The sequence below is a fragment of the Actinosynnema sp. NPDC023587 genome (genome assembly GCF_040640215.1).
Taxonomy (GTDB): Bacteria; Actinomycetota; Actinomycetes; order Mycobacteriales; family Pseudonocardiaceae; genus Actinosynnema.
Map to the genome: position 1 here is coordinate 170,532 of NZ_JBFABG010000007.1, position 57,671 is coordinate 228,202.

The 57,671-nt window shown below is 74.2% G+C and carries 42 protein-coding genes (1 of these 42 only partly in view); 18 read left to right on the forward strand and 24 right to left on the reverse strand.

Annotated features, from left to right (window positions below; all coding sequences use genetic code 11):
- The 8 genes from AB0G01_RS20530 to AB0G01_RS20565 form a co-directional block, all read right to left on the reverse strand.
- Positions 1–663, reverse strand: the 5' portion of a protein-coding gene (locus AB0G01_RS20530) for an isochorismate synthase (RefSeq protein ID WP_360947718.1). 435 nt of this gene lie to the left of the window's left edge; the window shows 663 of its 1,098 coding nt (coding positions 1–663); it begins with the start codon at positions 661–663; the stop codon falls past the left edge of the window.
- Positions 664–689: 26 nt separating this feature from the next.
- Complete coding sequence (locus AB0G01_RS20535) at positions 690–1,424, reverse strand: 2,3-dihydro-2,3-dihydroxybenzoate dehydrogenase (RefSeq protein ID WP_360947720.1); 735 nt, start codon at positions 1,422–1,424, stop codon at positions 690–692.
- 110 nt (positions 1,425–1,534) lie between these two features.
- The gene (locus AB0G01_RS20540; protein WP_360947722.1) at positions 1,535–2,575 is read right to left on the reverse strand and encodes an iron chelate uptake ABC transporter family permease subunit; all 1,041 of its coding nucleotides are present in this window, start codon (positions 2,573–2,575) and stop codon (positions 1,535–1,537) included.
- A complete protein-coding gene (locus AB0G01_RS20545; RefSeq protein ID WP_360947724.1) occupies positions 2,572–3,561 on the reverse strand; it encodes an iron chelate uptake ABC transporter family permease subunit in 990 nt (329 codons plus the stop codon). Before AB0G01_RS20545 ends, AB0G01_RS20540 begins: the two co-directional genes overlap by 4 nt.
- A complete protein-coding gene (locus AB0G01_RS20550) occupies positions 3,555–4,319 on the reverse strand; it encodes a hypothetical protein (RefSeq protein WP_360947726.1) in 765 nt (254 codons plus the stop codon). Before AB0G01_RS20550 ends, AB0G01_RS20545 begins: the two co-directional genes overlap by 7 nt.
- 19 nt (positions 4,320–4,338) lie before the next feature.
- On the reverse strand, positions 4,339–5,307 hold the full coding sequence (locus AB0G01_RS20555; protein ID WP_360947728.1) for an iron-siderophore ABC transporter substrate-binding protein: 969 nt from the start codon (positions 5,305–5,307) through the stop codon (positions 4,339–4,341).
- A 96-nt stretch (positions 5,308–5,403) separates the two neighbouring features.
- On the reverse strand, positions 5,404–7,566 hold the full coding sequence (locus AB0G01_RS20560) for a condensation domain-containing protein (RefSeq protein ID WP_360947730.1): 2,163 nt from the start codon (positions 7,564–7,566) through the stop codon (positions 5,404–5,406).
- Positions 7,563–27,686, reverse strand: a complete 20,124-nt coding sequence (locus AB0G01_RS20565; RefSeq protein ID WP_360947732.1) for a non-ribosomal peptide synthase/polyketide synthase — start codon at positions 27,684–27,686, stop codon at positions 7,563–7,565. Before AB0G01_RS20565 ends, AB0G01_RS20560 begins: the two co-directional genes overlap by 4 nt.
- A gap of 118 nt (positions 27,687–27,804) precedes the next feature.
- Between AB0G01_RS20565 and entS the strand changes: the two genes are divergently transcribed.
- A complete protein-coding gene (gene entS, locus AB0G01_RS20570; RefSeq protein WP_360947734.1) occupies positions 27,805–29,076 on the forward strand; it encodes an enterobactin transporter EntS in 1,272 nt (423 codons plus the stop codon).
- Between the two features lie 95 nt (positions 29,077–29,171).
- Here entS and AB0G01_RS20575 read toward each other — a convergent pair whose 3' ends face one another.
- From AB0G01_RS20575 to AB0G01_RS20585, 3 genes are all read right to left on the reverse strand, one after another.
- A complete protein-coding gene (locus AB0G01_RS20575) occupies positions 29,172–29,987 on the reverse strand; it encodes a siderophore-interacting protein (RefSeq protein WP_360947736.1) in 816 nt (271 codons plus the stop codon).
- On the reverse strand, positions 29,984–30,187 hold the full coding sequence (locus tag AB0G01_RS20580) for an MbtH family protein (RefSeq protein ID WP_360947738.1): 204 nt from the start codon (positions 30,185–30,187) through the stop codon (positions 29,984–29,986). Before AB0G01_RS20580 ends, AB0G01_RS20575 begins: the two co-directional genes overlap by 4 nt.
- A 141-nt stretch (positions 30,188–30,328) precedes the next feature.
- A complete protein-coding gene (locus AB0G01_RS20585) occupies positions 30,329–30,982 on the reverse strand; it encodes a class F sortase (protein WP_360947740.1) in 654 nt (217 codons plus the stop codon).
- 165 nt (positions 30,983–31,147) lie between these two features.
- On the opposite strand from AB0G01_RS20585, the gene AB0G01_RS20590 reads away from it, so the two are divergent.
- Entirely contained in the window at positions 31,148–31,846 is a 699-nt protein-coding gene (locus AB0G01_RS20590) for a protein phosphatase 2C domain-containing protein (RefSeq protein WP_360947742.1), read from the forward strand.
- 113 nt (positions 31,847–31,959) lie between these two features.
- Here the strand turns inward: AB0G01_RS20590 and AB0G01_RS20595 are convergent, their stop codons facing one another.
- Positions 31,960–33,789, reverse strand: coding sequence for a DNA/RNA non-specific endonuclease (locus tag AB0G01_RS20595; RefSeq protein ID WP_360947744.1), 1,830 nt, complete (start codon positions 33,787–33,789; stop codon positions 31,960–31,962).
- 468 nt (positions 33,790–34,257) lie between these two features.
- Here AB0G01_RS20595 and AB0G01_RS20600 point away from each other — a divergent pair, with 468 nt between their 5' ends.
- From AB0G01_RS20600 to AB0G01_RS20610, 3 genes are read left to right on the forward strand one after another with little or no spacing between them, the layout of a single operon-like run.
- The gene (locus AB0G01_RS20600) at positions 34,258–34,413 is read left to right on the forward strand and encodes a hypothetical protein (protein ID WP_360947746.1); all 156 of its coding nucleotides are present in this window, start codon (positions 34,258–34,260) and stop codon (positions 34,411–34,413) included.
- Between the two features lie 19 nt (positions 34,414–34,432).
- The gene (locus AB0G01_RS20605) at positions 34,433–35,944 is read left to right on the forward strand and encodes an alkaline phosphatase D family protein (RefSeq protein WP_360947748.1); all 1,512 of its coding nucleotides are present in this window, start codon (positions 34,433–34,435) and stop codon (positions 35,942–35,944) included.
- The gene (locus AB0G01_RS20610; protein ID WP_360947750.1) at positions 35,941–37,134 is read left to right on the forward strand and encodes a hypothetical protein; all 1,194 of its coding nucleotides are present in this window, start codon (positions 35,941–35,943) and stop codon (positions 37,132–37,134) included. Before AB0G01_RS20605 ends, AB0G01_RS20610 begins: the two co-directional genes overlap by 4 nt.
- Before the next feature lie 120 nt (positions 37,135–37,254).
- Here AB0G01_RS20610 and AB0G01_RS20615 read toward each other — a convergent pair whose 3' ends face one another.
- Complete coding sequence (locus AB0G01_RS20615) at positions 37,255–37,650, reverse strand: MmcQ/YjbR family DNA-binding protein (protein ID WP_360947752.1); 396 nt, start codon at positions 37,648–37,650, stop codon at positions 37,255–37,257.
- 131 nt (positions 37,651–37,781) lie between these two features.
- Here AB0G01_RS20615 and AB0G01_RS20620 point away from each other — a divergent pair, with 131 nt between their 5' ends.
- Complete coding sequence (locus tag AB0G01_RS20620; RefSeq protein ID WP_360947754.1) at positions 37,782–38,849, forward strand: epoxide hydrolase family protein; 1,068 nt, start codon at positions 37,782–37,784, stop codon at positions 38,847–38,849.
- A gap of 41 nt (positions 38,850–38,890) precedes the next feature.
- Here AB0G01_RS20620 and AB0G01_RS20625 read toward each other — a convergent pair whose 3' ends face one another.
- The 4 genes from AB0G01_RS20625 to AB0G01_RS20640 all read right to left on the reverse strand — a co-directional run bounded on the left by AB0G01_RS20625 (position 38,891) and on the right by AB0G01_RS20640 (position 42,163).
- Positions 38,891–39,271, reverse strand: a complete 381-nt coding sequence (locus AB0G01_RS20625) for a VOC family protein (protein ID WP_360947756.1) — start codon at positions 39,269–39,271, stop codon at positions 38,891–38,893.
- 119 nt (positions 39,272–39,390) lie between these two features.
- The gene (locus AB0G01_RS20630; protein ID WP_360947758.1) at positions 39,391–40,545 is read right to left on the reverse strand and encodes a saccharopine dehydrogenase NADP-binding domain-containing protein; all 1,155 of its coding nucleotides are present in this window, start codon (positions 40,543–40,545) and stop codon (positions 39,391–39,393) included.
- Positions 40,546–40,642: 97 nt separating this feature from the next.
- Positions 40,643–41,170, reverse strand: coding sequence for a sigma-70 family RNA polymerase sigma factor (locus AB0G01_RS20635; RefSeq protein WP_360947760.1), 528 nt, complete (start codon positions 41,168–41,170; stop codon positions 40,643–40,645).
- A gap of 207 nt (positions 41,171–41,377) precedes the next feature.
- Positions 41,378–42,163, reverse strand: a complete 786-nt coding sequence (locus AB0G01_RS20640; protein ID WP_360947762.1) for a DeoR/GlpR family DNA-binding transcription regulator — start codon at positions 42,161–42,163, stop codon at positions 41,378–41,380.
- Positions 42,164–42,484: 321 nt separating this feature from the next.
- On the opposite strand from AB0G01_RS20640, the gene AB0G01_RS20645 reads away from it, so the two are divergent.
- The 5 genes from AB0G01_RS20645 (at position 42,485) to AB0G01_RS20665 (ending at position 46,582) form a co-directional block, all read left to right on the forward strand.
- Positions 42,485–43,249: a GntR family transcriptional regulator gene (locus AB0G01_RS20645; protein WP_360947764.1), complete on the forward strand. Its 765-nt coding sequence runs from the start codon at positions 42,485–42,487 to the stop codon at positions 43,247–43,249.
- Between the two features lie 50 nt (positions 43,250–43,299).
- Positions 43,300–44,613, forward strand: a complete 1,314-nt coding sequence (locus AB0G01_RS20650) for a rhodanese-like domain-containing protein (protein ID WP_360947766.1) — start codon at positions 43,300–43,302, stop codon at positions 44,611–44,613.
- Positions 44,610–45,362: a sulfite exporter TauE/SafE family protein gene (locus AB0G01_RS20655; protein ID WP_360947768.1), complete on the forward strand. Its 753-nt coding sequence runs from the start codon at positions 44,610–44,612 to the stop codon at positions 45,360–45,362. The genes AB0G01_RS20650 and AB0G01_RS20655 overlap by 4 nt, the downstream gene beginning before the upstream one ends.
- 457 nt (positions 45,363–45,819) lie before the next feature.
- The gene (locus tag AB0G01_RS20660) at positions 45,820–46,248 is read left to right on the forward strand and encodes a nuclear transport factor 2 family protein (RefSeq protein ID WP_360947770.1); all 429 of its coding nucleotides are present in this window, start codon (positions 45,820–45,822) and stop codon (positions 46,246–46,248) included.
- Between the two features lie 73 nt (positions 46,249–46,321).
- Positions 46,322–46,582, forward strand: coding sequence for a helix-turn-helix transcriptional regulator (locus tag AB0G01_RS20665; protein WP_360947772.1), 261 nt, complete (start codon positions 46,322–46,324; stop codon positions 46,580–46,582).
- 150 nt (positions 46,583–46,732) lie between these two features.
- Here AB0G01_RS20665 and AB0G01_RS20670 read toward each other — a convergent pair whose 3' ends face one another.
- Positions 46,733–47,497, reverse strand: coding sequence for an ANTAR domain-containing protein (locus AB0G01_RS20670; protein WP_360947774.1), 765 nt, complete (start codon positions 47,495–47,497; stop codon positions 46,733–46,735).
- A 60-nt stretch (positions 47,498–47,557) separates the two neighbouring features.
- Between AB0G01_RS20670 and AB0G01_RS20675 the strand changes: the two genes are divergently transcribed.
- Positions 47,558–48,154 carry a ScbR family autoregulator-binding transcription factor gene (locus AB0G01_RS20675; protein ID WP_360947776.1) on the forward strand — a complete coding sequence of 199 codons (597 nt, stop codon included), beginning with the start codon at positions 47,558–47,560 and terminating at the stop codon, positions 48,152–48,154.
- 2 nt (positions 48,155–48,156) lie between these two features.
- Here AB0G01_RS20675 and AB0G01_RS20680 read toward each other — a convergent pair whose 3' ends face one another.
- Positions 48,157–48,822: a hypothetical protein gene (locus AB0G01_RS20680; protein WP_360947778.1), complete on the reverse strand. Its 666-nt coding sequence runs from the start codon at positions 48,820–48,822 to the stop codon at positions 48,157–48,159.
- Between the two features lie 94 nt (positions 48,823–48,916).
- Between AB0G01_RS20680 and AB0G01_RS20685 the strand changes: the two genes are divergently transcribed.
- A complete protein-coding gene (locus AB0G01_RS20685; RefSeq protein ID WP_360947780.1) occupies positions 48,917–49,567 on the forward strand; it encodes a TetR/AcrR family transcriptional regulator in 651 nt (216 codons plus the stop codon).
- A gap of 401 nt (positions 49,568–49,968) precedes the next feature.
- Here AB0G01_RS20685 and AB0G01_RS20690 read toward each other — a convergent pair whose 3' ends face one another.
- Together AB0G01_RS20690 and AB0G01_RS20695 are read right to left on the reverse strand one after the other, a co-directional pair.
- A complete protein-coding gene (locus AB0G01_RS20690) occupies positions 49,969–50,874 on the reverse strand; it encodes a Scr1 family TA system antitoxin-like transcriptional regulator (protein ID WP_360947782.1) in 906 nt (301 codons plus the stop codon).
- Positions 50,871–51,113: a zinc finger protein gene (locus tag AB0G01_RS20695; protein ID WP_360947784.1), complete on the reverse strand. Its 243-nt coding sequence runs from the start codon at positions 51,111–51,113 to the stop codon at positions 50,871–50,873. Before AB0G01_RS20695 ends, AB0G01_RS20690 begins: the two co-directional genes overlap by 4 nt.
- 148 nt (positions 51,114–51,261) lie before the next feature.
- On the opposite strand from AB0G01_RS20695, the gene AB0G01_RS20700 reads away from it, so the two are divergent.
- The 5 genes from AB0G01_RS20700 to AB0G01_RS20720 all read left to right on the forward strand — a co-directional run bounded on the left by AB0G01_RS20700 (position 51,262) and on the right by AB0G01_RS20720 (position 55,049).
- Positions 51,262–52,137: a helix-turn-helix transcriptional regulator gene (locus tag AB0G01_RS20700; protein ID WP_360947786.1), complete on the forward strand. Its 876-nt coding sequence runs from the start codon at positions 51,262–51,264 to the stop codon at positions 52,135–52,137.
- On the forward strand, positions 52,134–52,328 hold the full coding sequence (locus tag AB0G01_RS20705; RefSeq protein ID WP_360947788.1) for a DUF397 domain-containing protein: 195 nt from the start codon (positions 52,134–52,136) through the stop codon (positions 52,326–52,328). Before AB0G01_RS20700 ends, AB0G01_RS20705 begins: the two co-directional genes overlap by 4 nt.
- 270 nt (positions 52,329–52,598) lie before the next feature.
- A complete protein-coding gene (locus AB0G01_RS20710; RefSeq protein ID WP_360947790.1) occupies positions 52,599–53,558 on the forward strand; it encodes an NlpC/P60 family protein in 960 nt (319 codons plus the stop codon).
- Positions 53,559–53,641: 83 nt separating this feature from the next.
- Entirely contained in the window at positions 53,642–54,712 is a 1,071-nt protein-coding gene (locus AB0G01_RS20715; protein WP_360947792.1) for a MerR family transcriptional regulator, read from the forward strand.
- A 49-nt stretch (positions 54,713–54,761) separates the two neighbouring features.
- Complete coding sequence (locus tag AB0G01_RS20720) at positions 54,762–55,049, forward strand: WhiB family transcriptional regulator (protein ID WP_360947794.1); 288 nt, start codon at positions 54,762–54,764, stop codon at positions 55,047–55,049.
- A gap of 27 nt (positions 55,050–55,076) precedes the next feature.
- Here AB0G01_RS20720 and AB0G01_RS20725 read toward each other — a convergent pair whose 3' ends face one another.
- From AB0G01_RS20725 to AB0G01_RS20735, 3 genes are all read right to left on the reverse strand, one after another.
- Positions 55,077–55,694 (reverse strand): hypothetical protein, encoded by a 618-nt coding sequence (locus AB0G01_RS20725; RefSeq protein WP_360947796.1) that lies wholly within the window; start codon positions 55,692–55,694, stop codon positions 55,077–55,079.
- An 8-nt stretch (positions 55,695–55,702) separates the two neighbouring features.
- Complete coding sequence (locus AB0G01_RS20730; protein WP_360947798.1) at positions 55,703–56,485, reverse strand: OmpA family protein; 783 nt, start codon at positions 56,483–56,485, stop codon at positions 55,703–55,705.
- Between the two features lie 501 nt (positions 56,486–56,986).
- On the reverse strand, positions 56,987–57,637 hold the full coding sequence (locus AB0G01_RS20735) for a hypothetical protein (protein ID WP_360947800.1): 651 nt from the start codon (positions 57,635–57,637) through the stop codon (positions 56,987–56,989).
- Between the last annotated feature and the right edge of the window lie 34 nt (positions 57,638–57,671).

Consider the following 57,671-nt stretch of genomic DNA (forward strand, 5'->3'; position numbering starts at 1 on the left):
GTCGCCCACCGCGCCCACCACGAACGCGTGCTCGCGCAGGTCCTTGGGCGAGGACAGCAACTCCGTGGCGTTGCGGCCGTCCTGCTCGGGGTCGCCGCTGCGGGGCCGGGACCCGGCCAGCGGGTTGGACACCACGGCCAGGCCGGTGCGCCGGATCAGCAGCTCCGGGCTGGTGCCGATCAGGGTGCTGCCGCCCAGGTCGGTGGCGAACGTGTAGCCGCGCGGGTCGCGGGCGGCCAGCGCGGCGAGCACCTGGGTCACGTCGATGCGCTCGGTGGAGGTCAGGTCGAGCGCGCGGGCCAGCACGACCTTGCTCAGCCCGCCGTCGGCCATCAGGTCCAGGGCGCGCCGCACGCCCGAGGTGTAGGCGTCGGCGTCGGTGCGCTGGTCCAGCCACCGGCCGCCGGGGGTGGGGCGCTCCGGGAAGGACACGGTGTGCAGCGGCGCGCCCCGGCGCACCGCGCCCGGCACGGTCAGGCGGGACGGCACGTCCGGGCGGAACGGCACCGCGCCCACCACCACCTCGCCCGGCTCCAGCGGGGTCGCGCGCGCGGCACCCGCCTCCTCCGCGACCAGGACCCCGGTCGGCGAGGCGAAGAAGAAGCCGCCCTCCCGGTAGGTGTCGAGACCAGGCAGGGCACTGGATGTTTCGGCGGCTAGCACCGGCTGCTCCGTTCGCTGTTCATGGCTCAGGCGCGCAGTGTCGCGCCGCCGTCCACGTAGAGGTTCTGCATGGTGATGTGCCGGGCCTGGCCGGAAACCAGGAACAGCACGGCGTCGGCGACGTCCGCCGGGTCGGCGATGCGGCCCAGCGGGATGCCGACCCGGAACGACGCGGGATCGCCCGCGATCACCCGGGACGGGCCGTTGTCGTCGGTCCACAGCGAGCGCTGCATGGCGGTGTCGGTCGAGCCGGGCGAGACGACGTTGCAGCGGATGCCGTGCTCGGCCAGTTCCAGGCCCAGGCAGCGGGTCAGCATGGTGGTGGCCGCTTTGGACGCGGCGTAGGCCGCCATGCCGGTGCGGGGCACGCCCGACGCGTTCGAGCCGACCGTGACGATCACGCCCTCGCGCCGGGGGACCATCCGCCGCGCCACCGCGCGGGAGACGTGGAAGACGCCGTCGGTGTTGACCGCGAAGGTCCGCCGCCAGTCCTCGTCGGTGGTGTCCAGGACCCGGCCGGGGTGCAGCACCCCGGCGACGTTGACCAGGATGCCGATGGGACCGAGCGTCCGCTCGACCTGGTCCACGAGGGCGTTCACACCGTCCACATCGGACACGTCGACCTGGTGCGCCGCGCCCTTCAGGTCGGCGTCCGCGACCAGCGCCCCCTCGGCCGCCAGCGCCGCCGCCACCGCCGCGCCGATGCCCTGCCCCGCGCCGGTCACGAGGGCGACTGCGCCCGCGATCCCCCTGTCGACCATGTGCGATGACTCCCGGTGAGGTGGTGCTTGCGGTCGGAATCACTGTAGCCTGCTGATTAGGCTAGGCTAACCAACGTTTGAGGTACACCACAGTGCTCCGCTCGGGCGATTCAGCCCCGGCCGGAGCGCCACTCGCGCAGCAGCAGCCAACCGAGGTACGCGCCACCCACCGCGCCGGTCACCACGCCCACCGGGAGCTCGCCCGGCGAGGTGATCTGCTGCGCGACGATGTCGCTGACCAGCAGCAGCACGCCGCCGAGCAGACCGGCGGGCAGCAGCCCCGGACCGGCCGACCCGGTGAGCCGGCGCGACACCTGCGGCGCGACCAGCGACACGAACGCCACCGGCCCCGCGCACGCCGTCGCCACGGCCGTGAGACCGACCGCCGTCACGATCAGCGCCAGCCGGGACCGCTCGACCCGGACGCCCAGCGCCGTCGCGCCCTCGTCGCCGATGTCCAGCACCGACAGCGTCCGGCTCAGCGCCAGCACGGCCGGCAGCAGCACCAGCAGCGCGACCGCCATCAGCGCCGCCTCGGGCCAGCGCCGCTCGTACAGGCTGCCCACGATCCACACCGTGGCGGCGCGCGCGTCGTCCAGGTCGGCCCGCGTCACCAGGTAGTTGTTGAACGCGATCAGCATCGCGCTGACCCCGATGCCGACCAGCACCAGGCGGTACCCGTGCGCGCCGCCCTTGAGCGCCAACAGGTACACGACCGCCGCCGACACCAGGCCGCCGACGAACGCGCCGACGGCGGTCTGCGTGGTCCCGCCGCCGACCAGCAGCAGGACCACCACCGCGCCGGTGGCCGCACCGTGCCCGAACCCGACGATGTCCGGGCTGCCCAGCGGGTTGCGGGTCAGGCTCTGGAACACCGCGCCCGCCACGCCCATGGCGATGCCCACCAGGACGGCGGTCAGCGCGCGCGGCAGCCGGCGGCGTTCGACGAACAGTTCGGCCATCCGCGTGCTCTCGCCGAACACGGCGCGCACCGCGTCGTCCAGCGGCACGTGGTAGTCGCCGAGCACCAGGGCCGCCACCAGCGCCCCGGCGGTGATCACCAGGAGCAGGCCGGAGACCCAGAGCGAACGGGCGTGCAGCCGGAACGAGACCCGCCCGCCCACCAGCCGCACGGAGTTGAGCGCGGTCATAGCTGGGCGACCTTCCTCCCGCGCACCAGGGCGATGAACACCGGCGCGCCCAGGAACGCCGTCACCAGGCCGGCTTCCAGCTCGCTCGGCGGCAGCACCACGCGCCCGACCACGTCCGCGCCCAGCAGCAGGCACGGCGCGAGCACCGCCGAGAACGGCAGCACCCAGCGCTGGTCGGCCCCGACCAGGGACCGCGCGATGTGCGGGACGGTCAACCCGATGAACGAGAACGGGCCGGCGGCGGCCGTCGCGGCACCGCACAGCAGCGTGATCGAGGCGGCGGCGGACAGCCGCACCGTGCCCAGGCTCGCACCCAGCGCGCGCCCGGTCTCGTCGCCCAGCGCGATCACGTTCAACGGCCGCGCGAGCAGCAGGCCCACCACCAGGCCCAGCACCAGCATCGGTCCCACCCGCACCAGCACGTCCAGGTCGCGCCCGGCGAGCCCGCCGACGATCCAGAACCGGAACTGGTCCAACGCCTTGTCGTCCACCAGTTGCACGGCGAACGTGTACGCCACGAGCACCGCGCTGATCGCCGTGCCCGCCAGCGCCAGCCGCACCGGCCCGCCGGCCCGGCCGGAACTGCCCAGCCCGTAGACCACCAGCGCCGCCGCTGCGGCACCGCCGAAGGCGAACCACACGTACTCCAGCGGGCTGGTCAAGCCGAGGAAGCTGATCGCGGACACCACCGCCGCCGCCGCGCCGCTGTTGACGCCGAGCAAACCGGGGTCCGCCAACGGGTTGCGGGTCAGCGCCTGCATCAGCGCGCCCGCCAGGCCCAGCGCGGCACCCACCAGGATGCCCAGGACGGTGCGCGGAACGCGTTGCTGCGCCACGACGAGCGCGTCGTAGGAGCCGTCCGACGACCACAGCGCCTCGAACACCGTCGACAGCGGCACCGACCGCGCGCCGACCGCGATGCTGAGCACCGCGAACCCCATCAGCGCGACCAGGCACAGCAGCAGTCCGACGGACCGGCTCAGCACGGGTCACCGTCGAGCACGTCGGCGAACCCGGTCAGCAGGTCGGCATACACGGCGTGGTCGAACGCGTGCCAGCGATCGGTCCACAGGTGCGCGCCCGGCACATCGTTCCCTTCGTCGAACACGAAAAGCAGGTCGACCCCGGCCGGCACGCGGTCCGCCGGCCACCGCCCGGGGGGCGCGAGCCGCACCCCGAGTTCCCGCAGGGTGACCAGCCAGGGGTAGAGCTCCGGATCGACCACGGCCAACGACCCGTGGCGGACGAACGCGAACGCCACCGCGCGGTCGGGCCGCCACAGCGCCGCCTCCCGGACCCGCCACTTGGCGGCCCGGTACCGGGCGCGGGCGGTGTCCGGCACCGGCGGGCAGCCCAGCGCCGCCGCCAGCGAGCCGACTTCGGCGAACAGCGCGTCGAGCGACTGGCCGGGGGCCTTGAGCGTGAGCCCGACCGCCGGGACGGGCGGGTCCGCCACCATCAGCAACCCGTCGCCGTGCGTCCGGTCGACCACCAGGTCGGCCCGGCGCAGCAGCGCGGGGTCCGGCGACGGGTCGTCCACCGTGTCCAGCCGTGCCACGCCGGACGGGTCGAAGCCCACGGCCGACAGGCAGTCGTCGGCCGGGTCCTCGCCCATCGCGGCGGCCACCGGGCGCACCCCGGCCGCCCAGAGGGTCGAGGTGGCCAGCAGGTCGACCACCGCCACCCGTTCCGGCCGGCGGGGCAGGGTCACCGTGACCCCGCGCCCGTCCGTGTACCGCCACACGCGCTTCTCCCCGGGGTGGCTACTGGCCGAGCGCCTTGCGGATGTCGTCCAGCACGATGCCCGCCGCGACGGGGCCGCCGCGCGAGGTCCACGGCACGCCGTCCACGGTCACGACGTGCTTGGCCTGCACGGCCTTGAGCTGCGTCCAGGTCGGGTTCGCCTCGGCCTGCTTGAGCGCGCCCGCGCCGTCGGCGTTGAGCGTGCCCAGGAACAGCCAGTCGCCGTCGAGCACGTCCAGCTTCTCCAGGCTGACCGGGTCGGACGGGCCGGTGCCGTCGGTCTGCTGCGCCTGCGGGCGCTTGATGCCCAGGTCGCTCACGACGGTGCTGGCGAAGTGCTGCTTCTGGAGGTAGGTCGGACCCTGCGGGTTCCAGCGGACCAGGCTCACCTCGGCGGAGGCGTTCGCGCCGAGCGCGCCCTTGGTGTCGGCGACCTTTTTGTCGTAGTCCTTGAGCACCTCGTCGGCCTTGGCCGAGAGGTTCAGCGCGTTCGCCACGCCCTTCAGGCTGGCCTTCCAGTCGTCCTGGACCAGGCTGGTGACGACGGTGGGCGCGATGGCGTTGAGGTCCGCGATCTGCGCCGGGTCCGGCTCGATGAAGTGGCCGTAGAGGATGATGTCCGGCTTCGGGTCGAGCGCCGCGATCGCGTCCAGGTTCGGTTCCACGATCTCGCCGACCAGCTTGACGTCCGGCACCTTGCCCGCGAGGTAGCCCGCGACGCTGTCGCCCTGCCGGGACTTGCTCGCACCGATCGGCGTGACGCCGAGGGCGACGACCGCGTCCAGGTCGGTCTCGGCGAGCGCGACCACGTTCTTCGGCTTGGCGGGCACGGTGAGCTGCGCGCCGGTCGCGTCCGTGATGGTGCGCGGGCCTTCCTCGGCGGCGGCCGAGGTCGACGAACCGGTGTCCGTGCCGCCGCCTCCCCCGCACGCGGTGAGGGACAGCGCGGCGACCGCCACGGCGGCGAACAGCTTTCTACTGCGGGACATCGTTCTCCCAAAGGGGAAGCGGGGATCGGGGGAGCAGGGGCACCTTACCCCAACATAAGGGCAGCCTAACCTTATGCGGGCGGTAACGGTTCGGCATCACGCGTGGAGATCGCCGGCCGTGGCCACCACGGTCGCCTCGGTGGGACCGTAGGTGTTGATCAACCGGACACCGGTCGCCCGCCACTGCGCGACCCGCGTGGCCAGCGCGGCCTCGCCCCCGATGACGACCGCGCGCACCGAGTCCGGCAGCTTCTCGCCGCTGTCCACACCGTGCGCGACCTCGTGCCAGAACGCGGTCGGGAGATCCAGCAGTGTGACGCGCGAGTCATCGCACGCCCGGAGGAAACCACCGATCGACGCGGTCATCTCGTCGGTCCTCAGCACCAGCGCCGCGCCCGCGCACAGGGTGACGAACACCTCTTCGACGCTGGCGTCGAAGTGCAGGGCGGCGAACTGGAGGACCCGGTCCCGGGCCGTGACGCCGTACCGCGCGCCGGCCGCCCGGACGAACCCGGCCAGCGCCTCCCGGGTCACCAGGACGCCGTTGGGCCGTCCGGTCGAGCCCGAGGTGTGGATGACGTACGCGAGGTTGCCCGGTTTCACCTGTCCCGGCGTGGGATCGGTCCGTCCACTCAGGACGTCCGCGATCCGGATCGGCGGGTTCGCCGCCGCCAGCACGGCCCTGGTGCGCTCCTCGGGTGCGTCGGGGTCCAGCGGCACGTAGGCCGCGCCCGCGAACAGCACGCCGAGCAGCGCGGCGATCGTCTCCGGACGCCGCCGCAGCGCCAGCGACACCAGCACGTCCGGGCCCGCGCCGCGCTCCCGGAGCCCGGCGGCCACCCGGTCGGCCTCCGCGACCAGCTCGGCGTAGGTCAGCCGGGTGCCGCCCTGCTCGACGGCGGTCGCGTCCGGGCGCTCGGCGGCCCGCGCCCGGATCAGGTCGACCACGTCCGGCGCGGGCGGCAGCGGCTCCCGGCGCGGGATCACCCGGTCGGCCAACGGGATTCGGCCGATCGGCCGATCGGGGGTGCGCACGCCCTCGGCCAGGAGGCGCACCAGGCGGTCGCGGTGCCGGGCCAGGTCCCCGTCGTCGTACAGCGCCGGGTTGCCGTCGAGCTCCACGCTGAGCCCGGAGCCGTCGGAGAAGTCCCGCACGCCGACCGCCAGGTCCTCCACCGGACCGGCGGCCAGGTTGCGCATCCGACCCCGGTACCCGTCGAACCTCAGGTCGTTGTCGAACGGCATCACGTTGACCACGGGCCCGAACAGCTTCCGGTTGCCGCCGACCAGGGACAGGTCGCGGCGGATCTGCTCGTGCCGGTAGCGCTGGTGCGGCCGGGTGCGCCGGACCTGCGCGGCGACCTCCCGCGCCAGCGCGGGCAGGGTGTCCGCCGAGCCCACCGGGACGCGCAGCGGCACGATGTTCATCACGATCGACGGCACCCGCAGCAGCGGCGTGCCCAGCCGGCCCATCACCGGCAGGCCCAGCACCACCTCGTCCGCACCGGTCACCCGGTGCAGGTAGCCCGCCACGGCGGCGGTGACCAGGTCGGGCCAGCCCACGCCCTCCCGCCGCGCCAACGCCCGCAGCTCCTCGGCGGGCACCTGCGCGGTGGCCCGCGCGGTGTGGTCGCCGATGCCCGCCAGGCGGTCCACCAGGCCGGGCGGCTCGGGCAGGTCGGCCAGGTAGTCCCGCCAGAAGTCGCCGTCCGCCGCCCGCTTCGGCGAGTCCAGGTAGGACGCCTCGGTCTCCAGCACCGTCGCGAACGGGCCGAACGCCGTGCCGCCGCCGTCGGTGTACAGGTCCGCGACGCGCCGGGCGAGCAGCGAGAAGGCGTAGCCGTCCACCGCGATGTGGTGCACCCGCTGGTGCCAGACCCACCGGTCGTCGGCCAGCTTCAGCAGCGCCTCCGCGAACAGCGGCCCCTCGGCCAGGTCGACCGGGGTCCGCACGTCCGCCCGCATCCACTCCTCGGCCGCCGCGAGCGGGTCGTCGGCGGCGGAGAGGTCCAGCACCGGGAACGGCCACTCGCGCGGTTCGTGCCGCTGCCGGGGTTCCTCGCCCTCCAGCGCGAACCGGGCGTGCAGCGATTCCGCCTCGGCGACCGCCGCGCGCACCGCCCGCTCCAGCCGCGCCGGCTCGACCGGTCCCTCCACCAGCACGTAGTCGGCCGTGTTGTAGACCGGGTTGGCCGGGTCGAGCTGCTGGCCGAACCAGATCGAGGACTGCGCCGCGGACAGCGGCAGGGTGGCGGTCATGACGGGAGCTCCTGGTCCAGGACGGGGCCGATCACCGCGAGGGCGTCGGGGTCGGTCATCTCGTCGTGCGCGGCGTCCACCTCGACCACCCGCACCCGGCCGGTCACGTGCCGCTGCCAGCGCTGCGGGGTGAAGGCGGGTTCCGGCTCCTCGCGGGCGGCGGTGAACAGCACCAGATCGCCGTCGAACACGTCCGGCTCGGCCCCCGCGACCTGCTCGGCGGACGCCAGCAGGTTGTCCACCACGGCGAGCAGGGCAGCCCGGTCGAGGCCGAGCGCACCGTGCTCCAGCACCGCGTCCACCACCTCGTCGCGATCGTCCACAACGGACTTTTCGAGACCGGCCATGGCGAGCAGGAACCGGTGCGCGTCGTTCACGTCCGCGCGCTCCGGGCCACCGGGCGGGTAGGCGTCGAGCATGGCCAGCAGCGCGACCCGGTCGCCCCGGTCGCGCAGCAGGCCCGCGATCCGGTGCGCCACCAGGCCGCCCAGCGAGAAGCCCAGCAGGTGGTACGGCCCGTGCGGCTGGACCTCGCGGATCAGCGCCAGGTAGTCCGCCGCCATCTCCGCCACGCTCGGCGGGCGCATCCCCGGCGTGCTCAACGTCCTGGCCTGCAACGCGTAGAGCGGGCGGTCCGGCAGGTACCGCGCCAGGCCGGCGAAGGACCAGCCGAGCCCCGCCGCCGGCGGCAGGCAGAACAGCGGTGCGCCACTCCCCCGCGCGCGCAGCGGCAGCAGCGGCCGGGTGCCGGCCGAGCCGTCGCCGAGGTTCGCCGCCAGCGCCGCCGGCGTCGGGTTCGCGATCAGGTCGGGGATGCCGACCGTGCGCCCCAGCGCCGTGCCCAGCACCGCCTGCAACCGCACGACGAGCAGCGAGTGCCCGCCCAGCGCGAAGAAGTCGTCGTGCAGGCCGACCTCGGGCAGGCCCAGCACCTCGGCGTACGCGCCGCACAGCAGGCGCTCGACCGGCGTGCGCGGCCGTGCTCCCGGGTGACCGGAGAACTCCGGCGCGGGCAGCGCCTTGCGGTCCAGCTTCGCGTTGGGGGTCAACGGGAAGGCGTCCAGCACCACGACCGCCGCCGGCACCAGGTGCTCGGGCAGCAGGGCCGCCAGCTCGGCGCGCAGGTCGTCGGGCGCGCGGTCGGTCGTCGCGTAGCCGACCAACTGCTTGATGCCCGGCCGGTCCTCGCGCAGCACCACCGCCGCCTGGCGCACGCCGTCCAGCGCGGCCAGCACGTTCTCCACCTCGCCCGGCTCGACCCGGAACCCGCGCAACTGCACCTGGTCGTCGGTGCGGCCGTGGAAGTCCAGGTCCCCGGTGGCGCGCCAGCTCACCAGGTCGCCGGTGCGGTACAGCCGCGAACCGGCCGGGCCGAACGGGTCGGCGACGAACCGCAGCGCGGTCAGGCCCGGTTTGCCGTGGTAGCCGCGCGCCAGTCCCGGTCCGCCCAGGTACAGCTCGCCCGGCACGCCCACCGGCACCGGCCGCAGCGCCGCGTCCAGCACGTACGCGCGGGTGCCGGGGTCGGGCACGCCGATCGGCACCTTGCGCCCGTCCCAGCTCTCGTAGTGCGCCCACAGCGTGGAGTTGACCGTCGCCTCGGTCGGGCCGTACGCGTCGTTGAACCGGACCACGCCACCCCACCGGTGCACGAGTTCCGGCGTCACGGCTTCCGTGCCGCACAACAGGGTCGCCCCCTGCGGCAAGGTGCACTCCTCGGGCAGCGCGCCGAGCACGGCCGGCGGGAGCGCCAGGTGCGTCACGCGGTGTTCGGCGATGTAGTCGGTCAACTCGTGGGAGGCGACTCGGCGGTGCGCGGGGACCACGACCGCCGTGCCACCCGCCAGCACCGCCATCGCCCACTCGAAGAAGGCCAGGTCGAAGCTGATCGACGCGAACAGCAGGACGCGGGACTCCGCGGTGATGCCGAGCGACCGGGTCGCCGTGGCGACCAGCGCCGGCACGCCCTCGTGGGTGACCACGACGCCCTTGGGCAGGCCGGTGGAACCGGAGGTGTAGATCACGTACGCCGGGTGTTCCGGCCGCAGCCCGTGGTCGGGTTCCACCGCCGGCGCGGCGTCCCAGAGCGCCCGGAACCCCGGGTCGTCGAGCAGCAGGGCGTCACCCGTCGGATTGGTGTCCACAGTGGACAGGATCGCGATCGGTGCCGCGTCCCGGAGCAGGTGCTCGATCCGCGCCCTCGGGTAGGACGGGTCGACCGGCAGGTAGGCCGCGCCGGAGCGCAGCACGCCCAGCACCGCGACCACCACGTCGGCGGTGCGCGGCAGCGCCAGGGCCACCGTGGTCTCCGGGCGTGCGCCGCGAGCGGCCAGCAGGTGCGCCAGCCGCGCGGAGCGCTCGTCCAGCTCCCGGTAGGTGAGCCGGACGTCCTCGCAGACCACGGCGATCGCGTCCGGGTCGCGACGGGCGTGCTCGGCGAACATCTCCGGCACCGTGCGGACCGGGTCGTCGACCTCCGTGTCGTTGAACGACTCCACGACCTGGCGGCGCTCCCCGGGCGTGATCAGGTCCAGCGTGCCGACCAGGGCGTCCGGGCGGGTCACGACCTGCTCGACCACCGCGAGCAGGCGTGCGCCCAGGGCCTCCACCTCCGCCGGGCCGAACACGTCCGGCCGGTAGCCCAGTTGCAGCACCAGGTTCGCGCCGGGCAGCACGGACAGGCTCAGCGGGTAGTGCGTGGCGTCCTGGTCGACCGCGCCGGTCACCCGCACGCCGCCGAAGGACTCGGCGGCGGCCTCCGGGTCGAAGGGGTAGTTCTCGTACACCGCCAGCGTGTCGAACAGCTCGCCGATCTCGGCCAGGCCGACGTGCTGGTGCTCCAGCAGGGCGGTCTGCTCGTCCTGGACCCGGGTGGCGAGCGCGGTCACCGTCTCGTCGGGCCGCACCCGCACCCGCACCGGGACGGTGTTGATGAACAACCCCACCATGTCCTCGACGCCCGGAACCTGCGGCGGGCGGCCGGAGACCGTCGTGCCGAACACGACGTCGGTGCGGCCGGTGAGCCCGCCGAGCACCAGCGCCCACACCACCTGCACGACGGTGTTGGACGTGACGCCCGTGCCGCGCGCCCAGCCTTCGAGGCGGCCGGTGAGCTCCGCGGACAGCTCCACCTGGACCTGGTCCGGTCGCACCGGCTCCCGGTCACCGGGCGGGGCGACCAGCGTCGGACCGTCCACATCGGACAGCGCCTTGCGCCAGGCGTCCAGCGCCGCACCGTGGTCCTGCGCGGTGAGCCAGCGCAGGTACTCGCGGTACGGCGTGCGGCGCACCGGCGGCTCGCCGGCGTACCGGCGGAACAGCTCCCGCACGAACAGCGGTGTCGACCAGCCGTCCAGCAGGAGGTGGTGGTTGGTGATCAGCAGGCGGTGACCGGCGTCGGTGCGTTGCAGCGTGATGCGCAGCAGCGGCGGCGCGGTCAGGTCGAACCGGGCCTTGTCCTCCTCGGCGGCGTGCGGCGAGTCGGTGACCCGCCACCAGCCGTCGACCCGCCGGGGCACCACGGCGACCACCCGCCCGCTCGGCGCGGTGTGGAACCCGGCGCGCAGGTTGGGGTTGTCGCGGAGCAGGCCGGCGGCGGCCTGCCGGAGGCGTTCCGCGTCCAGCGGGCCGGTCAGGTCCAGCGCGAGCTGCACGGTGTAGACGTCGGGGCCCTCGTCGTCGAGCAGCGCGTGGAAGTACAGACCTTCCTGCAACGGCGTGGCGGGCCAGATGTCCTCGACGTCGTGCGCGAGCGCCTCCACGTCCCGCCGGGTCAGCGCGACCAGCGGGAAGTCGGACGGCGTGTGGCCGGCTTCGGCGCTCCGCGCCACCTCGGCCACCCGGTGCGCCCACCACTCGGCCAGCGCGCGGACCTCGGCCTCGGCCAGCACACCCGAGGGCCACGACCAGGTCGCGACCAGTTCACCGGCCACGTCCTCGACGTTGATCTCCAGCGCGTGGGTGGCCGGCATGTCGGCGTCCGCGCCGCCGGTCAGCCCGGCGTTCTCCGGGGCCGGCGTCCACTCGCCGTCCGGCGACGCCGTGGCGCGCCCGAGGTAGTTGAACGCGATCTGCGGGCCGGGCCGGGCCGGGAGCCGGTCGCGCAGCAGGCCGAAGCCGATGGTCGACGGCGTGGCGCGCACCTGCTCCTTCACCGTCTTGAGCGGCGAGCGCGTGCCGGGTTCGAGGCGCACCGGGTGCACGGAGGTGAACCACCCGACGGTCCGCGAGGTGTCGACGTCCGGCGCGATGTCGGCGCGGCCGTGGCCCTCCAGGTCGACCAGGACCGGGCCGCCGTCCTCGCGCACGGCCAGCGCCAGCGCGGTGAGCAGCACGTCGTCGATCCGGGCGTGGCACGCCTTCGCGACGTCCTCGGGCGGTGCGCCGGCGGTGATCCGCAGGTGCGCCATGGTGGCCGTGGTGTCCCGCGCCGGGTCGAGCGGACGTGCGCCGAGCAGCGGTTCGTCGACGGCCAGGACCCGTTGCCAGTGCGGGATCTCCGCGCCCAGGTCGAGCGCGGTCAGCGTGCGCGCCCAGCGGCGGAAGGACGTGCCGGTGGCGGGCAGGCCCTCGCCCCGGCACGCGGCGGCCAGGTCCGGCACCAGGATTCGCCAGGACACCTCGTCCACCACCAGGTGGTGGACCACCAGCAGCAGCCGGCCGCGCGCCGCGACGGCGCGGACCACCGTGTGCGCCGGGTCGAGCTCCCGTTGCGCCCGTCGCGCTTCGGCGGCCCAGTCGACCTCGCCGTCCAGCCAGCGCAGGTCGGCGTTCCCGGTCGGCTCGACGGTCAGCGCGCGGCCGACCAGCCTGGCCCGCAGCATGTCGTGCGTGCCGACCAGGGTGTCCAGCGCGGAGCGGAGCCGGGACTCGGTCAGGTCCGGCGTGCGCAGCAGCACGGCCTGGCTGAACCCCCTGGTGCCGGCGGGGAGGTCCAGCAGCCAGCGGACGATCGGCGTCAGCGGCACCTCGCCCCACGCCTCCTCCGGGCGTTCCGCGGTGGTCGTCGTGGTGGCGACCGCCGCCAGCGCGGCGGGCGTGCGCAGGTCGAACACCTGGCGCGGGGTGATGACGACACCGGCCGCGCGGGCGCGGCTCACGAGCTGGATGGAGACGATGCTGTCGCCGCCCAGGTCGAAGAACCCGTCGTCGACGCCGATCCGGGGCGCGCCGAGCAGGTCGGCGAACAGGCCGCACAGCACTTCCTCGGCCGCCGTCGCCGGGGCGCGGTAGGTGCCGGTGCGGAGCTCGGGGTCGGGCAGCGCCGCCCGGTCCACCTTCCCGTTGGGCAGCAGCGGGAGGTCGGCCAGCACGACGACCACGGGCACCATGTGCTCGGGCAGCGCGCGCACCGCGTGCTCGCGCAGCTCCTCGGCGGTGGCCTCGCCCTCGGCGTACCCGACCAGGCGGTTGTCCCGGACCACGACCACGGCGTTGCGCACGGCGGGGTGCGCGGTCAGCACGGCCGCGACCTCGCCGGGTTCGATCCGGTACCCGCGCACCTTGACCTGGTCGTCGGCCCGCCCGAGCAGCTCGACGCCGCGATCGGTCCACCGGGCCAGGTCGCCCGTGCGGTAGGCGCGGGAACCCGGGTCCCCGAGGGGGTCGGCGATGAAGCGCGCGGCGGTGCGGCCGGGCTGTCCGAGGTAGCCCCGGGCCAGGCCCGGCCCGGCCAGGTACAGCTCGCCGACGGCACCGGGCGGGACCGGGCGCAGCGCGGTGTCCAGCACGTAGAGCGAGGTGCCGGCGACCGGCGTGACGGTCTGGTCGGTGTGCCGGATGTAGGCGTCGACCGTGCACTCGGTCGGGCCGTAGCAGTCGTAGACCTCGCCGCGCGCCGCAGTCAGCTTGCGCCACAACGATTCCGGTACCGCCTCGCCGCCGACGCAGAGCACGGCGGGCGGGTCGTCGAACAGCCCGCGCTCGGCCAGTTGCGCCAGGTAGGTCGGGGTGAAGTCGAGGTGGTCGAGGCCGCGTTCCCGCACCAGTGCCAGCACCAGGTCCGGGTCGCGGTAGGTGTCGGCGTCCAGCACGTGCAGCTCGTTGCCCGCCAGCATCCACAGGATCGGGTCCCAGGCCGCGTCGAAGGAGAACGACGCGGTGTGCGTGACCTTGAGCCGGCGGTCGCCGAACAGCGCCGCCCGGTGCGAGGCGAACAGGTTGGCCAGCGCCGAGTGCGGGACCACGACGCCCTTCGGGGTGCCGGTCGACCCGGAGGTGTAGATCGCGTACGCCGCGCTGCCCGGCGGGACCGGGACCGTCGTGCCGACCTCCGGCAGTTCGGGGAGTTCGTCCAGGCGCAGCACGGGTTTCGCGTCGGCCAGCACGTGGGCGATCCGCTCGGCCGGGTAGTCCGGGTCGATCGGGAGCACCGCCGCGCCGGACTTCAGCACGCCGAAGATCGCCACGACGGCGTCGGCCCCGCGCGGCAGCGCCAGCGCCACGAACCGCTCGGGCGCGGCACCGCGCGCGACCAGCCACGCGGCCAGCCGGTCGGACTCCGCGTCGAGCTGCGCGAAGGTCACCGCCCGGTCCGCCACCACCGCGAGCGCGTCGGGCGTCCGGCGCGCCTGGGCGCGCAGGACGTCGGTGACGGGTTCGGCGGGTCGGCCCGGAGCCGTCCGGCGGTCGATCTCCCCCGGCAGCAGGGACGTGGTGCGCGCGGGACGCCGGTCCGGGTCGGTGATCACCGTCGCCAGCAACGCCGCCAGCCGGTCGCCGATGCGGCCGACCTCGGCCGCGTCGCGCAGGTCCGGCCGGTACTCCAGCAGCAGCCGCAGCCGCGCGCCGGGCAGCACGGACAGGGCCAGCGGGTAGTGCGTGGTGTCCCGTCCGCCGACGCCCGCGATCGTGACGCCGCCGACCCGGTGCGCGGCGGTCTCCGGGTCGAACGGGTAGTTCTCGAACACCACCAGCGTGTCGAACAGCCGGCCGACACCCCGCTGGAGGTCCGCCAGCGCCACGTGGTGGTGCTCGCCCAGCGCCGCCTGCTCGCGCTGGACCCGCGTCACGAGCGCGCGGAACGTCTCGTCGCGGTCCTGCCGCACCCGCACCGGGACGGTGTTGATGAACAGGCCGATCATCGCGTCGACGTCCGGGAGCTCGGCGGGCCGCCCGGACACCGTCGCGCCGAACACCACGTCGTCGCGCCCGGTCAGGTGGCCGAGCAGGACCGCCCAGGCGACCTGCACGACCGTGTTGACGGTGACGCCCAGCTCTTGCGCCAGCCGCGCCAGCCGCCGGGTGAGGTCCTCGGTCAGCTCGACCGCGACCTCCTCCGGGTCCACCGCGTCCTGCGACGCGCCGGGGCTGACCAGGGTCGGCTCGACGCCCGCCAGGGCTTCCCGCCACACGTCGAGCGAGCTGCCCGACCGCTCACCCAGCCACTCCAGGTAGCGGCGGAACGGCGGCACGGCCGCCGGGCGCTCACCGGCGTAGTGCGCGAACAGCTCTTGGACGAGCAACGGCGTCGACCAGCCGTCCAGCAGCAGGTGGTGGCTGCTCAGCACGAACCGGAACCGGTCGTCGCCCAGGCGCAGCAGGGCGCACCGCAGCAACGGCGGCGCGTCCAGGTCGAAGCGGACGCGCTGGTCCTCCTTCAGGAATTCGTCCGGGTCCACGCCGTGCGGCTCGATCCACGGCACCTCGACCGCCTCCGGCACGTAGGCGAACCCGCCGCGCACGCCGACCCGGAGGTTGTCGTGCCGGGCCACCAGCGCGTCCACGGCCGCGCGCAGCGCCGGGACGTCCAAGGCCCCGTGCAGGTCCAGCGTGAGCTGCGTGAGGTAGAGGTCGGGGCCCTCGTCGTCGAGCAACGCGTGGAACGCCATGCCCTGCTGCAACGGGGTCAGCGGCCAGACGTCGAGCACGCCGTGCGGCAGACCGTCCACTTCGGACTGGGTCAGCGTCGCGAGCGGGAAGTCCGACGGCGTGCGACCGGCTTCGCGGACCTCGGCGAGCTCGGCCAGCGCGGCGGTCCAGCGCCGGGCGAGGTCGGCCACCTCGACCTCGGTCAGCACGCCGTCCTGCCACGACCACACCGCGGACAGCACGTCGTCCGCGGCGTCCACGTTGACCTCCAGCGGGTACGCGGCCGGCAGCCGGTCCGCGCCACCCCGCAGCAGGTCCGGTTCGGGCGTCCACGCGCCGCCGGGCGCGCCGGTCGTGCGACCGAGGTAGTTGAAGCAGATCCGGCCGCCGTCGACGGTGCCCAGCAGGCCGAAGCCCAGGCCGTGGTCGGGCGCGGCGCGGAGCTGCTCCTTCACCCGCTTCAACGCGGTGACGACGTCGCCTCGGCCGTCCAGCGGCACCGGGTACAGGCAGGTGAACCAGCCGACCGCGCGGGACAGGTCCAGCTCGCCGTCCCGGCCGTGGCCCTCGACGTCCACCAGGACCTCGTCCGCGTCGCCGTAGCCGTGGTCGCGTCGCCAGCCGGGCAGCACCCGGGCCAGCGCGGTCAGCAGCACGTCCTGCACGGTGCCGCGCACCGCCGCCGGAACGGTGGTCAGCAGCGGCCCGGCGGGGACGGTGACCGCGAGCCGACGGGTCGTGGCGGCCGTGTCGTCCCGGGTCAGCGGACGGGAGCCGAGCACGGGTTCGGTGCGCGCCAACGCGTTCCAGTAGTCCGCGCGCGGGTCGCGGTCCACCAGCGAGCAGGCCCACGTCCGGTACGACACCGGCACCGGGTCCAGCGCACGGCCCGCGCACGCGGCTTCCAGATCACCGAGGACGATCCGCCACGACACCGCGTCCACGACGAGGTGGTGCGCCACCAGCAGGAGCCGGTCGCCGAGCCGCACCGCGCGGAACATTACGCCGCCGACCGGGTCCAGCTCGTCCTGCGCGGCGCGCAGCTCCACCGCCACGTCGCCGGTGCCGACGCGCAGGCCGACCTCCGGCGACGCGGGCACGTCCAGCCGCCACGGGTCGCCGGGCACGAGGCGCGCGCCCAGCACGGGGTGCCGGTCGACCAGGGCCCGCAGGCCGGCCGCCAGCTCCTCGTCGGTGAGCGCGGCGGGCAGCCGGACCAGGACCTCCTGGCTGTAGGCCGACATCCGCTCCGGCTCGTCGCCGACCAGGGCCGCCAGCCAGCGGGTGATGGGCGGTGCGGGCAGGTCGCCGTGCGCGGCCTCGGCGGGTTCCGCGGTGTCCGCCACGAGCGGCGCGAGCACCGCCGCGATCCGGGCCGGGGTGCGCTCGGTGAACACCTGGCGCGCGGTGAGCGCGTACCCGGCCGCGCGAATCCGGCTGACGAGCTGGATGGAGACGATGCTGTCGCCGCCGAGTTCGAAGAACCCGTCGTCGACGCCGACCGCGACGCCGAGCAGGTCCGCGAACGCCTGGCACACCACGCGTTCGCCCTCGGTGCGCGGTCCGGCCACGGTCCGCTCCGGTGCGGTCGGCGCGGGCAGGGCGGCGCGGTCGACCTTGCCGTTGGGGGTCGACGGCAGTTCGTCCAGCGCGACGACCACCGCCGGCACCAGGTGGGCGGGCAGGCTGGCGGCGAGCACGTCCCGCAGGCCGTCCGCCGGCGTGCCGACGACGTAGCCCACCAGGCGGCGGTCCCGGACCACGGCGGCGGCGGCCGTGACGCCGTCGAGGGCCGCCAGCGCCGCCTCCACCTCGCCGAGCTCGATCCGGTAGCCCCGGACCTTCACCTGGTCGTCGGCCCGGCCCCGGAAGCGCAGCTCCCCGTCGCCGGACAGGGTGGCCAGGTCGCCGGTGCGGTACATCAGGGTGCCGGGCGCGCCGTGCGGGTCGGCCACGAACCGCTGCGCGGTGAGGCCCGGGTTGCCCAGGTAGCCCCGGGCCAGGCCGGGTCCGGCCAGGTACAGCTCGCCCGCGACGCCCGGCGCGACCGGCCGGAGCGCGCCGTCGAGCACGCGGGTCGTGGTGCCGGCGATCGGGCTCTCGCCGTCGCGGTGACGCAGGTAGGCGTCCACGGTGTACTCGGTGGGGCCGTACAGGTCGACCGCGCGGACACCGGACAGCCTGTCCCACAGCGACTCCGGCACCGCCTCACCGCCGACGCAGACCACGCCGGGCCGGTGCGCGCCGGTCAGCAGGCCCCGGTCCACGAGCTGGGTCAGGAACGTCGGCGTGAAGTCGACGACGTCGATCCGCTCACGGCGCACCAGCTCGACGAACGCGTCGGGGTCGCGGTAGACGTCCTCGCCGACGACGTGCAGTTCGTGCCCGGCGACCATCCACAGGATCGGGTCCCACGCCGCGTCGAACGACAGCGAGGCGGTGTGCGAGACGCGCCGGCGCTCCTCGCCGAACAGGTCCCTCCGGTGTCCGGCGAGCAGGTTCGCCAGTGCCCGGTGCGGCACGACGACGCCCTTGGGCCGCCCGGTCGACCCGGAGGTGTAGATCACGTAGGCCGCGTCGTCCCGCGACGGCCACGGCAAGTCCCTCGTGCCCGCCGTTTCGGGCAGGTCGCGCAGCACGAGCGCCGGCCGGGCGTCCTCGGTCATGAGCGCGAGCCGCTCGGCCGGGTACTCCGGGTCCAGCGGCAGGGCGACCGCACCGGCCCGCAGCACGGCGAGCAGCGCGACGACCGCGTCCGCGCCCCGTGCCAGGGCGAGCCCCACCACGTGCTCGCGGGCCACGCCCCGGTCGGCGAGCCAGGCCGCGACCCGGTCCACGTCCCGGGCCAGCTCGGCGAACGTCCGGGAGCCGCCGCCGTCGCTCAGCGCGACCGCGTCCGGGGTCAGGGTGACCTGCCGGGCCAGGGCCTCCGGGATCGAGGGGCCCTCGACCGGGGCACCGAGCGGGACCGGCGCGGGCGGGGCGAGCGGGAGCCGGCCCACGGGCAGGTCGGGTTGCCCGGCGAACGCCGTCAGCACCGCGAGCAGCGCGGCCAGCACGGGTTCGGCGTCGACCACGTCCGGCCGGTGTTCCAGGTCCACCCGCAGGCTCTCGGCGGGGGTCACGGTCAGGCCCAGCGGGAACGGCGTCGCGTCCCGGCCGGCGACCGCCGAGACCCGCAGGCCCGGGACGGGTTCCGCCGCCTTGTCGGCGTCGAACGGGTAGTTCTCGAACACCGCGAGGGTGTCGAACAGCTCGCCGTGGTCGCGCTGGAGGTCGGACAGGCCCACGTGCTGGTGGTCCAGCAACGCGGTCTGCTCGTCCTGCACGCGCGCCAGCAGCGCGGTCAGCGTTTCGGCGGGGTCCAGCCGCACCCGGACCGGGACGGTGTTGATGAACAGGCCCACGACGTTCTCGATGCCGGGCACCTGCGGCGGGCGGCCGGACACCGTCGTCCCGAACACCACGTCGGACGAACCGGTCAGCCCGCTCAGCACCAGCGCCCACGCGGTCTGCACCAGCGTGTTCAGCGTGACGCCGGCGGCCTTGGCCCGCTCGCCCAGCGCGGTGCCGAACGACGGGTCGAGCGTGGTGCGCAGCGTGTCCGGCAGGGCCGGCGCGCGGTCCGCCGACGAGCCGCCGACCAGCGTCGGCCGGACGTCGGCCAGGGCCGCCCGCCAGGTGTTCGCGGTGTCGTCGGCGTCCCGGGAGGTCAGCCACCGCAGGTACTCGTGCGGTCCGGTGACGGGGCGGGGTTCGACGCCCTGGTACAGCGCGAAGAGGTCGTCCAGCAGCAACGGCGTCGACCAGCCGTCCAGCAGCACGTGGTGGTTGCTGATCAGCAGGCGGTGCCGGTCGGTCCCGGTGCGGGTCAGCGTGCAGCGGATCAGCGGCGGCACGGCGAGGTCGAAGCGGAGGGCCGCGTCCTCCTCGGTGACGCGGTGCAGCGCGGCGTCGACGTCCTGGCCCCGTACGTCCAGGTACCGCCAGCCGACGTCGACCCGCCGGTGCACCAGGGCGTGCCGGGTGTCGGGGAACGCCGTGCGCAGCGTCGCGTGCCGGTCGACCAAGCCCTGCGCGGCGCGGTGCAGCGCTTCGGCGTCCAGCGGTCCGCGCAGGTCGAGCGCGAGCTGGGTCAGGTAGACGTCCGGGCCGCCCCGGTCGAACTCCGCCTGGAACACCATGCCCTGCTGCAACGCGGTCAGCGGCCAGACCTCGACCACCTCGGCGGGCAGGGCGTCCACTTCGGACTGGTCGAGCGCGGCCAGCGGGAAGTCCGACGGGGTGCGGACCTCGGCCGGGATCTCGGCCAGCGCCCGCACCCAGGCGTCGGCCAGGGCGCGCACCTCGGCCTCGTCCAGCACGCCGGCGGGCCACGCCCACGTGGCGGTCAGCTCGCCGTCGTGCGACGCGGCGTCGATCTCGATGGCGTGCACGGCGGGCATCCCCGGGTCGATCCCGCCGACCAGCGACGAGTTTTCCCGCGCCACGGCGAAGTCGGCGTCCTGCGGGGCGGGCAGCCGGCCGAGGTAGTTGAACCCGACCCGGGGCCGGGGGAAGTCGACCCCGCGCAGGTGCCGCAGCACGCCGAACCCGGCCACCGGCGGCAGCGCGCGGACCTGCTCCCGGACCGCCTTCACCGCCTCCGTCGCGGTGCCCGCGCCGGGCGTGAGGCGCAGCGGGTGCACGGCGGTGAACCAGCCGACCGTGCGGGACACGTCCAGGTCGCCGTCCCGGCCGTGCGCTTCCCGGTCCACGACCAGGCTTTCGACGCCCCGGACCCGGCGGAACGCCAGGGCCAGCGCGGTGAGCAGGGCGTCGTCGGCGTTCTTCGGCTCGGGAGCGGTGACGGTCAGCCGCCGCACGGTCGCCTCGGTGTCCACGGCCGGGTCGAGCGGCCGGCCCAGCGGGAGGTCCGCGCCGTCCAGCACGGCCGCCCACGCGGGCAGGTCCGCCGCGTAGTCGCCCTGGGCCCGCGCCCAGGTGCGGAAGGCCACGCCGGTGCGCGGCAGTTCGACGCCCCGGTAGGCATCGGCCAGGTCGGACAGCAGGATTCGCCACGACACGGCGTCCACCACGAGGTGGTGCACGGTCAGCAGCAGCCGGCCGAGGTCCTCGAACCACACGGCCTGCACCATCACGCCCGCGTCCGGGTCGAGCCGGTCGCGCGCGGCGGCCGATTCGGCCTCGACGTCGCCGACGGCCCGCCGGAAGACCTCCGGCGCGGTTCCCGGCACGGTCAACGACCACCGCTCGCCGCGCACCAGGCGCGCGCGCAGCAGGTCGTGCCGGGCCAGCAGGGCCCCGACCGCGTGGCGCAGCCGGGTTTCGTCACCGGGCACCCGGAGCAGCAGCGCCTGGTGGTAGCCCGACACCGGCGCGTCCAGCTCGCCCAGCCACGCGGTCATCGGGGTGGCCGGGACGTCGCCCAGCGCGTCCGCCGCGGTGTCGTGGACGTCCGGTTGGGCGAGCGGTGCGGCGACGGCGGCGAGCCCGCGCGCGGTCTTGTGCGTGAACACGTCCCGCGCGGTGAGCCCGAGCCCGGCCGCCCGCGCCCGGCTGACGAGCTGGATGGAGACGATGCTGTCGCCGCCGAGGTCGAAGAACCCGTCGTCCGGGCCCACCTCGTCGAGTCGCAGCACCTCCGCGACCAGCGCGCAGAGCAGGCGCTCGGTGTCGTCGGCGGGCTCGGACGAACCCCGGGTGAACGTCGGCGCGGGCAGCGCCGCCACGTCCAGCTTGTCGTTGGCGGTGCGCGGGAACGCGTCCAGCGCCACGACGGCGGCCGGCACCATGTAGTCCGGCAGCACGCCGCCGACGTGCGCCCGCAGCGCCGCACCGTCCACATCGGACGGTGTCACGTAGGCGATCAGCCGACCGTCGCGCAGCACCACGGCGGCCTGCCCGACGGCGGGGTGGGCGGCCAGGGCGGCTTCGACCTCGCCCGGCTCGATCCGGAAGCCGCGCACCTTGACCTGGTCGTCCGCCCGACCGAGCACGGCCAGGCCGCGCGGCGTCCAGCGGGCCAGGTCGCCGGTCCGGTAGAGCCGGGAACCGGCCGGGCCGAACGGGTTCGCGACGAACCGCTCGGCGGTCGCGCCGGGGCGGCCGAGGTAGCCGCGCGCGAGCGACGCGCCCGCCAGGTACAGCTCGCCCACCACGCCGGCCGGGACCGGGCGCAGCCGGGCGTCGAGCAACAGCGCGGCGCTGCCCGCCACCGGGCGTCCGCCGTCCTCGTCCCACCAGTACGCGTCGACCGTGCACTCCGTGGGGCCGTACAGGTTCAGCGCCCGCACGCCCGGCCGGACCAGCTCGTCCCACAGCGCGTCCGGCACGGCCTCGCCGCCGACCGCGATCACGCCGGGCACGTAGGCGTTGTCGAACAACCCTTCGTCGACCAGTTCCCGCAGGTAGGACGGGGTGAAGTCGAGGTAGTCGAGCTCCTTGTCCGCGACCCGCGCGAGCATCGCGGCCGGGTCCCGGTAGACCTCGCCGGGCACGACGTCGAGCAGGTGACCGGCCAGCATCCACAGCACCGGGTCCCAGGACGCGTCGAACGAGAACGACGCGGTGTGCGCGACGGTCAGCCGGCGGCCGGTCGTGACCAGGTCCCGGCGGTGCGCCGCGAGCAGGGCCGCGATGCCGGCGTGCGTGACGACGACGCCCTTGGGCCTGCCGGTCGACCCCGAGGTGTAGAGCAGGTACGCGGCCGATGCGGGTGCGATGTCCCACTTCGGCCCGGTGCCCACGACATCGGGCAGCTCGTCGAGCACCAGCACCGGCTCGGCGTCCGCGATCATGGCGTCCAGCCGGGCTCGCGGGTAGTCGCGGTCCAGGTTCAGCGCCACTGCGCCGGCCGCGAGCACGCCGAGCAGCGCGACCACCGAGTCGACGCCGCGCGGCACGGTGATCGCGACGACGCGCTCCGGGCCGGCTCCGCGATCGCGCAGCCAGTGCGCCAGGCCGTGCACGCGCGCGCGCAACTCGCCGTAGGTCAGCGTCGTGGTGTCGTCGGTGACCGCCGGGAGCCCGGCGGGCAGGCCGTCGAGCACCTCCGGCAGCAACGGCGCGGCCACCGGCTCCGGTGCGACGGCGTGCTCGCCGGGCAGCAGCACGTCCAAGTCGCCCAGCACCCGGTCCGGTTCCGCGCACGCCTGGCGCAGCAACGAGACCAGCCGCTCGGCCATGCCGTCCACAGTGGACTCGTCGAACAGGTCGGTGCGGTACTCGACGAACCCGGCCATGCCGGGGGTACCGGGCACCTCGTGCACGCTGAAGGTGAGGTCGAACTTCGAGGTCTCCTGCGCGGCCTGCGCGATCTCCGCGGTGAGCCCGGCCAGCTCCGGCGGGCGGCGCTCGCCGATCTGGTGGCTCACCATCACCTGGAACAGCGGGTGGTGGGCGGCCGAGCGCTCCGGGTTGACCGCCTCGACCACCCGGTCGAAGGGCAGGTCGGCGTGGTCGAACGCGGCCAGGTCGGTCTGCCGCACCCGGTCCAGCAGGGTCCGGAACGACGGGTCGCCCGCCAGGTCCACCCGCAGCACCAGGGTGTTGACGAAGAACCCGACCAGCCGGTCCAGCGCGGGGTCCGGGCGGCCCTCGACGGGTGCGCCCAGCGGAACGTCCTCGCCCGCGCCCAGCCGGGACAGCAGCGCCGCGACGGCGGCCTGCACGACCATGAACACGCTGGTACCGGTGGACCGGGCCAGGCCGCGCACGGCGTCGTGGAGCTCGCCCCCGATCTGGAACCCGTGCAGCGCACCGGCGACGCCGGCCACCGCCGGGTGCGGGCGGTCGGTCGGCAGCGTCAGCCTGGTCGGCAGGCCGGCCAGCGCGGTCGTCCAGTGCGCGAGCTGCGCCTGGTCGACCTGCGCCAGGAGGTCGTTGTGCCACAACGTGTAATCGGCGTACTGCACCGGCAACGGCGACCACGTGGGCGCTTCGCCGCGCAGGCGTGCGCCGTAGGCGGTGGACAGGTCGGTCGCGAGCGGCTCCAGGGACGCCTCGTCGCCCGCCACGTGGTGCAGCAGGAGCAACAGGCGGTGCTCGTCCGGGCCGTCGACCGCCAAAGACGCGCGCAGCGGCGGTTCGCTGGCCAGGTCGAACACGTAGCCGGGCTCCAGCCGGTCCACCCGGTGGAGCACCGGGCGGTCGTCCCGCACGACCTGGCGCGGACGTCCGTCCACCTCGGGGAACACCGTGCGCAGCGTCTCGTGGCGCTCGACCACGTCCGCCAGCGCGGCCTCCAGCGCCGGCACGTCGAGCGCACCGGTCAGGCGCAGCAGCAGCGGCAGGTTGTAGCCGGCGTTGGGGCCGTCCACGCGACCCAGGAACCACAGCCGCCGCTGGGGCGCGGACAGCGGCAGTTCGTCGGGGCGCTCGGCGACGACGAGCGGCGGGCGGGCCGGGCCGCTGTCGTCCACCAGCAGCGCGAGCGCGGCCGGCGACGGCGCGGCGAACAGCGACCGCAGCGGCAGGTCCACGCCGAGTTCGGCGCGCACGCGGCCGACCAGGCGGGTGGCGAGCAGGGAGTGCCCGCCCAGGGCGAAGAAGTCGTCGTCCACACCGGCCGGGACGCCCAGCACGTCCTCGAACACCCGGCACAGGGCCGCTTCGCGGGCGGTGGCGGGCGCGCGGGACGCCGTGGCCTCCACCACGGGCGCGGGCAGGGCCTTGCGGTCGAGCTTCCCGTTGGCGGACAACGGGAGTTCGTCCAGCACCACGAACGCGGACGGCAGCATGTAGTCCGGCAGCACGGTCGACGCGAACCGCCGCACCTCGGCCGGGTCCGGCGTGCCCGCGAGGTAGCCGACCAGCGCGGGCTCGCCACCCGCGCCCTCCCGGAGCAGCACGGCGGCGGCGCGCACCCCCGGCGCGGCGGACAGCGCCGCCTCCACCTCGCCCAGCTCGATCCGGAAGCCGCGCAGCTTGACCTGGTGGTCCACCCGGCCCAGGAACTCCACCACGCCGTCGGCCGTCCAGCGGGCCAGGTCGCCCGTGCGGTACATGCGGGTGCCGGCGGGGCCGTACGGGTCGGCGACGAACCGCTCGGCGGTCAGGCCGGGGCGGTCGAGGTAGCCCCGGGCCAACTGCGCGCCCGTCAGGTACAGCTCGCCCGCGACGTTCGCGGGCACCGGCCGCAGCGCCGGGTCCAGCACCCGCACGCCGGTGTTCCACACCGGGCGGCCGATCGGGACCGCCGCACCGTCGGCGTTGGAGACCTGCCACGCGGTGACGTCCACGGACGCCTCGGTCGGGCCGTAGAGGTTGTGCAGCTCGACGTGCAGCAGCTCGCGGCACCGGCGGGCCACGTCGCCGGGCAGGGCTTCGCCGCTGCACACCACCCGGAACAGGCTGGAGCACCCGACCGCGGTCGGTTCGTCCAGGAACGCCCGCAGCATCGACGGTACGAAGTGGACGGTCGTGACGCGGTGCTCGCGGATGACCGAGGCGAGGTAGGCGGGATCGCGGTGGCCGTCCGGTCGGGCCACCACCAGCGTCGCGCCGACCAGCAGCGGCCAGAAGAACTCCCACACCGACACGTCGAAGGTCGCCGGGGTCTTCTGCAACACCCGCTCGTCGGGGGCGAGCCGGTACCGGTCCTGCATCCACAGCAGGCGGTTCACGATCCCCCGGTGCGGCACCACGACGCCCTTCGGCCGGCCGGTGGAGCCGGAGGTGAAGATCACGTAGGCGGCGTCGTCCGGCGACAGCGCCGGCAGCGGGCGCGGGTCGACCCGGGGCAGCGGGGCGTCCAGCCGCACCACGGGGAAACCGGGGAAGTCGCGGTCGGCGAGGACCGCGACCGGTCCGGCGTCCGCCAGGACACCGGCGATCCGGTCGGCCGGGTGGTCGACGTCCAGCGGGAGGTACGCCGCCCCGGCCCGCTGCACCGCGTGCAGCGCCACGACGAGGTCGAGCGACCGGGGCAGCGCCACGGCGACGATCCGGTCCCGCCCCGCGCCGACCGAGGCCAGCACCTGGGCGAGTTCCTCCACCCGGCGGTCGAACTCGGCGTAGGTGATCTCCCGCTCGCCGGCGGCCCGCTGCCCGTCGACCACCGCGATCGCGTCGGGCGTCCACGCCGCCTGGCGGCGCAGCAGGTGCGGCAGGGTGGTCGGCGGGACGGCCCGCCGCGTCGCGTTCCAGCGGTGCAGCACCTCGTCGCGCTCCCGGGCGGAGAGCAGGTCCACGTCCTCGATGCCCCGGGAGGGGTCGGCGGTGACGGCGTCGAGCAGGCGCGCGAACCGCTCGCCGAGCGTGCGGGCCGTGGTCGGGTCGAACAGGTCGGAGCGGTACTCGACGCTGCCGGTCATCGCCGACCCGGTGTCCACCACGCCGAAGGTGAGGTCGAACTTCGCCGTGCCGACCCCGGTGACGTCCACAGTGGACTTGAGCCCCGGCAGGTCGAGCCGCTCGGCGAGCCCGGCGCGGTGCACCAGCAGCACCTGGAACAGCGGCGAGTGGGCCGGCGAGCGCGGCGGGTTGAGCTCTTCGACCACCTGCTCGAACGGCACGTCGGAGTGGTCGAACGCGGCCAGGTCGACCTGGCGCACGGCCTCCAGCAGCTCCTCGAACGTGACCAGGTCGGCGGTGTCCACCCGCAGCGCCAGGGTGTTGACGAAGAAGCCGACGAGCTGGTCGAGCGCGCGGTCACCCCGCCCGGCGACGGGCGTGCCGATGGTGATGTCGGTGCCCGCGCCGAGCCGGCGCAGCAGGGCCGTGAGGCAGGCGTGCAGCACCATGAACACGCTCGCGCCGGTCCGCGCGGCCAACGTCCGGACGGCGTGCGCGGTGCGCGGCGTGATGGTGAACGGCGCGGTGTCGCCGGCCGTGCCCGCGACGGCGGGGCGGAGGCGGTCGGTCGGCAGCTCCAGCACGTCCGGCGCGCCCGCGAGGGCGGTGCGCCAGTGGTCGAGCTGGGTGCCGGCGGCGAGCACGTCCCGTTGCCACAGCGCGTAGTCGGCGTAGCGCACGGGCAGCTCGGGCCAGGCGGGCTCGTCGCCGTCGAGGCGGGCGCGGTAGGCCGCGGCGAGGTCGCCCACCAGCGGGCCCATGGACCACTCGTCGGCCGCGATGTGGTGCAGCAGCAGGACCAGGACGTGCCGGTCGCCCGGGCCGCGCACGACGGTGCAGCGGACCGGCGGCTCGGCGGTCAGGTCGAAGGTGCGGCGGATCTCCTGGCGCACCAGCGATTCCGGGTCGCCGGCGGGCACCGCGACGAGGTCCGGGCCGACGTCGAGCACCCGCGCGTGCGGCGTGCCGTCCGGGCCCTCGGGGAAGACGGTGCGCAGCGATTCGTGGCGCGCGGACACGTCGGCCAGCGCGGCCCGCAACGCGCGCTCGTCCAGCGCACCGGTCAGCCGCACCACCAGCGGCAGGTTGTAGGTGATGTCGGCGGGGTCGAGCCGGTGCAGGAACCACAGGCGCTGCTGCGCGAACGACAGCGGCAACCGGTCCGGCAGGGTGCGGCGGGTCAGCGCCGGGCGGCCGAGCTCGGTGAGCGCGGCGGCCACGGCGGCGGGCGTGGGCTCGGCGAACAGGGCGCGCAGCGACAGGTCCCGGCCGAGTTCCGCGCGGATCGCGCCGATCAGCCGGGTGGCCAGCAGCGAGTGCCCGCCCAGGGCGAAGAAGTCGTCGTCCGCGCCGAACCCAGGCAGGCCGAGCACCCCGGCGAACAGCTCGCACAGCCGGGTTTCCAGGGGTGAGGCGGGTGCGCGGCCGGCGGTGTCGGCGGTCGGCGCGGGCAGTGCCCTCCGGTCGACCTTCCCGTTGGAGGTCAACGGGATGCGGTCCACGGGCACGATCGCCGCGGGCACCAGGTACTCGGGCAGCACGCGGGACAGCGCGGCCCGCACCCCGGCCGGGTCCAGCGACTCCGGCACGACGTACCCGACCAGCCGCAGCGCGCCGCCGGCGTCGGGCAGCGGCAGCACGGCCGCGCCGTCGACACCGGGCAGCGCGGTCAGCGCGGCGGCGACCTCGCGCGGCTCGACCCGGAAGCCGCGGACCTTGACCTGCTCGTCCGCCCGGCCCACGTACTCGAATTCGCCGTCCGGCCGCTCCCGGACCAGGTCGCCGGTCCGGTACATGCGGGAACCCGCAGGGCCGTGCGGGTCGGCGACGAACCTGGCGGCGGTCAGGCCGGGGTTGCCGAGGTAGCCGCGCGCCAGCCCGTCACCCGCCAGGTAGAGCTCTCCGACCAGTCCTTCGGCGACGGGTTGGAGTCCGCCGTCGAGGACGTACGCCCCGGTGTTGGCGAGCGGCCGACCGATGGACACGGCGGACGGGGGCGGTGCGCTGTCGGGCATGGCGGATTGCTCCAGAGGTCCACACGATCGGGTTCATACTTTAAGGTGAGGCTAACCTAATACACGCCCGTCAGGCTGCCCCCCGATCAGCTCTGTGACATTGCTCCGAGGAGATTCCATGCGGCTCGGCGACCTGGTTGTCGACACCACACCGCTGCGACAGAGCAAGGAGTTCCGCTACCTGTTCATCGCGCGGCTGGTGTCCCTGTTCGGGTTCGGGCTCACCACCGTGGCCATCCCGGTGCAGATCTACGACCTCACCGGGTCGTCCCTCCAGGTGTCCCTCGTCAGTGTCGTGATCATGGTTCCGATGCTCGTGGGCACCCTCGCCGGCGGCGTCCTCGCGGACCGGGTGGACCGCCGGAAGCTGATCCTGCTGGCCCGGGGCAGCGCGGTGCTGGTCTTCGCGCTGCTCTCGCTCAACGCCCTGCTCGACCCCGCCCAGCTCTGGGTGATCTACCTGTGCGCGGCGCTGAACAGCGTGCTCAACGGCCTGAGCGCGACCGCGCTGATGGCCGCCACGCCCGCGATCGTCGGCCGGGACCAGCTCGCGTCGGCCGGCGCGCTGATGGCCATCACCGCCGAGCTGGGCGCGATCATCGGCCCGTCCCTGGGCGGCGGGCTGACCGCCGCGTTCGGCCTGTCCGCGAACTACGCGCTGACCGGCGTGGCCACCCTGGTCACCACCTCGCTGGTCGCCCAGATCCGGCCGCTGCCGCCCACCGGGCCGGTCGACGAGAGCCCGTTGCGCTCCATCGGCGAGGGCCTGAAGTTCGTCGCGCGCAACCGGCTCATCGCCGGGCTGCTGCTGATCGACGTGTGCGTCGCGTTGTTCACCATGCCGTTCGCGCTCTTCCCGGAGATCGCCGAGCGGGTGTTCTCGGGCGGACCCGGCGTGGTCGGCGTGCTGTACGCCGCGCCGGCCGTCGGGGCGATGATCGCGGCCTCGGCCAGCGGCTGGACCGGGCGGGTCCGGCACACCGGGCGCTACCTGGTGGCCGCGACCGTCGCGTGCGGCCTCGCGGTGGGGCTGTTCGGGTTGAGCGGTGGCGCGCTGTGGCTCGCGCTGACGGCGCTGGCGCTGCTGGGCGCGGCCGACACGGTGTCGGAGATCCTGCGGCGGTCGCTGTTGCAGCACAACACCCCCGACCACCTCCAGGGACGGGTCAGCAGCCTGTGGCTGGCGCAGACCAACGTCGCGCCCGCGCTCGGCAACTTCGAGGCCGGCGTGCTGGCCCGGTTGATCGGACCGGTGTCGGCGGTCGCGGTCGGCGGCGCGCTGTGCGTGCTGTCGGCGGGAGCGGTCGGGGCGGCGATGCCGTCACTGCGCAACGCCAGCCTGCACGACCCGTCGGCCGACGAACTGGCCGAGGACGCCACCCGCTCGTGACCGGCCGGCGCGGTCCGGGCTCCCGGACCGCGCCGCGCACCCCGTGCCGGGCACGAGGTGCGCGGCCACCCGACCCGAGCGGGTGGCCCGGTGGCTCAGTCCTCGTCCTGCTCGTGGTGGTCGAAGTTGACCAGGCCGCGCTTCCAGTAGCCGTCGACGTCGTAGGCGTCGCGGGGCAACCCCCGCTCGTCGCGCAGGTGCCGGCGGATCGGCTTGAGGGAGTTCGCCTCGCCCGCCACCCAGACGAACCCGTCGCCCTCGGGCAGCACCAGCGCGGCGATCGCGTCGTGCAGCAACGCGGTCGACCCCGCCGGCGCGCCGGCGCGGTGCAGCCAGGTCAGCCGCACGTCGGCCCGGGACGTCAACTCCTGCTGCTCGGCCTCGTCGGCCACCTCGACGAACGCGAAGATCCGGGCACCCTCGTCGGCCTGCTCCAGCCACCGGGCGATCGCGGGCAACGCGGTCTCGTCGCCGCCGACCACGTACCAGGACAGCCCCCGGGGCACCAGCACCGAGCCGCGCGGACCGAGCACGCCCACGGCGTTGCCCTCCTCCGCGCCCGCCGCCCACGTCGAGCCGGGCCCGTCGCCGTGCACCACGAAGTCGACGTCGAGTTCGCCCGCGTCCGCGCGGTACTCGCGGACCGTGTAGTCCCGGAACGTGGGACGCGGCGCGGCCGGGTCCCGCTCCAGACCTTCGGGCCCGAGCTTCGGCATGACCGGCAGGCCGTCCCGCTCGGCGGGGAAGAACAGCTTCACGTGGTCGGCGGGCGCGGCCTCCCGGAAGCCGGCCAGGTCCGGGCCGGCCAGAGTCACCCGCACCATGCGCGGCGTGAGCCGGCGGACCGCCTTCACCCGCAGCACGCGGGGCACGAGGTCGTACTGGACGACCTCCGGCGCGACGACGGTCACTGCGACTCCACCAGGCTGCGCGGGCGCAGGTCCGTCCACTCGCGCTCGACGTACTCGACGCACGCCTGCCGGGTGTCCGGACCGTGCGCGGTGGTCCAGCCCTGCGGGACCTCGGCGAACTCCGGCCACAGCGAGTGCTGGCCCTCGTCGTTCACCAGCACCAGGAACGTGCCGGCCTCGTCGTCGAAGGGATTTGTCACGACCCGACCCCCATCTGTTTGGTTAGGCTCACCTTACCGCGTGATCAGACCGTCCACCACGACCGGGATAGCACGCACCGCGCTCGTCGTGCGCCGCGCCGCGATTCGCGAGCGCCGGTACGGCCGGGCGTGCGGACGGGCTCAGGAGTCGAGCCGGGCGTAGACGATCGTGTTGTCCAGGTGGCCACCCGCTCCGTGGTCGAACACCCCGCCGCAGGTGATCAGGCGGAGTTCGGGGCCGGGCGTGGCGGCGTAGACGTCGTCGGTCGGGAACGACGCCTCGGCCACCTGCTGCGTGCGGTAGACGGTGAACTCCAGGGACTTCCCGTCGCCGTCCTCGACCAGGACGTGGTCGCCGATGACGACCTCGCGCAGCCGGTGGAAGATGCCCGGCTGCCCCGCGCCGTCGACGTGCCCGAGCACGACGGCGGGGCCGGTGTCGCCGGGCACCGGCGAGTGCCGGAACCAGGCGGCCCGCATCGGCGTGCCGATCGGCGGCATCTCGACCGACCGGTCCGGGTTGCGCCCGACCTCGGTCAACGGCGACCTCGCCGAGATGCGCGGGATCTCCACCCCGACCGGCGGACGCCGCGAGGTCGGCGGCACGCCGGCCTCGGCGGCGACGGCCGACGCCGCACCGGTCGGCGGGGTCGGCGCTCCCGGCGCGCACCCGGACACCAGGACCAGGCAGGCGAGCGCGGCAGCCGACGCGGCGCGACCACCCGGCGCGGTCCCGGTCGTCGCGCACCCCCGGAGCCGCCGGGAGGAACCCGTGCTTCCCGCTCTCCTGCTCAAGATCAGTTTCCCTGTCCGCTGCCTCGCGCCTGCCGGGAACGAAACCCCGGACCAGAGTAGGCCGACCACGGCGGCGCGGTCGGGAAAACGCGCGATTCCCCGCCCCCCGGGCAGCGCCGACCCGCTCCACCCGGCCACCGTCCTTGATCGACTAGGGTCGGTGGGGTGATTCCGACGTTCCGGGCCGCGGTCGGCACCGACACCGGCCACCGCTACACCGCGAACTTCGACGTGGCACACCTGGACACCGCACCGCTGCTGGCGGCGGTGGCGGACGGCATGGGCGACGGACCCGGCAGCGCGATGGCCGGCCGCACCACCGTGGACCGCCTGGTGCGCGCGGCCCGGTCCGCCGCCGACGTCGCCGACGCGGTCACCACGGCCCACCGCGAGGTCGCCGACTACGGCCGGGAGATCGCGGGCCTGGCCGGGTGCACGCTCACCGCGCTCGTCGAGACCCCGGACGGCCTGTGGCTGGCGCACATCGGCGACTCCCGCGCCTACCGCCTGCGCCGGGGCCTGCTGGAGCTGCTCACCGTCGACCACACGATCGCCTGGCTGGGCGCGGTGCACGGCTGGTACCCGTTCGACTCGCCCCAGGCCGCCGCCGCGCGCTACCAGCTCACCAGGTACGTCGGCCACCCCGCGCAGCCGGAACCGGACCTCGCGAAGCTGACCGCCGCGCCCGGCGACGTGTACCTGCTGTGCACCGACGGCGTGGCCGAACAGGTGCCGTACCACCTGATGCACGACACGCTGTCCCGGCCGACGACCCCGGACGCGATGGTCCGGACGCTGCTGTCGGCGGCCGACGCGGCGGGCGGCAACGACAACTCGACCGCGATCGTGCTGCGGGCCGGCTAGTCCCCCGCGACTCGGCGGTCAGGGCTCCTGGTGGTCCCGGTGCCCGGCACGACGCGGCCCCCGGGGTGGAATGACCCGCGCGCCCCGTTCTCGTGGGACGCGCGGGTCTGGTCTCACCACCGGACGTCGGCCGACTCGTCCAGCGGACGGCGGTCCTCCAGCGACTCGGGCAAAGCCGCGGTGTCGGCCGCGCGCAGCGGTTCGGGGAAGGTGAACCCGCACCGCTCCTCGACGTCGGCCAGGCCGACCTGGTACACCCGGAACTCGTCCAGTTCCAGCGCTTCGAGCTGGTCCAGGTTCTGGGTCAGCACGAACGCGCGGGCCTTGAGCACGCCCCGCTCGACGAACGCCAGGACCTTCCAGTACTCCCGGGGCAGCCGCACGCCCCGGAACACCCGGTCGTCGGCCTGGAACACCGGGCCGCCGTAGACGCTCACCCTCAGGTCGTCCACCTCGGCGTCGGCGAAGACCGCGTCCTCCAGCCTGCCCCACAGGCCGTGGCGCGCGCTCTGGTTGAAGTCATCCATCTGGGGCGTGATGTTGGTGAAGGAGAAAGAGTCCACATTGGCCTGTTCCGCTTCGGAACGGCTACCCCACAACAGGTCCGCCCGGCGCGCGACGTGCCCCCGGTCGAGCCGGTTGCCCCGGTACAGCTCGTCGCCGACCTGGTACCGGGCCGGGATGCGCGGGTCGAGCACGAACGGGACCCCGCTGCGGTCCACCGCCCGCAACGACCTGCCGTCGATGTTCCACGCGACCCAGAACGCGAACCGGCGGGACTTGCTCTGCGCCAACGAGAAGTGCGTGTAGTCCACGACCTCCGTGCCGCCGAGCAGCACCGCGTCGGCCTTGGCCGCCACGCCCAGCACGGGCACGCCCACCCGCACGCCGAGGAAGTCCGCCGCGAACCCGGACCGCCCCGGCTTCGCCCCGGCCTTCGGCGGGGCGAGGGTGACGCCGAGCTTCTCGAACACCGATCGCGGGAGACACGCCAGGGCGTGCTCGTCCGTGCTGCCGCCGGCCTCGCCGCCGAAGTGCAGGCCCGCCAGGGTCCGTCCGGTCTTGCCGTTGGCGGACTTGAACAACCAGGCCGCGCCCGAATCCCCGCCCGAGCTGATCTCGCCGCCGGGCGGGGGCTTCGCCGGGTCGGGCCCGATCTCGAAGCAGCCGATCTCCCGGACCCCGACCGAACCGCCGTAGTCCAGCTTGACGATGGTGTCCACGCGGCGCACGACGCCGTGCGTCACGCCGGTGGTCCGGCCGCTCTTGACGACCTTGTCGCCCAGTTCCGGCTCCCCGATCCTGTCCACGGCCACCCCGAGTTCGCAGATCTCCGCGGCGAACTCCCGGTTCTCGATGGTGGCGACGGCGCAGTCCCCGGCCGCGCCCAGGTGGGACCGCACGAGGGTGCCCAGCCGGTTGCGCTCCACGCGGTTGTCGTCGTGCGGGCCGGGCTGGACGACCGCTTCGCCGATCGCGCCGTGCGGGCCGTGCAGCACGTGCCAGTTCGACAGCACGTACGGCGTCCCGTCGGCCTGGTCGTACACGATGCAGCCGATGGTGCCGGCGGTCATCCGCACGTGCCCGACGCTCAGGCCGGGCGTGATCGGGTCACCCCGGGACTTGCGGTCGCCCGACGCGCGTTCGGCGACGACCCGGAAGTTCGTCCGGTAGTCCCGCTCCAGCACGTCGGTCGGCACCTCGACGCCGTCCACCACGACGGTCTCCGGCAGCAGCGCGGTGCCCAGCGCGCCCAGCGCCTCGGGTTCCGCCTTCCGCTTGACGGTGAACTGGACGGCGATCTCCCCCGTGGGCCGGCCGCCCTCCACCTTGTAGCCGATCCCGATCGAGGACACGTTGTGGTCCCGCAGGAAGTCCGAGCCCCTGGTGCGCACGAACCGCCGGAGCGAATCCGGCGGTGGTCCGCTCTTCTTCCTGGCCATGAAGCACCACCTCCAGTCCGCACACCGGTGCCTTGCTGTCGACGACGCGCGGGTCGCCGTTAGCCGCCACCCGACCGGTTCACCCGTTCAGCTCAAGAGCGCCCGCCGAACGCCGACCTGATCAAGCTTTCCCCTGCGCCGCAATGGAAAGACCACAACCCGACTCGCGCGGCACTCGTCTGCGCCACGGACACCTCGGCACTCCCCCGGCGACATCCGCAGGTCGGTCACGCAGGCGACTGCCCGTAGGCGCACACACCGGTGCCCGAGTCCGCGCAGCCGCTCTCCGGGAGGAACAGCGCCACCCCGGTCCGGCAACGCACCGGTCAGGGCTCCGCGACCTCGCCGACCGCCCCGCCGTCGAACGGCATTCGACCGAATGGCCGGTAGGACACGACTTCGGGCGCGACAACCGGTGTACACGTGGAGGATGGCGGGCGCTCACCTCGGGCGTGTACGCATCTAGGAATGCGCCGACCAGCGGTCAGCACCGCCACCGGGTTGTCCCTCAACCCGGTGCTCGTCGTCCCCCTCCCCTCTCCTCGCGCCACGGCACCGGTTCAGGCCGTCGCCGCCCGGCGGAACCCCGCCACCGCGAAGGACGACGGTCGCGCGCTGTCCTGAAGAGGAGGCACACCACCCCATGTCCCCCCTGACACGGCGGACCCTGATCGCCGGTAGCATCGCCGGTGCCGGCATCTCGGTCCTCGCACCCACCACGGCCAACGCCGTCGCCTACCCGTTCACGCTCGGCGTCGCGTCCGGCGAGCCCGCGCCGGACGGGTTCGTGATCTGGACCCGGCTCGCGCCGAGCCCGCTGAACGCCGACGGCCTGGGCGGCATGTCGAGCGCGAGCACCGCCGTCGAGTGGCAGGTCGCGACCGACCGGCGGTTCACCCAGGTCGTCAAGTCCGGTACCGCCACCGCCGTCCAGGCGTGGGCGCACAGCGTGCACGTCGAGGTCACCGGCCTCCAGCCGGGACGCGAGTACCACTACCGGTTCCGCGCGCTCGGCTTCCTCTCCGGCGTCGGCCGGGCGGTCACCGCGCCCGCGCCCGGCACGGCCCCGGCGCTGACCATGCTGTTCACCTCGTGCTCGCACTTCGAGGCCGGCTACTTCACCGCCTACCGGCGGATGGCCGAGGAGAACCCGCACCTGGTCCTGCACCTGGGCGACTACATCTACGAAGGCGCGGCGTCCACCACCAACGTCCGCAAGCACGTGCCGGCCACCGAGATCTCCGGCCTGGCCGACTACCGGGTCCGGCACGCGCAGTACAAGACGGACCCGGACCTCCAGGCCGCGCACGCCGCCGCACCGTGGCTGCTCGTCTGGGATGATCATGAAGTCGAGAACAACTACGCCGGCCTGGTGCGCAACGACGGCTCCCCCGCCGGCGACTTCAGGGCCCGCCGTGCGGCGGCCTACAAGGCTTACTACGAGCACATGCCGCTCCGACCGGCCCAAGCCCCGGCAGGGGAGCACATGCAGCTCTACCGCCGGGTGCGGTGGGGTTCGCTGGCCACGTTCCACCTGCTCGACACCCGCCAGTACCGCGACGACCAGGCGTGCGGCGACGGCACGAAGGTGTGCCCGGAGGCGGACGTGCCGACCCGCACGCTCACCGGGAACGCCCAGGAGACGTGGTTGCTCAACGGGATGCGGGAGAGGTCGGGCACGTGGGACTTCCTCGGGCAGCAGGTGTTCTTCGCGCAGCGGCTCACGTCGGCGGCCGGTGCGCGGTCCATGGACTCGTGGGACGGCTACACCGCCAACCGCGACCGGCTCCAGCGCAGCTGGGACGCGGCGGGGCTGAAGAACACCGTGGTGCTGACCGGTGACGTGCACCGGTCGTGGGCGAGCGACCTGATGTTGGACTACGCCACGCAGGACCGGGTCGTCGGCACCGAACTGGTGACCACGTCGGTGACCTCCGGCGGCGACGGCAACGCCGCCGACAACGGCCTGTCCACCCTGAACCCGCACATCAAGTTCAACAAAAACCTGCGCGGCTACGTCCGGACGGTGACCACGCCCGGTCAGGTCGCGGTCGACTTCCGGTTCGTGGACAAGGTGACCGTGCGGGACTACCCGGTCAAGACCGCGCAGAGCTACGTCGTGCGGGCGGGCGACCCCGGATTGCGGGTGCCATGAAGAAGATCGTCGCGCTGACCGCCGCACTGGTGCTCGTCACCACGGGCACCGCGTCCGCCGCCGTCGCCTGGACCACCGCCAACTCGACCGCCACCGGCGACCAGGACCACGCCGCCGTTTCCGCCGTGCGCACCGGGTACACGGCCGTCGTCTGGGAGGACGACCGCGACACCTCGAACCCCGGCGACGCGCTGCACAGCGACGTCTGGATTCGACTGTTCGAGGACGGCGTCTCGCGGTACGAGAAGAAGCTCTCGGCCGGCGGTACCGGCGACTGGACGCACGTGCGGCCCGACGTGTCGCTGCACGACGACGGCAGCGCCGTGGTCGTGTGGTCGGAAGACCCTGACGGCAACGGTTTTTACAACATCGCGGTGCGCGTCGTGCGCACCGACGGCACCATCGCCGGTTCCACCACGGCCAACGCGTCGGCGGACGGTCAGCAGAGCGTCCCGGCGGTGGCCGCCGACCCGGACGGCGCGGGTTTCGCGGTGGTGTGGGAGGACGAGCGGTCAAGCGCGAACCAGACCGTGCGGGTGGCGGGTTTCTCGTCGGTCACGGCCAAGGCGTACGAGACCCAGATCCACGCGAACGGCGGCACGCACCAGCGTCCCGATGTGGCCATGGGCGCGGCGGGCAACGCGGTCGTCGTGTGGGACGAGGACGGTGACGGCAACGGGTTCTTCAACGTCGCCCGCAAGACCCTCACCCCGGCCGGTGGCGTGAAGCTGGCGCAGGCCGTGGTGAACGCCTCCGGTGGTGGGCAGCAACGGCGCGCTTCGGTGGCGGCGAACTTCAACGGCGACTTCGCGGTCGCGTGGGAGAGCGATCACACCGGCGTGCTCCAGACCGCGATCCGCTCGTTCTCCGCCGACGGCACCGCCGGGTCCACTGTGGACACCCTGGTCGCGGGGTCCGACCCGCAGGTCGGGATCGACGACCAGCGGTCGGCGGTGGTGGCGTCCGTGGTCGCTTCGGACGTCGTGACCCAGGGCGTCAACCCGGACGGCTCGGTGGAGGGCCGCATACCGCGCCAGACCACCGTGCAGACCGCGACCGGACGGCAGGACGAGGTCGCGCTGGGCGTGGACGCCTGGGGGCTGGTCACCGTGGTCTACACCGACGACCACGACGGCAACGGTTTCGACCAGGTCTACCTCGGGACCGGGTGGCAGAACAGCACGTGGTGAGCAACGCGCGGCGCGTCCCCCGGGGCGCGCCGCGCGCACCACCGCCAGGTCGAGCGGCGCGGTGCGGCGTGATCTCCGGCGGCAGCACGCCCACACCCCTCGGGGGAGGCTCGGGGGCCGTCAATCGCCGAGGGTCTCGCGGAACTGCTTCGCCAGCCGCTTCGGGGCCTTGCACAACCACGCCTCGGTGACCAGCTCGGCCAGTTCGGCCTCGTCGATCCGGTCCAACCGGACCAGCACCGCCGCGTACCCGTCGAGGTGCGGGATGGTGAAGTAGACGTCCGGGTCGTCGGCCGCCAGCGCGTCCTTCACGCCCACGTCCGGGACGCTCACGCCGAGGACCGGGCCGTCCGGCGCGTCCGCGCCGAGCGCCGACAGGTCACCGCCGCGCAGCGGCCGGTCCCACGCGAAGAGCTTGTCCTTCACCCGCCAGGCGGGCCGCCCGTCGTACGACGGGCGCTCGGTGACTTCGGGTAGCGCCGTCGCGAGTCGGCGCACGTCGTCCCAGGTGGCCATGCCGCACGATAGCCCGACACCCGGGTCCGCACGCCCTGCCGGGCCCGGCGGGTCGATATTGATCGTTGGCACCGCCAACGATATCGGCTATCGTTGGTCGCACCAACATTGGCGCGACCAACGGAGCGGTCATGATCGAACCCTACACCCTGGCCGTCCCCCAGGCCGACCTGGACGACCTGCACGACCGCCTGGCCCGCACCCGCTGGCCGGAGGAGGAGCCCGGCGAGGGTTACGGCCTGCCGCTGGCCCGGACGCGGGAGCTGGTCGCGCGGTGGCGGGCGTTCGACTGGCGGGCGCAGGAGGCGGCGCTCAACACGTGGCCGCAGTCCACCACCGTGATCGACGGCCAGCGGGTGCACTTCCTGCACGTCCGGTCACCCCGCGCGGACGCCCTGCCGCTGGTGCTGACCCACGGCTGGCCGAGCTCGGTGCTGGACTTCCTGGACGTGATCGAGCCGCTGTCCCGCGACTTCCACCTGGTGATCCCCTCCGTCCCCGGCTTCGGCCCGTCCGGTCCCACCCGCGACCGGGGCTGGGGCGTCGACCGGGTCGCCCGCGCGTGGGCCGTGCTGATGGACCGGCTCGGGTATCGGCGGTACGGCGCGCAGGGCGGCGACTGGGGTTCCGGGATCACCCGCGCGCTGGGGGCGGTCGCACCGGACGCGGTGGTCGGCGCGCACGTCAACTACCTGCCCACGCCCCCGCCCGCGAGCACCGCCGGGCTGTCCGCGCAGGACGTCGAGCGGGTGGCGGCGATCAGGCGGTTCCTGGTGCAGCGACCCGGTTACCAGGTGATGCACCAGACCCGCCCGCAGACCGTCGCCTACGGGATCACCGATTCCCCGGTCGGTCTGCTCGGGTGGGTCGGCGACAAGTTCTGCGAGTGGCTGGACCCGGCCTCCGAGGTGGACGACGACCGGTTGATCGCGACCGTGGCGATGTACTGGCTGACCGGCACCGCCGGGTCCGCGCTGCGGATCGCCCGGGAGACCGCCGGCGGGGTGCCCCCGTGCCCGGTGCCGCTGGGGGTGGCGGTGTTCGCGCGGGACATCATCCTGCCGGTGCGCGGGATCGCGGAGGAGCTCTACGACGTGCGCCGGTGGACCGAGTTCGACCGGGGCGGCCACTTCCCGGCGCTGGAAGCGCCGGAACTGCTCGTGGAGGACGTGCGCGCGTTCTTCGCCGGACTCCGCTGAGCCGGGTGCGTCCACGGCGGGCGACGCGCGACCGCCGAAGGTCAGAGCGGGTCGATGCGGGCCCGCAGCAGGCAGAACTCGTTGCCCTCGGGGTCGGCCAGCACGTGCCACTGCTCCTCCCCCGTCTGGCCGACGTCGGCCGGGCGGGCACCGAGTTCCAGCAGGCGTTCGAGCTCGGCGTCCTGATCGCGGTCGGTCGCGTTGACGTCGATGTGCAGCCGGGACTTCCCCTTCCCCGGCTCGTCCTGGCGGCTGAAGAAGATCGTCGGCTGCGGACCGCCGAACCCCTCGCGCGACCCGATCTCCACCGAACCGTCGTCCTCGCGGCCGAGCACGACGAAGTCCAGCACCGCGCACCAGAACCGCGCCAGCACCTCGGGCTCGCGGCAATCGAGCACGAGTTCACCGATACGACATGCCATGGAGGAAACCCGCTCTCAGCCCGGAAAACCGCCGAGGAGGCCAGGCGAACCCACGGACTCCCCAGCAGTGGGAACGATTCCGCGACCGTACCGGACGGGACCGGCGTGCGCGACCCGGTTCACCGCACCTCAAACCGGATTCCCGCCCCCACCAGCCGTGCCGTCAGGGCGTCGCCCATCGCCACGGCCGTCGTCACCTGGCCGCGCGTCTCCGGCAGGCGGTCGAAAGCCAGGCACAGCGCCGATTGCGCGAGCATCTTCGCCGTCTCGCCGTAGCCCGGGTCGCCGCCGGACACCTCGGTCACGACCCGCTGCCCACCGCCCTGGCCGAAGAACCGCACCCGGAACCACGACCTGGCGCGCTCCTCGGTCGACGGCCCCTCGCCCGGGTTCTTGCGCCCCAGCAACCACTTCCGGGCCGGCGGCACCTGCGCCAGCGCGACCAGCGCACCCACCCCGCCGGCCAGCCCCACCGCGACCGGCAACGACCGCACCGCGATGTGGTGGTGGTAGGCGAACTCCGGCCCGTACCGGTCCAGCGCGGCGGCCGACCGCAACACCACCTGCGGGTCGATGGTCGGTGCGGGCAGCACCCAGGCCCCGACCCGGTGGTCGTACCGGGGCGAACCGGCCCCTCCGCGCACGACCCGGCCGACCGGGCGGCCCTCCACCCGCCGGCGGCTCCGGGCCGCGTCCGCCGACGAGCGCAGCCGGGAGAACCCGGTGACCGCCGAGTGGAACGTGCCGCCGGACAACGTCGCGGACGCGCTGACAAAACCCTCCACCGAGATCGGCACGCCCTCGGGCAACCGCCGGACGGTGAAGTGCGCGCCGAGGTCGTGCGGGATCGACTCGAACCCGCACGAGTGCACCAGCCGCGCGCCGCTGTCCACCGCCGTCGCGTGGTGGCGCAGGTACGTCCGGTCCACGAACTCGGGTTCACCGGACAGGTCCACGTAGTCCGTGCCCGCTCGCGCGCACGCGCCCACCAGGCCGTCGCCGTGCCGCACGTACGGCCCGACCGTCGTGGCGACGACGCGCGCGGACTCCGCGACGGCCCGCAACGACCGGTCGTCGTCGACGTCGGCCGTCACCAGGTCGATCTCCCCCGCCGCAGGGGAGATCGCGGCCAACCGGTCGCGCACGGCCGCGAGTTTCGCCGGGTCGCGCCCCGCCAGCGCCCACCGGGTGCCCTCCGGCACGTTCGCGGCCAGGTACGCGGCGGTCAGCCCGCCGGTGAACCCGGTGGCCCCGAACAGCACTACGTCGTACATCCGCCGCCCTCCTGGAAGTTCGTCACGCGGTTCACGGCTGCACGTGCGCGCGGACCCGATGTCCCCGTTGTTCGACCAGCGCGCCGGTTCGGCCCGGTCAGGCGGCGAACCAGCGGGTCACCACGGTCCGGCCGTCGTCGCCGGTCACCCGCACCCGCAGGTCGGTGTCGACCTGCACGTCCAGCGCCACGTCCCCGCGCTCGAAGGTGAGCACCCGGATCAGCTCCCGGCACTTGCCGGACAACCGCTCCACCGCCCGCCGCAGCGCCCGGTCGCGCTCGGCGACCAGCAGGCCCTCGTCCACGGCCGGGGCGTCGGCGGGCAGGTCGGGCGGCGGCCCGTCCGCCTCCCCGCGCCGCTCGGTGCGCCGCAGCAGCCGGAGGCACTCCCGCCGCGCGGTCGTCGCCGGCCACCCGGCCGGCCGATCCGGGTCGGCGACCCGGTCGAGGTTCTCCACCAGCTTCAACCAGGTGTTCTGGACGACGTCGGCGCGGTCGGCCCCGCCCGGGCGGAACCCGCGCGCGATCGACCACAGCAACGCCTCGTAGCGCGCGACGAGCTTGTGCCACGCCGTCTGGTCACCTCGCGCTGCCGCTGCGAGCAGCGACGCGTTGTCCTCGCCCACGGGCGTGGATTGTTCCGCACGAGCACCCATGTGAACCAGATGCCCCACCCGACCGTGGTGATGCGGTGACCTCGTCCGGCACTGCACCATCCACAGTGGACTCACCCACTGCGGAACCGCACCTGCCCCGGGTGACGCATGGCCACCATCCGTCCGACAGGTGAGCGGTGATGCTCGTGGTGAGCGGGTAGTGAGCACTCGGCGACATCACACCTGCACGACTTCCACGCCGCGTTCGCGGAACCGGCGAACGTCCTCCTCGTCCGCCTCGGAGTCGGTCACCAGCACGTGCACCTGGCTGATCGCGCAGATGGACGCGAACGCCCGCGCACCGATCTTCGAGGAGTCCGCCACCACGACCACCCGGCGCGCGCGTTCGGCCAGCATCCGGTCGATGTCGGCTTCGCCTTCGTGGTGCGCGGAAGCGCCGGCGTCCGGATCTATGGCGTCCACGCCGAGGAAGGTCACGTCGAGGCTCAGTCCACTCAGGATCCGACCGGCCAGCGGGCTCATCAGCTCGTAGGACTGCGGTCGGGCCACACCGCCGGTGACCACCAGCTTCACCTGGGGCCGCACCGCCAACTCGTTGGCGATGTTCAGCGCGTTGGTGACCACGGTGATCACCCCGTCGCCGTCCGCGCCGCCGACGTCCGCGCTGGTCATCAGCGCCCGCGCGACCTCGGTCGTGGTGGTGCCGCCGTTCAGGCCGACCACCGCGCCGCGCGCCACCTGCTCGGCCGCCGCGCGCCCGATGCGCTGCTTCTCCCCGGCCCGCCGCACGGTCTTGTACCGCAGCGGCAGGTCGTAGGCGATCGAGTGGACCACCGCGCCGCCCCGCGTCCGGGTCAGCAACTGCTGCTCGGCGAGGTGGTCGAGGTCGCGCCGGATGGTCGCCCCGGAGACGGCCAGCTCCTCGGCGATGTCGTCCACCTCGATCTTGCCGCGCTCGGCCAAGAGCTCCAGCAGCGCGTTCAACCGCTCGTACCGATTCACCGGCTACCTCCTGCCGGAACGTTAATGCACATTACAGATGCGCAGAAGTGTTCGGCCGCGACAAGATCCCCGCGCACCTGAACTCTTCCCGCAAGCCCACCGCGATGCGCACCGCCCGCCGCTTGCAGACATCGGCGAAGTTCCCGTGCCGCAACGTGTGCAGGTTCACCTCGCTCGCCACGTGCACGTGGATTCCCTACCGCCGAGCGCATCCGCCACACCCCGCGCGGCAGTGCCGACCACCCCCGAGCTCCCGAAATGTCCGCACAAGGAAGCCGGCGCTGCGCCCGGCACCCGACAGGACAGTGCGAAACTGCGCGGGTGACTCTGCGAGCACTGGATCGGTCCGGCGCGCTGCCGCTGTGGCGGCAACTCCAGGACGACCTCGTCTCCCGGCTGCGGGCGGGTGAGTTCGACGTCGGCTTCCCCGGCGAGCTGAGCCTGGTGGACGAGTACGGCGTGAGCCGCTACACGGTGCGGCAAGCGCTGCAACGGCTGCGTGCCGACGGCCTGGTCGTCGCCGAGCGCGGTCGCCAGCCCCGGGTCAGCCCGGCCGCCGACGTGGAACAGCCGCTGGACACCCTCTACAGCCTGTTCGCGTCGGTCGAGGCCGCCGGGCTGGAGCAGCGCAGCGTGGTCCGGGTGCTGGACGTGCGCGCGGACGGGGTGGTCGCCGACCGGCTCGACCTCGAAGGGTCCACCCCGCTGGTCTACCTGGAGCGCCTGCGGCTGGCCGACGGCGCGCCGTTCGCGATCGACCGGGCGTGGCTGCCCGCCGACCTCGCGCGGCCCATCCTGACCGCGGACTTCACCCACACCAGCCTGTACGCGGTGCTCACCGAGCGGACCGGTGTCCGGCTGGACACCAGCCGCGAGGACATCCGGGCCGTGGTGCCCACCCCCGCCGAACGCGCGCTGCTGGAGTGCGGACCCGACGTGGCGTGCCTGTCCCTGCACCGGCAGGGCCGCGCGGGCGGGCGTCCGGTGGAGTGGCGGCACACGGTGGTGCGCGGCGACCGGTTCGCGGTGACGGCCGAGTTCACCGCCGGCGAGCGCCGCCCGAACCGCGCCGTGACGGCCCGCTGACGGCCGCGCCTCCCGTCCGTCATAATGTACGGACATATGGAGGTGCGGACATGAACGTCGAGACGATCGACACCGCCGCGCTCGGCGACCGGAGCTACCTGGTGCACGACGGCACCACGGCGCTCGTGGTCGACCCGCAACGCGACATCGACCGCGTGGAGGAGCTCGCCGGACGGCTGGGTGTGCGGATCACCCACGTCGCCGAGACCCACGTGCACAACGACTACGTGACCGGCGGCCTGGCCCTGGCCCGGCGGCACGGCGCGGAGTACCTCGTCGCCGCCGCCGAGGACGTCTCCTACCAGCGCCGCGCGGTGCGCCCCGGCGACCGGCTGGCGGTCGGGTCGATGACCGTCACCGCCGTCGCCACCCCCGGCCACACCGAGCACCACCTGGCCTACGTGGTCACCCACGACGGCCGGCAGGCGGTGTTCTCCGGCGGCAGCCTGCTGTTCGGCTCCGTCGGCCGCACGGACCTGGTCGCGCCGGACAAGACCGTCCCGCTCACCCACGCCCAGTACCGCTCCGCCCGCGACCTGGCCGGCCAGGTCGACCCGGCCGCCACCCTGCACCCCACGCACGGCTTCGGGAGCTTCTGCTCGTCCGGCCCGGCGACCGGGGCGGGCGCGTCCACCGTCGGCGAGCAGCGCAGCGCCAACCACGCCCTCACCGACCACGACGAGCAGCACTTCGTAAACACCCTCATCGCGAACCTCACCGCGTACCCGTCGTACTACGCGCACATGGCCCCGCTGAACCGCAGCGGTCCGGGCGCGTCCGACCTGACCGTGCCCGAACCCCTGCGCCCCGACGCGGTGCGGGAGCTGCTCGACGCCGGCGGGTGGGTCGTGGACCTGCGGTCGCGGGTCGCGTTCGCCGCCTCGCACGTGCGGGGCGCGGTCGGCATCGAGTACGGCGACAGCTTCACCACCTACCTGGGCTGGACCCTGCCGTGGGGCGAGCCGGTCACGCTGGTCGGCGACGAGGGCGCGGTGCGCGCCGCGATCCGCGACCTGTCCCGGATCGGCGTCGACCGGCCCGGGGTGGGCCGCGTGGACGGCCTGCCCACCACGTCGTACCGCCGGGCGGGCTGGGCGGACCTGGCGGCGCTGCCCGACCGGCCCGTGCTGCTCGACGTGCGGCGGGTCGACGAGCACCGGGCCGGGCACCTGGCCGGCTCGACCGGCATCCCGCTGCACGACCTGGTGCGGCGGATCGGGGAGGTGCCGCCGGGCGAGGTGTGGGTGCACTGCGCGTCCGGCTACCGGGCGGGCATCGCGGCGAGCCTGCTGCACCGCGCCGGGCGGGAGGTCGTGCACGTCGACGACGAGTGGGCCCGCGCCGCGGACCACGGCCTGTCGTGACACCGGTCGTGCTCGCCCTCGTGGCGGGGGCCGTGGTGGGGCTGGCGCTGGGCGCGCTGGGCGGCGGTGGCAGCGTGCTGACCGTGCCCGCGTTGATCTACCTGCTGGGGTTCGGCCCCGCGCAGGCCACCACGGCGAGCCTGGTCGTCGTCGCCGCCACGGCGGCCACCGCGTTGTTCGCGCACGCGCGGGCGGGTGCGGTGCGCTGGCGGCTGGGCGCGTTGTTCGCGGCGGCGGGCGTGCTGCCGGCGGTGGCGGCGGGCGTGCTCAGCCGCCGGGTGCCCGACGCCGTGCTGACCGGGGCGTTCGCCGCGGTGGCGGTGGTCGCGGCGGTGGCGGTGCTGCGCCGCCGGCCACCGCGCGGCGGACCGGTCCGCCCGGTGCGCGCGGCCGGCGTCGGTGCCGGGATGGGCGCGCTGACCGGGTTCCTCGGCGTGGGCGGCGGTTTTCTCACCGTGCCCGCGCTGGTCGGGGTGCTGGCGGTGCCGATGTCGGCGGCGGTCGGCACCAGCCTGCTGGTGATCGCGGTGAACGCGGCGGTGGCGTTCGCGAGCCGGCTCGGCACGATCGCGGCGGTGGACTGGGCGCTGGTCGGGCCGTTCGCGGCGACCGCGCTGCTGGGGGCGTGGGACGGCCGGCGGCTGGCCGCGAAGGTGAGCTCGGCGGTGCTGCGCGGCGTGTTCGCGGCCGGGCTGCTCACCGTGGGCGCGGCCATGGCGGTCGACGCCCTGTTCGTCCACAGTGGATAGTGCGCCGCCGGTGCCGACGACCACCGGGTAGCGGACGGCTCCACCGGACGCGCGCGATCGGCCGGTTCCACCCTCCGGCCGGTCCGCGCCCGCCGCACCGCTCCGCGCCGACACCGCCGCCGCACCCCATCGCCGCACCTCACCGCGGGAATCCCGGTACCGGGCACGGTCGGACCCGCGTCGCCGGACGGGGCACCCCGAGCACTCCGGGTACCACTCACGCGGATGCCGCCGTTGGGGACGACATTGGCCCCTGGGACGGGGCCAGTGGTCCGTACCAGGCTTGTGGAGTGATCACTCGCGGGCGGCGGCGTGGCTGCGCACCTCCGGCGCGCGGAGGAGTGCTCCGGTACCCGCGTGCGCGCGCCGCCGCACGACCGCCGGTAGGTGCGGGTGGTCCCCCGATGCCCGCGACGACCGGGCCGACCCGCGCCGCGCTGACGTGCGTGGACGGCGGATGACGCGCACCCGCGCCGGGGTCACCATGGTGGTGGAGAGGCTCGTCGCCCGCTGGGCCGCGAAGGACACCGCCGGGTTGAGCAGGCTGTTCGCCGACGGGGTGCGCTGGTGGACCGCGCCCGTGCCGGGCGCGCCGTGGCCCGTCGAGGCGCGCAACCCGCGCGAGGTCGAATCGTTCTTCCTGGCTTTCCGGGCGGTTCTGGAACTCACCGGCATCACCACGCGCGGCCTGGTGGTGGACGGCCCGGACGCGGTGCTGACCGGCCGGCTGCACGCGCGGGTCCAGACCACCGGAACAGCGCTATCCTACGACTTCGCCATCGCCGTGAGCGTGCACGGCGGACTGGTCACCGAGTTCCGCATGTATGCGGACACACTGGCAATCGCACGTGCACTCGCACAGGATGTTCCACCGGTATCACCGTGATGCTCTGCCGTTTCCCTCCCCCGCGCTGGAAGAATGACCGGCGAACAGCCGGAGAGAACAGAAGGGTGCCGCCGTGCGACTGTCGGGACCGATCAGTGAAATCCTCGCCGAGCTGAGACGCGGACGCGGGTTGACCCAGGACGACTTGGCGGAGCGGTTGCACGCCGCGTCCGGCAACACCAGCGTCACCAGGGAAGAGGTGTCCCGCTGGGAGCGCGGCAAGCGCATCCCGGGACCGTACTGGCGAAGCTGGCTGGGCCAGGTGCTGGACACCCCGCAACACGACTTGGAACGCGCGGCGGCAATCGAGCGGGCGGCCCGCCGCCGGCATTGACCGGCCCCATTGCCGTGAATGCCCGACCGGGGTATTACCGGGCAGCGGTCCGACCACCGCATTCCCGGACGACGGGTGCATATCCGCCCTCACCCGGAAGTCGCCGACCGACCTTCCGCCGACGACGATCCGGTGCCGCCGAAGCGCGGGTCACCCGCGCCCGGCTCCGGATTTCGGGTCGGGTCCTGCCTCGGGGTCGGTGTGGAACCGCAATTCGCGCGCCAGCACGTCGTTCGCCACGTCGGCCAGCCGCCGCCCGGTGCGGTACGCGTGCGCCCGCAGCCGCACGAACGCGGTCACCAGGTCGCTGCCCATCTGCCCGGACACCACGCCGGTCGCCTGGTGCACGGTGGCCCAGCGCGCCTCGACGGCGTCCGCGAACGGGTCCGCGCCCAGCAGCGGCGGTTCCGCGCGCAGCAGCAGGAGCATCGCCGCGTCGGCCAGCAGCAGCCCGTCCACCACCTCGGCCTCGGTGCACGGCGTCGCCACGGGCCGCAGCGCCTCGACGCACCCGACCGCGACGGCACCCATCATCACCGGGAAGGCCAGGACCCCGGCCACGCCCTCGGCGCGGGCGAACGGCGTGAACACCGGCCACCGGGCCCCGTTCTCGGCCGCCGCCAGGTCGGCCGCCACCACCGGGTACTCCTCGCGCAGCGAGTCGACCGCCGGCCCCTCGCCGAAGGTGATCTCCGCTTCGCTCACCCGGTCGCCGAGCGGGCCGACGACGCCCGCGGGCTCGCTGCGACCGGCGTCGGCCGTCCGGTAGACGACGAAGTCCTTGGCGTGCAACACCTCGGTACCGGCCAGGCAGACGTGCCGAATCCTCGCCGGGACGCCCTCGTCCGCCGCCAGTCCGCACACCCGGCTCCACAGCCGCGCGCGCCGTTCGTCGTCGGGCCGTCGGCGGTCCACCTCGCCCATGCTCGCAGACAGCGGTTGTGCACCGCCCGGCGAGACGCGAAAATCGGCCGGGTGTCCACCACCAGGGACGGCCTGCTCAGCGCGGCGGCCGCCGCCTTCGACCGGCACGGCTACGTCCGGGCCACCATCGACGACGTGTGCGACCTCGCCGGTGTCACGAAAGGCGCGCTGTACGGGCACTTCAGCTCGAAGAAGGCGCTCGCCGTGGCGGTGCTGGACCGGCAGGCGCAGGAGTGGACGCGGACCCGGGAACGGCTCCAGCGCGCGCACCGCAGCCCGTTGCAGGTGCTGGTGGACCTGGGGTACGCGGTGAACCAGGACCGGGCGGTGGCGCAACGCCTGCTGTTCCAGGCCCCGATCTGCGACGACGTGGCGGACCGCCAGATCGCGCAGTGGACCTCGACCGTGCGGGACCTGCTGCGCACCGCCGGCTACCGGGGCGAGCTGCGCGACGGCGTCGACGTGGACGCGTGCGCGGACGCCGTGGTGGCCGCGCTGGTGGGCGTGCACCTGATGTCGATGGCGGTGGAGGACCCCGACGGGGTGGCGCGCCAGGTGGCCCGGCTGTGGCGGACGTGGCTGCCGTCGTTGGCCCGTCCCGAGGTGTGCGCGGCGCTGCGGGTCGAACCACCGCGCCGCCGGCCCTGACCTCAGGCGTCCAGGACCGCCCACACCAGCGTCCCGTCCGACCAGGTCGTGGACCAGCCGCAGCGGCTCGCGCCGATCGCCGCGCAGCGCAACGCCTGCGGGTCGCACGGCACGACGACGTCCTCCCCGACCCCGACCACGAACCGGCCGTGCCACCACTCGAAGACCACGGTCGGCCGCACGCCCCGGGCGGCCAGGCCGACCAGGGCGTCGACCACGTCGGCGGCGTCCTCGGACAACTCCGGCAGACCCCACAGCCGGCACGTCTCCTCGGCCGCCAGCCGGGCGAACCCGGCGCTCCCGCGCAGCGGCAGCGGCATCCGGACCACCCAGCGCCGAGGCGGGGTGCCGACGGCGGCCAGCGCCGCCGCCACGGAGGGGAAACCGGGCAGCGGCCAGTCGACCCGGTCCGTGGCGGCCAGCAGGATCGGCACTCCCGGCCAGTCGGCGACCTGGTTCCACACCGCGCGGAACACCGCCACGGCGGTCTGCCGCTCGAACGCCAGGCACGCCAGGTCCACCACCACCGCCGTCGGCTCGGCCAGCACGGTCTTCAGCAGCAGGTCGCGCATCCGGGTGTAGGTGGCCGCGCTGAGCGAGCCGAACAGGGACAGGACCGCGACCCCGTCCGTCCCGGACAGCTCCACTTCCAGCGTTTCGTTCGGCACCGCGCGCCCCAACCACCCTGACGTGTTAACCTCATCGTGTCCGGATGAGCACTCTACGTAACCTAGAGGCGGTGTCCGTCGAGATGAGGACCCCTTGACCGACCTGGCGCAAGGTGCCCGCACCCGGGCCGGTCTGGTCGCCGCGAGCATCGAGCTGTTCGACCGCGACGGGTACGAGGGCACCTCGCTGGACTCCGTGTGCCGCGCCATCTCGGTGACCAAGGGCGCGCTGTACCGGCACTTCCCCTCCAAGCAGGCCTTGGCCGTGGCCGTGGTGGAACAGCACTTCATGCTCTGGCACGAGGTCCGCGCCGACGTCGAGTCCACCGGCACCGGGCCGTTGCAGACGTTGATCGACCTGACCCACCGGATGGGCGCGCTGACCCTGACCGACCGGAGCGCCCGCGTCGGGGTGCGGCTGCTGTTCACCAGCGAGCTGTTCGAACTGCTCGCGGGCGTGCACTTCGTCAGCCTCGTGGTGATGGTGCGCGACCTGCTCGGGCAGGCCGTCGCGGCGGGCGAGGTGCGCCCCGGTCTGGACACCCGCGAGGAGGCGGACGGCATCGCCGCCGCCGTCATCGGTTCCCAAGCGCTGACGGTCATCACCAGTCGCGGCGACCCGGCGGACCGGCTGGCCACCCTGTGGTGGCACCGCCTGGACCACCTCGTCGTCCCGGACCACCGGGGCCGCCACCGCGCGACGGCACCGGCCGAGCCGGCCGGAGCGCGGTCGGCCCGCGCTTGACGACGCCCGCCGGCGCGCGGAGCGGCTCCCCCGGCGCGGTCGCGCCCCCGGGCGTACCCGGGGTGCCGCGCGACGTCGCCGGCTCACCGACCCGGCCCACGGCGGTGCCGCTGTCGTCCCGTCGGCCACCACCCCCCGAACTTGCCCGCGACCCCCACCGCCGCGCAAGCCGCCGCCAGGGCGAGCACCACGACCACCCGATCGGGTACGTCCGCTCGGGGGCCTCCCTCGTGGTCGGCGAATTCCAGCCGAGACCGGAGGGCGGCGGACGCGGCGGGGAAGAGCGCGTGAGTTCACCGGCGCGGGCCGGTGTTCGCCCTCGGTGCTGCGTGAGCAGGCCGCGCCCGGCGACCACGACTCCCCGATTTGGAACCGCGACAGCGGCAACGGGGTGCCGGGGATCAGGTCACCCGCCGGTAGTCCGCGCGCACGATCTCCAGCAACCGGTGAACGGCACCGCCGAACACCGCCGCGTCGTGCAGCCGCCGGAAGGTCTTGAGGTGGCCGCGCACGTCGTCCGGGTCGGTGATGACCACGTCGCCCGACACCAGGCCGAACACCACCATGGTCTCGTCCAGCACGACGAAACCCGCCGCCGGCAAGGAGACCGGGGTGTACCAGGGGATCACGCCGAGCTCCACCTCGGGCAGCAGGCTCAGCGCCAGCAGCCGGTCCCAGTGCTCGGGCGCGGACCGCACCGCGCCTTCGGACAGCACCGCGACCAGGCGGCGGCCCGGCTCGACCGGGCGCAGGAGTTGTTGCGGCACACCGCAGATCGCGAACACCCGCACGGTCAGCGCGGCGGCCTCCGTGCGGGCGACCACGACCTGGCGGCGCGCCACGCCCCGGTGCAGCACGGCCCGGCGGTGCTCGGCGTCGCCCGACACCTTGTCCGCCAGCTTGAGCATCCTGCGCCGCACCTCGGGCGACACGCCGTAGACCTCCGCCAACCGCCGGACGTCCACGACCTTCGGCAGCAGTCGCCCGGTCTCCACTTTGGACACCTTGGACTGGCTGATGCCCGCCCGCCGCCCCGCCGCCGCGCCCGTCAGCCCCGAAGCCAGTCGGGCGCGCAGCAGTTCGGCGGACAGCTCTTCGCGCCGCGCCCGCGCGTCGGCCACCGCCATCATCGTGGTGGCCGGGCGGTTGCCGCGTTTGCGCATCCGCACGCCCCTGGCGACCAGCGCGCCCCGGACCGTGCCGTAGGAGCGGCCGGTGGCGGCGGCCAGCGCGCGGATCGTCCTGCCCTCGGCGTAGCCCTTGACCACGAACTCGGCGAAGCTCGGCGCGCCCTGCTCCGCGCTCACGGCGCGGACACCGCGGCGCGCGCCCCGCGTGGTCGAGGGAACGCCGATATGCCTTCGTGCGCGCGCCACGCCGTGTCGCAGTCCGGACAGGTGGGCCAGCACCAGCACGTGTAGGGCTGGGCGGGCGGCACGGTCAGCGGCAGGCCGCACAACGTCGTCGTCTCGTCGCCCGGCACGAGTTCGCGGCGGATGGCGTGGCGGCGGCCGTCGTGCGGCAGCCAGCGAAAAGCGCGGGTCATCTCGTTTCCTCCCCTGGCCTGAACGGGCAGGGAAAAAGTAAAGCCTGCACGTGCAGGTTGGGCAGTACACCATCGTGTGAACCCCGGCTTCGGGGTTCTGCGGCAGACTGACCGGGCACCGCGAAAGACGAGGAAAGGTGAGGTGGTCATGGCCGGCAGCGGCGCGAGCCCGACAGTCTACAAGCGACAGTTGGGCCGAGCGCTCATGTCCTTGCGCGAGAGCGTGGGCAAGACGCAGGACAACGCGGCCGAGGTGCTGGAGTGCTCCCCCGCGAAGATCCGCCGGATCGAGATCGGCGACGTGGCGATCCGGAGCGCGGAGCTGAAGGTGCTGCTGGACTTCTACGGCGCGACCAAGCCGTCCCGCAAGCCGATCGAGGAACTCGCCCGGGAGGCGCGCAAGCGCCGCGCCCGCACCCCGTACGGCACCGCGCTGCCCGACTTCTTCCGCCGGTTCTTCAACCTGGAGCAGATCGCCGCGGAGGTGCTCCGCTACCACGCCGAGCTGGTCCCCGGTCAGCTCCAGACCCCGGCGTACACCCGCGCGCTGATCAACGCGAACCCCTTCCACCAGGAGATGGAGGTCGACCGGCTGGTGGAGGCGCGGCAGGCCCGCCAGGCCCGCCTGCTGGAGGGCGACCAGCGGTTGCACCTCGTGCTGCACGAGGCGGCGATCCGCACGGTGGTCGGCGGTCCGGAGGTGATGCGGGCGCAACTGCTGCACCTGCGCAAGCTCGCCGGGCTGCCGAACGTGACGCTCCAGGTCGTGCCGTTCAGCGCCGGCGCGCACGCCGCGTCCAGCTTCCCGTTCGTCCTGCTGCGGTTCGCCGACGACCAGCGGCCCGTCGTCTACCTGGAGAGCCTGACGACCGCGAGCTCGGTCGAGGAGCCGGCGCACGTCGCCCAGTACGACCTCGTGTTCCGACACCTGACCACGGCGGCGCTGTCGCCCGCCAAGAGCTCCGGCCTGGTGACCGCGGCGGCCGGCGACCTGCAACCCCGACAAGGAAGAACCGGATCATGACCCCGGACCCCACCCGGTGGCGCAAGTCCAGTCACAGCGGCGGGAACGGCGCGGACTGCGTCGAACTGGCGCACGCCGCCACGGCCCTGCTGGTGCGCGACTCCAAGAACCCCGACGGCCCCGTGCTCACCTTCCCGAGCACCGACGTCGCCGGCTTCCTCCGCTCCCTCGGGCAGAGCGCGGCGGACTGACCAGGGTCGCGGGTTGCCGGGCCTGCCGGTCGATCCACGACTCGACACCTACACCGGCGGGTTCGCGCCCCGCCACGGCCGCCACCCGTGCCACCGAGCGCGAGACCGGCACCGAGGCCCGGAAACGGGACCCCTGCTGGACCGGCGAGTCGGCGTTCCGTAACCTGTCCGAGACCTGGACGGGGGGTAACCCGTTCGGGCGACCCGGTGTCAAGGGAGGACCGCGCGACCGTGGCGTCGTACCCCGTTCAGCGCACCGTCCGCGCGGCTGTGGCGGCTTCCGCCGTGCTCGCTCTGCTCGCCGGACTGTCCCTGCCCCTCGCGGCGGCCGATCCGGTGCCCCCGAACGCCTCCGAGGCGTTGAAGAGGTACAACGACCTCGCGATGGAGGCGGAGAAGCTCAACGAGGAGCACCTGCGCGCCCAGGACGACCTGACCAAGGCACGGGCGGACCTCGACCAGGCGAACCAGGACCTGGGCACCGCGCAGCAGGCGCAGACCGAGCTGCGCGGCCACGTCGACCTGATCACCGAGGCGTCCTTCGAGGGCGCGCGGTTCAACCAGCTCTCGGCGATCCTGGTCAGCGACTCGCAGCAGGACTTCCTGAACCGGATGACCGCGCTCGACGTGCTGGCGGGCGAGAACGCCGAGGCCATGAAGGGCCTGGGCGACGCCGTCGACAAGGCCGACGACGCGGCGCACCGCGCCACCGACGCCGCCGCGAACGCCGACCAGGCGATCAGCGACATCGACCAGCGCAAGTCGGCCCTGGACCAGCAGATCACCGAGGCGCGCACCGCCTACCGGGCGCTGCCCAAGGCCGAGCGGGACGCGCTCGGCGCGGAGGGCTACACCGGTCACGTGCCGGTGCCGCCGGGGCCGATCGGCACGGCGATGACGTTCGCGCTGGCGCAGCGCGGCGAGCCCTACGTGTTCGGCTCGAACGGCCCGGACACGTGGGACTGCTCCAGCCTCATGCAGGCCGCGTACCGGGAGGCGGGCATCGCGATCCCGCGCACCACCTACGGGCAGGCGACCATCGGGCGCGCGGTGCCGCTCAACGAGGTGAAGCCCGGTGACCTGGTCATCTACTACTCGGGCCAGACCCACGTGTCGATGGCGATCGACGGCATCCGCGCGGTGCACGCGTCCACCGAGGGCGTGCCGGTGAAGATCCAGGACATCGAGTCGATCGGGCCGATCAGCACCATCCGGCGGGTCGTCGGCTGACCCCGGGCTCCGCGACCGACCGGGTCCGGGTTTCCTCGCTACCATTCCCACCTGCGTATTTCCCTGGGGACGGTGGTGGGACGGTGCACTGGAGTGCCGGTGCGGTCGCGCGCATGCTCGGCGTCTCCCCCGTCACCCTGCGCACGTGGGACCGGCGGTACGGGCTCGGGCCGAGCACCCGCGAGGAGGGCCGGCACCGGCGGTACAGCGAGCAGGACGTGGCCCGGCTGCGGCGGATGCTGGAGCTCACCGGCCACGGCGTGACCCCGGCGTCGGCCGCCGCCGCAGCCCTGGACGAGGTGCCGGCCGTGAGCACCGGTTCCGGCGGCAGTGGTTCCGGCAGCAGTGGTTCCGGCGGCAGCGGTCCGGGTGGCAGTGGTTCCGGCAGCAGTGGTCCGGGTGGCACTGGTTCCGGCAGCAGTGGTCCCGGCGGGGGCGGGCCCGAGGGTGCGTCCGGCGGCGCGCGGACTGCGGGCAGGTCTCGTGCGCGGTCGGCGGGGCGGTCGCGGGTCGGCGGTGCGCGCTGGGCGCGGTTCGGTGGCGGCCCGCACGCGCTGGGCGTCGAGGCGGACGAGGCCCGGGGGTTCGCGCACGCCGCTTCCCGGTTGGACGCGCCGTTGATGAGCGCGCTCGCGGCGTCGTTGATCCGGCGCGACGGGGTGGTCGGGGCCTGGGAGGGCGTGCTCGCGCCGTACCTGATCGCGTTGGGCGACCGGATCTCGGCGTCCGGGAGCGGCATCGAGGTCGAGCACCTGGCGTCGGCGGCGATCGCCGGGGCGTTGCGGACCGAACCGCTGGTGGTCGACGGGCGGTTGCCGGCCCTGCTGGCGTGCGCGCCGGAGGAGCTGCACAGCCTGCCGCTGGACGCGTTGGCCGCCGCTCTCGCCGAACGGGGCTGCGCCTCGCGGAACCTTGGGGCCCGCGTACCGGCTGGAGCGCTACTCGATGCGGTGAATTTGCTCTCGCCGCGCGTAGTCGTGCTGTGGGCGCACGCGGACCTCCACGCCCGCCTGGCTCCGGTCGCTGAGCTGCTGGAACTCCGGATCTCCGTGGTGGTGGGAGGGGCCGGGTGGACGACCGTCCCCGAGGGCGCGCGCCGAGTGGAGTCGCTGGCGGGCGCGGTCGGTGCGATCCTTGAGTTGAACCGATTTTGAATCGAATTTAGGCTGTGTCGGGTCAGCCCGACCACAGGACGTGATCACCATGCCTGAACTCTCCCGCCTGCCCACGCCGGTTGCCGAGTCCTGGGACTGGCAGCTCAAGGGTTTGTGCCGGGGTCTGGACAGCACGCTGTTCTTCCACCGGCCGAACGAACGCGGCATGGCTCGTGAGCACCGGGAGGCGCGCGCGAAAGCGGTGTGCGCCAGGTGCCCGGTGCTCGCCGAGTGCCGAACCCACGCGCTGACCGTCGAGGAGACCTACGGGATCTGGGGTGGACTCGGCGAGAGTGAGTTGCGGAAGCTGATCTCCCGCAACCACAAGCGCGACTGAGGTACCGGAGGTTGTCGAGCGGACGGGTCAGCGCGCGGCGGTCGCCGCGCTCCTGGGACGCCACTGGGTGTAGCCCGCCCGCTCGGCCTCCTCGACGGAGCCGAACGTGACATCGCCCTTCATCCGCTTGAAGTACGGCGAATCGGGGGTGTGGAAGATCATCGACTTGGAGCTCCCCTTGACCTGATCCGATCGCGCGCCGTTGGCCGGGCCATCGACAACGGACTGGTCAACGGGCTGGCCAACGAGCTGGTCGGTGGGTTTGCCGGTGTGCTGGTCAGAGGGCTGGTCGGCGGGTTTGTCGGTGGTCGGCCCGGTGTCGGCGGGCACGCTGTCCGGGACGATCCGGGCGGTCGGCGTCTCGTCCGGGCGTGCTTCCGCGCCGGCCCGCGACTCCCCGGTGAGCCGCCACTCGCTGTTGACGTGCAACTCACCGCCGGACTCCAACTCGCCGTTGGCGACCGGTCGACCGTAGGGCTGTTCCGGGATGATCACCGCTTTCGCGGTCAGCGCCGGGCGGACGACGGGGGAGCGCTCGGCGCGCAGGTCGCGGATCGTGGTGCGCAGCGGCAGCCACGTGAGCACCGCTCCGGCCAGGAACGCGAACGCGCACAGGACGAACATCTGGGCGAACAACCAGAACACTGCCACTCCTAGCTAATCAGGACGTCTACCCGGCGCGCGGCCTGGTCCGAGCTCTCCGGTCCGGTGTCGATGGTGGCGGTCGTCCGGATCCGCTCCGGCCGCACGCCCTGGGCCACGAGCAGATCGCGCACGAGACCGGCCCGCTGGTGCGCGAGGCCGCGCGGGTCGGGGTGTTCGGGGGTGGCGTGGCCGGTGAGCGTGACGGTCGCCCGGGGCGCGGCCGACAACAGCCGGCCCACCCGGTCGACCAACGCCGGGCCCTGCCCCTCCCAGGTGGCGGACACCGGTTCGAACCGGAGGCCGCCGTCGTCCCGGACCATCGCGGTGATCGACCGTTGCAGGGCCACCACGTCCAGGTCCGACTCCGCCGTGCCGACGACGTGGTCGCGCACGTCCGCCCGGTCCAACGCCTGCCGCAACACCGCCGCGCGGGTCTCGTCGGCCACCGTGGCGCGGGCGGTCCGGGTGGTGGCGTCGAGGACGGCGGTGAAGTCCGTCGTGCCCGCGTCCCGCGCGGCGGCGACCAGGTCGGTCGCGGTGCCCACCGGCACGGGGAGCCGGTCACCGCCCGGGACGAGCAGGTCCGTCACCCGGCGGGAGGCGGCCTCGGACGTGACGGCGTCCACCAGGGACCGCCGCTCGGACTCGTCCGCGACGTCCCCCGCGAGCACGACCTCGTCGGACCGGACCGCGAGCACGAACCGACCCGGTGGGGGCAGCGTGTCGGCCACGGCCTCGTCCGCCAGCCGGGCGCGGGCGAAGACCCCCGACGCCGCGAGGAGAGCGGGCACGAGGAGAGCGCCGACGAACCACACTCGCCACGCTCGGGATCTCGACACCGGGCGTTAGTACCGGAACTACCGGGGCGGCTGCCACCGGAACCGGCCGTACCCGCAGGACGGCACCCGGCATTTCACCTGACCAGGTGACCTCGTCCCGGCACCCGCCGACGCGAGGACCGGGCCGTCCGGCGGCGGTGTGCCCCGGCGCACACGGCGGAATGCGGCGAGGTAGGGTGTGGACTCCACGCCAGGACGGTCGGAATCTCCCGTCGTCCGGGCAGCACGGAGTACCGGGACCGGCCGGCCGGGACGAACTGACCGGAGCCGGTTGACCGGAGCCGGCTGACCGGAGTTCGCCGGTGGGTCGCGGTACCGGTAGGACGAAGTACCGGTGAGACGCGGTACCGGTGGGACCAGGTGGCTGGGCGGTGAGCCCGCCCGGGTTCCGAGCGCAGCACGAGATCACGCGTCGTCGCCACCACGCGTTCGCACTCTCCTGCCGAAGTCGGCCTATGCCGCCTGGGACAACACCCCCGTCCGACAGCCGCACCGGCGGCACACCGGGTGCGCGGGCACCTGCACCACCTCCGCCAGCAGCTTGCGCGAGTCGTCGAACGTCGGTGGGCGCTGTCCCGGCACCAGCAGGCTGTCCAGGACCTCCTGCCACCGCCGCGCCCGCGCCCTCGACCGCTCCACCGGGTCGGCCAGGCGAGCCCGCACCCGCTCCCGCGACTGCTCCTGGGCCAGCCGGCCCGCCTCGCCCAGCGGCCGGCGCGGCCGGGGGCGGACGAGGCGGGCGTTGCGGCGGTTGACCCGCCACCACTGGCCGAGGGTCATGCCGGCGACCGGGGGGCGCGCTCGCCGCGCGCCCCCCTGCCACCACGACCAGAGCCGCGCGCGGAGGAAGTCGTGCGCAACCTGGTCGCGGTTCCTGGGACGGCCCTGCCTGCTGCCGTCCGGCTTCTTGTCCACGGCCATGAGCAGTGCGTCGACGCTCCACCCCTCGGCGAACCACGGCTCGACGACCGCGCGCACGCCGGCGCGGTCCGCGTCACCCCAGTTCGCGCGCAGGCAGAACGCCTCCACGGCCGTATCGATCTCGACGTCGGTCTCGGGGATGACACGGCTCGGCCACTGCCGTGGATCTAGCTGTACGCGCATCCCAAGCTCCCTTCCGAACGCGTACCGAACATCT

What these genes read in the sequence shown, in the direction of transcription:
- AB0G01_RS20535 (WP_360947720.1), bottom strand. Translation starts at nt 1,424, where the DNA reads ATGGTCGACAGGGGGATCGCGGGCGCAGTCGCCCTCGTGACCGGCGCG.
- AB0G01_RS20540 (WP_360947722.1), bottom strand. Translation starts at nt 2,575, where the DNA reads ATGACCGCGCTCAACTCCGTGCGGCTGGTGGGCGGGCGGGTCTCGTTC.
- AB0G01_RS20555 (WP_360947728.1), bottom strand. Translation starts at nt 5,307, where the DNA reads ATGTCCCGCAGTAGAAAGCTGTTCGCCGCCGTGGCGGTCGCCGCGCTG.
- AB0G01_RS20560 (WP_360947730.1), bottom strand. Translation starts at nt 7,566, where the DNA reads ATGACCGCCACCCTGCCGCTGTCCGCGGCGCAGTCCTCGATCTGGTTC.
- AB0G01_RS20565 (WP_360947732.1), bottom strand. Translation starts at nt 27,686, where the DNA reads ATGCCCGACAGCGCACCGCCCCCGTCCGCCGTGTCCATCGGTCGGCCG.
- entS (WP_360947734.1), top strand. Translation starts at nt 27,805, where the DNA reads ATGCGGCTCGGCGACCTGGTTGTCGACACCACACCGCTGCGACAGAGC.
- AB0G01_RS20595 (WP_360947744.1), bottom strand. Translation starts at nt 33,789, where the DNA reads ATGGCCAGGAAGAAGAGCGGACCACCGCCGGATTCGCTCCGGCGGTTC.
- AB0G01_RS20600 (WP_360947746.1), top strand. Translation starts at nt 34,258, where the DNA reads ATGCGCCGACCAGCGGTCAGCACCGCCACCGGGTTGTCCCTCAACCCG.
- AB0G01_RS20605 (WP_360947748.1), top strand. Translation starts at nt 34,433, where the DNA reads ATGTCCCCCCTGACACGGCGGACCCTGATCGCCGGTAGCATCGCCGGT.
- AB0G01_RS20610 (WP_360947750.1), top strand. Translation starts at nt 35,941, where the DNA reads ATGAAGAAGATCGTCGCGCTGACCGCCGCACTGGTGCTCGTCACCACG.
- AB0G01_RS20615 (WP_360947752.1), bottom strand. Translation starts at nt 37,650, where the DNA reads ATGGCCACCTGGGACGACGTGCGCCGACTCGCGACGGCGCTACCCGAA.
- AB0G01_RS20620 (WP_360947754.1), top strand. Translation starts at nt 37,782, where the DNA reads ATGATCGAACCCTACACCCTGGCCGTCCCCCAGGCCGACCTGGACGAC.
- AB0G01_RS20625 (WP_360947756.1), bottom strand. Translation starts at nt 39,271, where the DNA reads ATGGCATGTCGTATCGGTGAACTCGTGCTCGATTGCCGCGAGCCCGAG.
- AB0G01_RS20630 (WP_360947758.1), bottom strand. Translation starts at nt 40,545, where the DNA reads ATGTACGACGTAGTGCTGTTCGGGGCCACCGGGTTCACCGGCGGGCTG.
- AB0G01_RS20650 (WP_360947766.1), top strand. Translation starts at nt 43,300, where the DNA reads ATGAACGTCGAGACGATCGACACCGCCGCGCTCGGCGACCGGAGCTAC.
- AB0G01_RS20660 (WP_360947770.1), top strand. Translation starts at nt 45,820, where the DNA reads ATGACGCGCACCCGCGCCGGGGTCACCATGGTGGTGGAGAGGCTCGTC.
- AB0G01_RS20695 (WP_360947784.1), bottom strand. Translation starts at nt 51,113, where the DNA reads ATGACCCGCGCTTTTCGCTGGCTGCCGCACGACGGCCGCCGCCACGCC.
- AB0G01_RS20700 (WP_360947786.1), top strand. Translation starts at nt 51,262, where the DNA reads ATGGCCGGCAGCGGCGCGAGCCCGACAGTCTACAAGCGACAGTTGGGC.
- AB0G01_RS20705 (WP_360947788.1), top strand. Translation starts at nt 52,134, where the DNA reads ATGACCCCGGACCCCACCCGGTGGCGCAAGTCCAGTCACAGCGGCGGG.
- AB0G01_RS20720 (WP_360947794.1), top strand. Translation starts at nt 54,762, where the DNA reads ATGCCTGAACTCTCCCGCCTGCCCACGCCGGTTGCCGAGTCCTGGGAC.
- AB0G01_RS20735 (WP_360947800.1), bottom strand. Translation starts at nt 57,637, where the DNA reads ATGCGCGTACAGCTAGATCCACGGCAGTGGCCGAGCCGTGTCATCCCC.